This is a genomic window from Campylobacter concisus (genome assembly GCF_902460895.1).
In the GTDB taxonomy this organism is placed as follows: Bacteria; Campylobacterota; Campylobacteria; order Campylobacterales; family Campylobacteraceae; genus Campylobacter_A; species Campylobacter_A concisus_BC.
In genome coordinates this window covers 137651-195235 of sequence record NZ_CABPVL010000001.1, presented here as the reverse complement: position 1 = coordinate 195235, position 57585 = coordinate 137651, and the positions used below count along the sequence as shown (strand labels likewise).

Sequence of the window (57585 nt, the reverse complement as noted above, 5' to 3'; positions counted from 1 at the left end):
AAAGCTTAAATTACAAATTTTCTTTAATTTCTTGTAAAGTTTCAAGAGGATAAAATCAAGCTGTATTTTGTAAATAAATTTTAAGGTTTTATGATGAAATTTTTGCTAGCTATCTTTTGTAGCCTGCTTTTAGCCTGTGCCAGCGCTGACCTGAACGCAAACAGTGAAAAAGATGATTTTGACGTTGAGTTTGAAGCAAAAAAAGATGTTTTTGACCCGCTTAGTGGCTATAACAGAGTGATGACAAATGTAAATGACTTTATCTACATAAACATGCTAACTCCAGTGGCAAAAGGCTACGCTTATGTCGTGCCATCCACAGCTAGGACGATGGTTGCAAATTTCTTTGACAACCTCCTTTTCCCAGTGCGTTTTGTAAATAACTTGCTTCAGTTTAAATTTCAAAACGCTGGCGAAGAGACTTTGCGATTTTTGGCAAATACGATAATTGGCTTTGGAGGGCTAACAGACGGAGCAAAATACTATGATCTAAAGGCTCACAACGAGGACTTTAGACAAACCCTTGGCTACTGGGGGCTTGGAAGCGGCTTTCACATCGTTTGGCCACTTATCGGACCATCAAATTTAAGAGATACTGGCGGCTTGGTCGGAGACTATTTTGCCGATCCTATTAGCTACGTTGATCCTATGCTTTTATCAATTGGCATCGAGTCTTATAGGACGTTTAATAGCTTTGCACAAGACCCAACAGCGTATGAAAAACTAAGAAAAGACGCGATCGATCTATATCCATTTTTACGCGATGCTTACGAGCAAAGACGCGATAAACTTATCAAGGAGTAAGTATGAAAATTTTTAAAATTATAGCGGCGATTTTACTTTTAGCAACTAGCCTTTTTGCTCTCTCAAAAGAGCAGATAAAGCCTGATATAGAGGCAAAAACTGTTAAAGTGATCGAGGTTTTAAAAAATGCAAATTTAGATGATAAAGCAAAGACAAAAGAAATTTTTGCTCTGCTTGATCCACTATTTGACTATAAACAGATGGCAAAGATTAGCCTTGGCAAACGCTACAACAGCCTAAGTGCTGACGAGCAAGCTAAATTTGACGCTGCATTTGAGCAAAAGCTAAAAAGCTCATATATCGACAAACTTTTAGGCTACAAAGACCAACAGATCCACATCACTGGAGAGAGTGAGCCTCAGAAAAATAGATACTGGCTCACATCAGAGCTTCTAAATGACGGCAAAAACTATGAATTTATCTATAAATTTTACGATGCAAAAGAGCGCGGTTGGCTCATTTATGACCTTGATATCGTTGGTGTGAGCATTATACAAACTTATAGAAGCCAGTTTGGCGATGTGCTAAATAATGCTGATTTCAACACGCTTTTACAAAAACTAAACGAAGCGGTTTTGCCTGATCAAAACAAAACTAATCCTTAATGCGACAAATTTTTAAATTTATCATTGCTAAAAACAAGCTTATTATCTCGCTTGTGCTAGTTCTAAGCGTAGTTTTTGGCTACCTTAGCACAAAGCTTAGCATTGACGCTTCAGCTGAGACCTTGCTACTTGAACATGACCCTGATCTAAAAGCTTATAGACAGATAGCAAAACGCTACGACTCGCCAGGGCTTTTGGTGGTCGCTTTTACCCCAAAAGATGATCTCTTTTCACCTAAAAATTTAGAGCTTATTAAAAATTTAAGCGACGAGCTAGCCAAAAACGATATGGTTAGCAGCGTCATCTCTATCTTAAACGTGCCGCTTCTAAATAGCGTAAAAGGCGGCGTGACTGGCATCTTAGAGCATACGCCAACGCTAAGTGATAGAGATATAAATATCTCAAAAGCAAAGCTTGAGTTTGCAAAAAGTCCCATTTATAGTGGAAATTTGATAAGCAAAGATCTAAAAACCACAGCGATCGCGCTAAATTTAAAGCAAGATGAGAAATTTAACGAGCTTTTAAATGAGCGAAATTTACTTAGTCAAAAAGAGTCAAACGGCACTATCACGCAGACTGAAAAAGAGAAATTTAAAGCGCTTTTAGCGGAGTTTAAAGCTTACCGAGATGAGCTTAGAAAGAGCGATCACAAAAACCTTGAAGCCATAAAGGCAGCCATCGCTAAATTTAACGCAAACGATGAGCTATTTTTGGGCGGTGCAAACATGATCGCTGATGATATGATAGGCTTTATAAAGAGCGATCTTTTGGTTTATGGGCTAAGCGTTTTAGCGCTTCTTAGCTTTAGTTTGTGGCTATTTTTTAGGCAGGTTAGATGGATCGTCTTACCGATGTTTATCTGCGCGGTAAGTGCTATTTTTACGACTGGGATTTTTGGTATGTTTGGCTGGGAAGTGACGGTCATTAGCTCAAACTACATCGCACTTCAGCTCATCATCACCATCTCAACAGTCATCCACCTAGTCGTTAGCTATAGAGAATTTTACGCAAGGCACCCAAAATATAGTCAAAACCAGCTCATCTACCTGACACTTCGTGACAAATTTTCTCCATCTTTTTGGGCGATATTTACAACTGTTATTGGCTTTAGCTCACTAATGAGTGCCGATATAAAGCCAGTTATCATGCTTGGCATTATGATGAGTGCTGGCATTAGCGTTTCACTTGTGCTTGCCTTTTTGCTATTTGGCGCGATAAATGTAAATTTAAAGAAGCTTGCCCCTGTTAGGACATTTGAAAATAGCTTTAAATTTACAAAATACTGCGCAAATTTAGCCCTAAACTCAAGAAAGATCATCTACGCAGTTTGCGTGCTAGTTGTCTGCTTTGGCGTCTATGGCATAAGCAAGATAAAGGTTGAAAATAGCTTCATTGGCTACTTTAAAGAGAACACACAGATCCGCCAGGGCATGCAGATTATCGACACAAAGCTTGGTGGCACGATCCCAGTTGATGTGATAGTTAAATTTAAAGAGAGCGAACCAAAACAAGAAAAAACTGACGAAAAAGACGACTTTGAAAGTGAGTTTGAAAACGATGCAAAGAGCGCGAAATACTGGTTTAACAGCTACCACACAAGAGTTGCAGAAAAAATTCACGACTATTTAAAAGAGCAAAATTTTGTAGGCAACGTAAGCTCTCTTGCAACGCTCATAAAGGCGATAAAGGAGCTAAATAACGGCGTTAGTGATGATTTTTTGCTAGCTGCGATGTATGAAAAACTACCACTTGAGTATAAAAAGATATTGTTAAGTCCTTATGTAAGCGTCGAAAACGACGAGCTTAGATTTAGCCTAAGGATCGTTGATAGCGATCCAAAGCTTAGACGAAATTTATTTCTAAAAGAGCTTAGAGAAGGGCTTTTAGAGCTAACCAAAAACGATAACGTAAGCATCGAAGTTGTCGGCATGATGGTGCTTTATAACAACATGCTTCAAAATTTACTTAGCTCGCAGGTTGATACATTTGGACTAACGGTTGCGATACTTTTTGTTATATTTTGCTTTGTTTTTAGAAGTATCAAGCTAGCGACCATCGCCATTGTTTCAAATTTGATCCCGCTTTGCACCCTTTTTGGCGTGATGGGATTTTTTGGCATTCCGCTTGATGTGATGAGCATTACGATAGCGGCAATTAGTATAGGCATCGGCGTTGATGATATCATCCACTACATCCACCGCTTCAAAGAGGAGCTGCTTACAAAAGATGTTTTTGAAAGCATCAAGGCTGCACATGCTAGCATAGGATACGCGATGTATTACACCTCATTTACCATTTTCCTTGGCTTTAGCGTGATGATAACTAGCAACTTTATACCGACTATTTATTTTGGTCTGCTGACCGATCTTGTTATGGTATTTATGCTGCTTGGCGCGCTCATTATCTTGCCAAGTTTGATAGCAAGCTTTGTGAAAAAGCGCGAGGTATAAATTTATTTGATAACTTTGATAAACGAATAGACATCAGCCACGCCATCAATGTGCTTAGCGTACCAAATGGCGTGCTTTTCTTGCTCGATGCTATCTACCACACCGCTAAAAACAACGTCACAGCCAACGATGCTAACACGCACATTTGTGCCCTCAACGACGCTATCTTTAAAGAGATTTTGCTTTAAATTTGCAAGAATGCTTAGGCTATCGCACGGATACTCGCTCTTTTTTACCCTAAGATAGGTGTAAATTTTTCGCACTCCGTCTGTGCTTTTTGCAAGCTCAACTAGCTTATCTCCTAGCTCTTTGCTATCAACAAGCCCTATGAGATAGGCATCGCCATAAAAGACCTCTATCTCGATGTCGATGTTGCTAAGCCCTTTTGAAAACAAAATTTTGCTTTGTAGCTTGCTTTGGATAAATTTATCACGTGAGATCGAGTAGATGCCGCGCTTGTCGCGAGAAATGGAGTATGCGTCATATACATTTAGCGGCGCTGTTGCTGGAGTGAGGACTGAGGAGCAAGAGCTAAAAAATAAGACCAAAAATGCAAAAACGCTAAATTTAGAAATCATAAATCCTTTTGTAATTTCAAAAAGTTTATAGAAAATGGGCTAAAATTTATCTAAATCTGCTAAAATAACACACACGGAGGATAAAGTAATCTGGTGATGCTCACGGGCTTCAAACCCGATGACTGGGCGGTTGACCGTCTGGTGGGGAGTTCGATTCTCTCATCCTCTCGCCACTTTTGCTTCTTTTAAATTTCTACTTTTTAAATTATCTGTTTTTATGATTTTAGGCGCAGTTAGCTAGTAAATTTTAAAAATAATGGTCGCAAATTTAAACCATGGTCTTTAAATTTAAAGTTTAAATTTTTATATCCAAAACGTGCGGTTCTTCGCTCTCTTCTTCGCTATCAAGCTCGTCCTTTAAGACATCTTCATCTTTAGCTTTTGCGTTTTGCTCTTCATTTTCAAACTCGCTCGCCTCTTCTTCGCTCTTTTGACGCTCGTGCTCTTTTTCAGGGTCTATTTTATATGACTCCTCCATCGGACGCACCTCTTTGATCTCCTCGTTTTGCTGGGTAGCTAGCTCAGATGCCATTAGCGCTTGCATGTCAAAGCGTGCTTGCTGGTTTGCATGCACCTGTGAGACGACTGGGGCGTTTTGGTTGATGAAGTTGCTGTTTCCTAAAGGTGTTACCGCCATTTTTAGCCTTTATTTATGATGATCGTTTTGTAGTTTGTGTAAGTGACATTTGCGCCATTTTCGCGCCTTAAATTTTCGCGTTTGGTGTAATCCACCTCGTATCTACCAGCCCCTTTTACGCTAAACTCCATGCAAAATTTAGCAGCCATTTCTAGCACGTCCTCTGGCACTTTGCTCTTGTTCGTTTTTATGATGACGTGAGCGCTTGGGGCGTCTTTTAGATGAAACCAGATGTCGTCTTTTTTAGCAAGATCAAGTAAATTTATATTGCCTTTTTCATTTCTGCCAACTAAAATTTTAAACTCTCTAACGTAAAAAATTTCAGCATTTTCGCTCACATCTTTTATCTGTCTCTCTCTTTGTTTTGCCTTGTTTTTTGGGCTTAAAATTTCAAGCTCGTAAGCACTTTTAGCCTCTTTTAAAAGCGACTTTAGCCCCTCATAAAACTCGATCTTTTCACTTAAATTTCTCTTTTCTATCTCCACTCCAAGGGCTTTTGCACGAAGTTTTTTTGATCTTGAGTAAAATTCATTTGCGCTATTTTTTGGCGTGTCGCTAAGAGTTAGTTTTATCTCATTGCCGTTAAAATCTTTCAGGCAAATTTCTCTCTCATAGCCCTTAAAATTTGCCAAATTTGCAAGCAAAAGTGTGCCGTAGTTTGCAAACTCCTCACTCTTTTTCATCAGCTCATCTTTATCCTCAAGCGAGTTTAAAATTTCACTCATGCTATCTATCTTTTTTTGCACGCTAGCAAGCTTTGCCTCTTTTAAGCTAGCTATCCTAGACTCGTTTATCCTAGCGGCTTCACTTTTAAAAAACTCATCAAAGTCCGTTATAGGCTCGCACGGCTTTTCTTTGATGGCGATGGCCGGCAGCTCTTTTAAAACCTCGCCAGTTTCTATCTTTCGGTAGCTATTGTCAATATGCCTTAGCGCCTCGATGATAACGTTATTTTTGTCAGTTATCACGGCGTTTGTAAAGCGGCCAGTAAATTCAAGATAGAGGATGAAATTTTCGCTTTTATATGAGCCACTTTGAGTGCAAGTAAATTTTAAAATTCTATTGTCTTTTAGGCACTCGACGCTTTTTATATGCGAAGCGTTAAAGCGCTTTTTTAAGACGTTGTCAAAGGGTGCTTGATAAATTTTCGCCTCTTTTAGCCCATCATCTTTATAGACCGCTGAGTTTGACTTATTTAGATCAAAGATGATCTTTTTGCCGCTAAATTCGATAAGTATAGCCATGTCGCTTACGCGCTTTGCTTGGCTTATCTTTTTAAATTTTGATAGATAACTTGCTATTTGAACTAAATGTGCGTACTTCATGCGGGGATTATATCAGAAATGTTGCAAAAATGTTTTAACGAAAGGCCCTAGCTGGTTTGCTAGGACCAAAATCACTAAAATTTGTTTTTAGCGACCTCTTTTACGATCTGATCAGCTATCTCATCGACCTCATTTGTGGCCTTGTTTGTTTGGTTTGCTACTTCAAGATTTTCTTTTGTTAGATTATCGATGTCGGCAACTAGCGTGTTTATCTGAGCGATCGCTATGGTTTGCTCATTTATCGCCGCACTCATATCGTCGATGTTTTGAGTTAGGATATTTGCATTTGCCTCGATCTCGCCAAGGCTCTTTTGAGTACGCTCGGCTAAATTTCTAACCTCATCAGCCACCACCGCAAAGCCCCTGCCATGCTCGCCCGCACGTGCTGCTTCTATTGCAGCGTTAAGGGCTAGTAAATTTGTCTGATCGGCGATGTCGTGGATGATGGTGATGATATTTTTTATCTCCTCAGACTGCCTTTTGACATCGTCTGATCTTGCATTTACCTGCCTCATAGACGCGCTCATTTGCTCAACTGCAGCAGCGCCTTCAGATAGTGACGTAGCGCTCTTGTTTGCCTTAGTGGTAAGCTCCTGCATGTAGCCTTTTAGCACCTTTGCGCGGTCTTCTAGTAGTTTTGCGACATCTTCATTATCTTTTAGCATCTGCGCGATCTTATCGCCAAGTGCGTCGATACCTTTTGCGATGACACCCTCGTCGTTTATCCTAGCAGTAAAGTCGTTTTTAAAGTAAATTTCTAGCGCTTTTAAGATGTCGTGCTCATTTGAAGCGATATTTGTCTTTAGTGAGTCACGTAGATCGCCAAATGCCTCTTTTAGTTTAAGCAGAGCTTGGCTATTTGTCGTCGCTTCAAGCGTTGCTCTAAAGTCGCCGCCTTTTATCTTGCTTACAAATTCTTGCGTTTTAGCTAGAAATTCGCGCTCGCTATTTAAATTCTCTTTTGTGCTTTCTATATTTTCATTGATGATAGCAGCCATAACGCCTAGCTCGTCGCTTGTTTTTAGCTTGATAGGTTCGACGTTTGAAGTTTTGTTATTTATAAATTTAAAGACTTCGATTAGGCCATTTTGTATCGTTAGAACTGGTCTTAAGAAGTATCTAACGACCACGATGATAGCTATGATGACTGAGATCAAAAACAGACTAAACATCAAAATTTGCTTATTTGAAGCACTTTGAATTTCAGCCACAAACTCATCAGCGTCAGCCACTATACAGACGTTCCAGCCTGTTAGCTTTTGGTTTTGGCAGTAGATGACATTTCTCATACCGTTATGGAAAAATAGCGAAACCTTGTCGCCTTCTATGCTCTTTTTCATATTTTCTTTGATGAGGCTTTTGTAGTTTTCATCTTCTTTTGTGATCAAATTTATATCAGGATGAACTATCACTTTGCCGTTGTCATCGGCGATCATGATGTTTGAAGTTTTAGTTGTTTTTATCTCTAAAAGCTCCTGGCTAAGGCCGTTTAAAAAGATATTTGCGCCGATTACCGCTACAAGCTTATGGTTGCTATCAAAGATAGGAGCGTAAGCTGTGATGGTTAAATTCTTTGTCGTGACATCGATGTATGGCTCTGAAAATCCAGGCTTGCCGCTGCTGCTTGCACCCTGAAACCAAGCCCTCGTGCGACCATCAAAATTTGGTATCAAAAATGGCTGATTGTTTTTCAAAAGATCAGTCTTGATGACGTTGCCGTTATCTGCATAGCCCACAAATAGCGCGTCAAATGGCGAAATGACAAACGCACCCTTTAGCGCCTCAGCTATATCGTCCCTGTTAGCGTAGAGTTTTTTATCCTCGAGCTCTTTTGCAAAGGTTTGCACCATGTGAAGTCTTGACTTTAAAAACTCATCGACAAAGTACATCGTCGATTTTAGCCCAGTTTTGCGCACATTGTTGTAGGACTGAATTTTTTCCGATTTGGAATTTGAGTAGTTTATGCTAAAAAATATGCCTATGCCTATTAGCATCCAAGCTGTCAGCAAAAAGGCTATCTTGTTAGACAAGCTAGAAAATAGTCTCTTCATCTTAAATCCTTTTAAAATTTTCGGCGTATTTTATAATAAAAGTTAAACAATATCTCTTAATTTTTATTTTTAAGAAAAAATGGCAAAAAGTAGCTAAATAACGCTTGTTATGATAAATTTTGCTAAATTTTATTAATTTAATTATCCAAAGTAATAAACATAGTATTTTAGGGATTTAGAATGAAATTTAAGGCTAAATTTGACGTTGAATTTATTTTAATTGCTTAAATTATAATTTTAAAATATATAAATAATAAAATTAGTATTTTTATGGTGATTGTGAAATTTTCATAAATATAATGTAAATTAATTCATAAAAAATTAAATTTCAATTTTATATAATGATAACGATTTTTAAAATGATTAATTTTTAAAGGAGAATAATTGAGTAAATTTCGCATTAGTATCGCACTTTGTTTAGTGGTTTCGGCTTTAAATGGCGCTGATGTAAATTTAGAAGGAGTTAGTGTAGAAGATAGCGCAGATGATGGTTATAGGGCGACAACGATCGAAGTTGGCAAGACAAATACACCCATCCTTGAGATACCACAAACTGTAAATGTCGTGACGGCTCAGCAGCTAAAAGACAAAAAGCCAGAGACGCTAGCAGAGAGCCTTCAAAACGTGAGTGGCATAAGCTATGGCAACACAACAGGCGGTATTTTTGACTCGATCATAAAGAGAGGTTTTGGTGGCGGACGTGACGGCTCTATAATGCGAAATGGTGTACCAGCTAGCGTCATGCATAGCTTTAACAAAACCGTAGAAAGCGTTGAGGTGTTAAAAGGTCCAGCTAGTTTGCTTTACGGCGCACAAGAACCAGGTGGCATCATAAACATGGTAACCAAAAAGCCAAAATATGACTTCGAAAACGAAATTTGGGCTGGTCTTGGCAACCGCAACTACTGGAACACAGGCTTTGACACCACAGGGCCGATCGCAGATAGTGGCTTTGCGTATAGATTTATATTTGATACGATGAAAAAGAACTATTGGAGAGAGTTTGGCGAGTATAAAAACGTCCTTTTTGCACCATCGCTATCATACAAAGGCGATGACTACCGCATAAATTTCGCCTACACTCACACTCGCTCAACCGATCCGATCGACCGAGGCATGTATCTCGTCCCAAACACTGGAAAGCTACTGCCTATAGATAAGAAAAGACGACTTGACGAGCCATTTAATAAGCTAAAAACAAAGCTTGACACTGCTGATATAAATTTTGAGAAAAATATCGGTGAAAACTGGATGCTAAAGGGCGCTTATGCCTTTTCTCGTTCTCGTCATGAGTATGGTCACATCAGACTAATGAACGTAAATTTAAACACTGGCGTTGCATCCAGACGAAATGAGGCGTATGACGGCTTTATCCACCGCACTCACGCTGGATCACTAAATTTAAATGGCTATGTCAAAACAGGCGAGTTAGAACACAACTTGCTCTTTGGCATCGATACAAAGGAGTACTACCGCTATAGACCAGGTGCGCTAAATAGCTATAGCTCTGGCACGACGCAAAGAAATTTCCCTATAAATATCTATAACCCAGTTTATGGCACGGTCGCCTATCCGACTGATAGAGCCTCAAGTATCCAGTATCAAAAGCTAAAAACGATCGGATTTTACGCGCAAGATAGCATAAATTTAACCCAAAATTTGATCTACTCTTTAGGAGCCAGATACGAATACTATGACCAAGTCGCTCGCGGCACAACTAGCGGGCCAAACACCACTGATCAGCAAGACGGCAAATTTACGTGGCAAACAGGGCTTTTATATCTACTAACGCCCGAGTGGTCGGTATATACCAACTACGCACAAAGTTTCAACCCGCAAATGGCTATTAGTGGCTCAGACATCGGAGATATAAAGCCAGAAGAGGGCAAGAGTATAGAGTTTGGATCTAAATTTCAAAACGATAGCATAACAGCAAGTGCAGCAGTTTTTAACATCAATAAGAAAAATATCATGCGCACCGTAGATGGCGTGAGTACGCCAGTTGGCGAGGCGCGCTCTAGAGGATTTGAGTTTGATTTTAATGGTCGTGTAACGCAAGGGCTAAGTCTTGGCGCTAGCTACGCATACACTAAAACTGATGTGCGAAAAGATAGTGGCGCCTATGCAGTACTCGTTGGCAAACCGCTTGAAGCCACGCCAAAGCATCAAGCAAGCCTCTTTGCTAACTATGACTTTAGCCATCTTGGCGCAAAAGGGCTAAGGATCGGCGGTGGAGCTAGGTATTTTGGCTCGTGGTATACATACTATATGAGGACAAATTTACCTGCAGTGCCAGCAGGAACAGCCTTTAAGATAAATAGCGCGGTTGTTTATGACGCTTTTATCAGCTATGATACAAAGATCGCAGGCTATGAGACAAATTTCTCATTTAATGTCAAAAACCTAACCGATAAGCTCTACTACACATCTTCATCGACTGGCACGCAGGCAAATATCATACCGATACAGCCAGGCTATGCTAGGCAGTTTATGCTCACCGCATCGGTTAAATTTTAAATTTGCTGGGCCTTTTGGCTTGGTGAATTTTCTTTAAATTTAGCTATTTTTGTTAAAATCGCCTCAAAATTTAAAGGAAATTTATGAAACAAACCATCACCGAGAAAATATTTTCAGATCACGTTGGCAAAGAGGTAAGCGCAGGAGAGATCATCGAAAGCAAGATCGATATGATCATAGGTAACGACATCACGACGCCTATCTCGATCAAGCAGTTTGAGCGAAGTGGCGCGACAAAGCTAGCTAACCCAGACGGCTTTGCCATCGTGATGGACCACTACATCCCGACAAAGGACATCCTAAGCGCAAATCAAGCCAAAATTTCACGCGAATTTGCCTACAAACACGACCTTAAAAACTATTTTGACGAAAAAGATATGGGCATCGAGCACGCGATTTTGCCTGAAAAAGGGCTAGTCATCCCAGGCGACGTCATCATCGGTGCAGACAGCCACACCTGTACGCACGGCGCTCTTGGAGCCTTTAGCACCGGCATGGGTAGCACCGACCTAGCTTATGCGATGATCACTGGCAAAAACTGGTTTAAAGTGCCTGAGAGTATCAAAGTCGTCTTTAAAGGCAAGCTTGATAAGCACGTTTATGGCAAGGATCTCATCCTTGAGATCATCCGCCAAATAGGCGTTGATGGCGCACTTTACAAGGCGCTTGAGTTTAGCGGTGAGGTGATAGAGGGCCTTAGCATGGATGATAGATTTTCAATGTGCAATATGGCGATCGAAGCTGGCGCAAAGAGCGGTATCATCGCAGTTGATGAGATCACAAAAGAGTTTTTAAAAGATAAAAATTTACGCGATAAACCAAAATTTTTCTACTCAGACGAGGGCGCAAAATACGACAAAATTTTAGAGATAGATGTCACAAATCTTGATCCAGTCATCGCATATCCATTTTTGCCAAGCAACGGCAAGAGCGTAAGGCAGGCGGTTCGCGACGATCTAGCTATCGATCAGGCATTTATCGGCTCATGCACAAATGGCCGTCTAAGCGACCTTCGCATAGCAGCGCAAATCCTAAAAGGTAAAAAAGTAGCTCGCAAAACAAGGCTCATCATCACTCCAGCGACGCAAAAGATCGCAAGAGCTGCTGAAAAAGAGGGGCTTATCGATATTTTCATCGAAGCAGGAGCGGTTGTGAGTAACCCAACATGTGGTGCTTGTCTTGGCGGATATATGGGCATTTTAGGCGCAAATGAGCGCTGTATCTCAACGACAAATAGAAATTTCGTCGGTCGTATGGGCGATAGAACGAGTGAAATTTATCTAGCTAACTCGGCAGTTGTGGCGGCTTCAGCGATAGCAGGTAAAATCGCCGATCCAAGAGACTTATAGGCGTTAGCTTTTAAGTATCTTTGAATGAGTTAGAAATTTTCACACTTCGATAAACTATATGTTTTATCTTGTGTGAAAATTTCGTCACAACATCCAAATCTATCTTAAAATCTTGCCGCTCTAGGATTGTTTATATAATCAAATAAAGTTTAAAAGCGTTTCTTCTAAAAAATGCTTTATTCTTTTTACAAGTAAAATTGATTTAAATTTTTAATACTTTTTGAAATATCAAAGAAATTTGAAGAGTTTGTATAAAATAAATTTAACCGGCAAATCCAGCTATTTTGCAAATTTACCGGCTTTTTTAGCGCATTAAAACGCTGTTATAGTTGCCAAAAGTCCAAAGATTATACCTGGTAAGTTTGCAGCAGAAAGTGGATAGTCTTTTTTAGCTTTTAGCAAGCCGTAACTTGTCCAGATCGTGCAGTTTAGCGCAGCAGCTAGCGGCTGAATAAAAGGCGTTTTGTTGCCATCAAGGTTACCCATTATTTGTGGGATGTACGAAATATACATAATAACCGATAGGCACGTACCTATCCAACCTAAAATTTGCAAATTTCTTTCACTCATGTTATCTTCTTTAAAAGTAAGCAGTTATTTTTTAGTTTTATGATTAGCGAGGTAAAAATTATTTTATCTGCTAGAAAGCAACCCTTGCTTTGGCAAAAGCACTTTTTTGAAAATTTAAGGCAAAGCTTTTATAAAGTGATAATAAATTTAAAACAAGATGAGTTAGAAAATTTGGTTATACTTTTGTAATTTTTAAAATTTAAAAGGATAAAAATGCAAACTTGCGTCATTTTAGCAGGTGGCAAGAGCTCGCGCATGGGGCAGGATAAGACCTTGCTGCCATTTGGTGGCTTTGAAACGCTTACGCACTATCAAGTCTCTAAATTTAGCAAAGTCTTTGATGAGGTTTTTGTAAGCTCCAAATTTGAGAAATTTAACCCACCTCTAAAGCTCATAAAAGATGAGAGTAGTGAGGATTTTTCGCCGATGCTAGCGCTTTACTCTGTGCTAAAAAGCTTTGATCACAGCGTCTTTATCATCCCAGCTGATATGCCATTTTTTGAGCCTTCTAGCCTTGATGAGCTAGCTAAATTTAAAGATGAATTTGATATGGTTGTGGCTGGCGATGATGAGCATATTCACTCGCTTTGTGGCTTTTTTAGCCCAAGCTTAGCCCCATTTGCGCATGAGCTTTACCTAAAAAATGAGCACAAAATCGGACTTTTACGAAAAAGCTGCAAGTGCAAGATAGTAAATTTTGAAAATAAAGAGCAGTTTTTTAACGTAAATTTCCCAGAAGAATACAAAATAGCAAATGAAAAGATGAAAAATGAGTAAATTTACATTGCTTTTAAGCCTTAGCCTTACATTTTTGATGGCAAGCAGGACAGATGACTTTAAAAGGGCGCAAGAGCTTGAGCAAAGTGGCGATATAAAGGCTGCGATGCAAATTTATAAAGAGCTTGCCAAAGGCTCTTTAGGCGAGCAAGAAGCGGTGCAAAATGCGCAAGCAAGCGAGCCAGCACCAAGTGATGCGAAGCTAAAGCAGGCTGATCTTTTAAGAGATAAAAGCGATAAAAATTTACAAAATGCACTTGGCATCGAGCTTTATAAATTTAACTACCTTTTGCCAGTAACTTACGCTAAAACTGTCCCAGATGATGGGCGAAAGAGCGTTGAGACGAAGTTTCAAATAAGCCTTGCAAAGCCGCTATTTTACGACGTTTTTGGTCTTAGAGAGAGCCTTGTGGCAGCATATACGCAGACCTCTTGGTGGCAGATAACAAAAACTTCAGCTCCGTTTCGTGAGACAAACTATCAGCCTGAAATTTTCTTAAATTTTGCCTCTCCAAAATACCTAGAGCAAATAGGCGTGAAAAACCTAAAATTTGGACTTTTACATGAGTCAAACGGACGAGATGGCACCAACTCAAGGAGCTGGAACAGAGCCTACGTGCAAGGTGACTTTGTCTATGGAGATTTAACCATCTCGCCAAGAGTTTGGAGTGTGATCGGCGAAAAGAACGACAATAAAGAAATTTTAAACTACATCGGACATGGAGATCTAAGGCTTAGTTACAAGCTAAATGATCAAATTTTTAGCTTGATGCTAAGAAATAACTTACATTTTGATAAAACAAATAAAGGTGCAGCTGAAATTTCATATATGTTTCCGATATTTTCAAGCGGCGTTTATGGCTATTTGCAGTATTTTACAGGATACGGTGAGAGTTTGATTGATTATGATAGGCACACTGACAAGATTGGTCTTGGCTTTGTTATTTTAAAATAGCCTTAAAAATTTAATCTTATAAAGTGGCTAAATTTGGGCAGATTAAGTAAATTTTAGATAAATAACGAAAAAAATTTAACTAATAGAAAAACTTAAAAATATTAGAAAAAATATAAGCAAATTTTGCTAAAATCACTAGCAAAATCTCACAATAAAGGAGTTTTCATGAGCGGTATAGCTTTGATTGTCTGTTTTGTTATAGCAATCATCCTTATGATCGTTATGATCTCAAAGTTCAAGGTGCATCCATTTTTGGCACTTATGAGTATATCTTTGGTGCTCGCGATCGTCGCAGGTATCGATCTATCCAAGATCCCAGCGATGATAGGCGTTGGTTTTAGTGGCACATTTAAGAGCATCGGCATCGTCATCATCTTTGGAACGATCATCGGCACAGTGCTTGAAAAAACGGGAGCTGCGCTAAAGCTAGCTGACATGGTCGTAAAGCTAGTCGGACAAAGACGCCCTGAGCTTGCCATGCTTATAATGGGCTGGGTTGTTGGCATACCAGTATTTTGCGATAGCGGTTTTGTCGTCTTAAACTCTATCCGCGAGGCACTTTATAAGAAAATTTCAGCAAGCCCAGTTGCTATGTCAGTAGCACTTAGCGGCGGTCTATACGCTTCTCACGTCTTCATCCCGCCAACTCCTGGCCCGATAGCCGCTGCTGGCACACTTGGACTTGGAGGGAATTTACTTCTTGTCATCATCATGGGTACAGTAGTTTCGGTGCCTGTTTTGGTAGCTGTTTATTTCTTTTCAAAAAGCATCGCTAAAAGCGTAACTATCAGCGATAAAGAGGCTGACGCTACGATAACAGCGAGCTACGAGGAGCTTTTAAATAAATTTGGCAAATTGCCAAGCGGATTTTTAAGCATCGCACCTATCATCATGCCTATCATTTTCATGGCGGTTGGCTCTGTGATCGACGTTTTGGCAAAACAAGGCATGCTTGATAAAGCTGCGCTCTTGCCAAAGATATTTTTATTTTTAGGTAACCCTATCATCGCCCTTGCTATCGGCGTGATCTTTTGTGTATTTTTACTAGCTGAAACTAAAAAGATGAGAGAATTTGACCATATAACAAACGAATCATTAAAGATCGCAGGTCCTATACTCTTTATCACCGCAGCTGGCGGCGTTTTGGGCAACGTCATTACTGAGGCTGGCTTTGTAAATTTCATAAAAGAAAATGCCTCAACTATAAAAGCGATAGGAATTTTCTTCCCATTTATCATCTCAGCCGTGCTAAAAACCGCTCAGGGAAGCTCAACTGTGGCTATCATCACGACAGCCTCTATCATGGGCGCATTTAGCGCTGACAACTCGCTCATGCACACACTTGGCTTTACGAGCGAAATTTCAGCCGCACTTTGTGTCATGGCGATAGCATCTGGTGCGATGTGTGTATCTCACGCAAACGACAGCTACTTCTGGGTCGTGACAAACTTTAGTAAGATGACGGCAGATCAAGGATATCGCACACAAACAGCGATGACATTTATCATGGGCGTTGTTGGAATGATCAGCGTTTATATACTATCTTTGGTGCTTTTATGAGAATTTTGGTTGCGATTGATTCATTAAAAGGCTCGCTAAGCTCGCTTGAAGCGGGCCTTGCTATAAAAGAAGCCCTTGAAGACTTTTGCGACGTCGTAGTAAAGCCAGTAGCTGACGGCGGTGAGGGCAGCGTGGAGGCTATGGCTGACGCGCTTGATGCGAAATTTATAGATACCATCGTCAAAAACCCGCTTGGCACTGAAATTTTAGCTAGATATGCCCTAAAAGACGACCTTGCCATACTTGAGATGTCAAGCGCTTCAGGACTTACTCTCATAAATCCTGATGAGAGAAATCCTATGAAAACTAGCACATTTGGCTTTGGTCAGATGATAAAAGATGCCATTGGCAAGGGTGCTAGGAAATTTATCATAGGTATTGGCGGAAGTGCGACAAACGACGCTGGCATAGGTATGCTAAGTGCTCTTGGCTTTAAATTTTATGATAAAAATGGCGCTTTGCTTGAGGGCAAAGGCGAGGATTTGGCTCAAATTTGCGACTTTTCAGATGAAGAGGCTATAAAAGAGCTAAAAGAGTGCGAATTTCTAGTAGCCTGTGACGTGGATAATCCACTCTACGGACAAAAGGGCGCAGCCTACGTCTATGCTCCACAAAAGGGCGCAAATGGCCGCATGGTAAAGCAGCTTGATGACGGGCTAAAGCACTTTGCAAGCCTTGTAAAAGAGAAAAATGGCACCAAATTTCACACGCAAAAGGGCGCTGGAGCAGCTGGCGGACTTGGCTTTGCTTTTGTGGCATTTTTGGGAGCGAAGCTCAAGCCTGGCATCGAGATCATCACGCAGACCATCGCACTTGAAGATGAGATCAAAAAGGCTGATCTTGTCATCACTGGCGAGGGACGCATGGACTTTCAAAGCACAATGGGCAAGACCCCAACAGGCGTGGCAAAGCTAGCTAAGAGGCATCATAAGCCAGTCATCGCGCTTGCTGGAAGCGTGCAAAGATGTGCCAAAGACTGCCATAAACACGGCATAGATGCCTATTTTTGCATACTAAATGAGCCAATGAGTCTTGAAGAAGCCATGCGAAAAGATAATGCCCTTAGAAATTTAAAGATGACCGCCGAGCAAGTCATTCGCCTTTATATGCTAAATCACAAAGCATAATTTTAAAAAAGATAGAAGTTAAATTTCTATCTTTTTCTCCCAAAATTTAACTTCAAATTTTACTCACAAAGTGCTACAAAAATTCTCAAAATTTAATACATTTTGCAAAAATATAAAATAAACTTTAGAAAAAAAATTTACTATGTTAAAATAAGAAAAACTTCTAAAAAGAAAGGAGAATTTCTTATGCAACAGACCCTAAACTCTCGTCGCAGCTTCATCACAGCTGCAGGACTGTTTTTCGCTACGACTGCGCTAAAGGCAGCACCAAAGGACTTTGGCGGTAGTGGCGTTCGCTACGGCATGGCGATAGATCTAACAAGATGTGTCGGCTGTCAGTCATGTACTATGAGCTGTATGTTGGAAAACGACGTTCAACCAGGTGCTTTTAGGACCATCGTTTCTGAGTACGAGGCAAAAGATAAAAGCGGTAAAATGGCGGTCATTGCGTCACTTCCAAGACTTTGCAACCACTGCAACAAGCCAGCCTGTATCGACGTTTGTCCAACTGGCGCAAGCTACCAAAGAAGCAACGGCATCGTAAAGATCGACACAAAAGAGTGCATAGGCTGTGCGCTTTGTGTGGAGGCCTGTCCATATCACGCAAGATATCTTAGCTTGCATACCTACAAGGCCGATAAATGCACCTTCTGCGACCACAGACTAAGAGCGGGACTTCAGCCAGCATGCGTAGAGAGCTGTGTGGGTGGCAGCCGTATAATAGGCGATCTTAACGATCCTAACTCAAATATCAGAAAATTTCTAGCCACGCATGAGACTATGGTCATAGATAGCCCTAAAAATACAAATCCACAGGTGTTCTACCACGGCGTCAGCGAAATTTTGGCTAAAAACGATAAGAAACTCGAGCTTGAAAACGGATACCAAAAGGTTATCAGCTGGAGCGAAGAGATAGCGCAGTAAAGGAAATAAGTAATGCAAAGAAGAGAATTTTTAAAAAGATCAGCCGTACTATCAACGGTAACCGCAAGCGCTGTGCTAGCAGACGGCGAAAAAGACGACTACAAACCGCAGTCAAACTCACTAGAGCCTGAATTTAGCGTAAAAGATGGCAAAATTTCACTTAACGACGGACATAGCGTTGTCTTTTCAATGTGCCACGGCTGTACGACAAAGTGTGGCATAAGGCTTCACGTAGATGATAAAAACGACAAAGTTTTAAGATGTAGCGGCAACCCATACCACCCACTATCAAACGTACACTGGGCAAATTTTGACACATCGATAAATGACGCTTTGCTTGCCACAACACTAAGCGGCGAAGATGAAAAGCGAGCCACAGTTTGCGCTAGAGGGGCGATCTTGCCTGAGATGATAGACTCACCAGCAAGGATACTAACTCCGCTAAAAAGAGTTGGCAAAAGAGGCGAGGGCAAGTGGAAGAGCATAAGCTTTGAGCAGCTAGTAGAAGAGGTAGTAGAGGGCGGAGATCTCTTTGGTGAGGGGCACGTGGACGGACTAAGAGCGATATATAGCGACGAGCTAATCGACAGCGAAAACCCAGAGTACGGCACCAAGCGTAATCAATTTTTAAGCTTTTACCTATATGACGGACGCTCTGATATCGTCGATCGCTTTGTCAAAAAGTCATTTGGCACTATAAATCACTACTCACACGGCGGAATTTGCGGTGGCGGCTTTAGGGTCGGTGGTAAGATCACGCACAACTCAAAGGGTTTTGCACACACAAAACCAGACTATGAAAACTCTAAATTTGTTATCTACTGGGGCACTTCGCCGTCAAATGGTGGCAACCCTTTCCAAAAACAGGCAAAAATGCTCTCTTACGCAAGAGGCACTAGAGATGACTTTAGCTACGCAGTGGTCGACCCAAGCGTTACAAATGCTGTAAAATACGCCTCTTCAGACAAAGGCCGCTGGATAGCGATAAAGCCAGGCACCGACTCAGCTCTAGCCATGGCGATGATACGCTGGATCATAGAAAATGAAAAATACGCTACAAACTACCTTATCCAGCCAAATTTAGACCAAGCAAAACTTGCAGGCGAGATACACTGGTGTAACGCCACACATCTAGTCATCACCGAAAAAGGCCACAAAGACTACGGTAAATTTGCACTTATTAATAACGAGTGGCAGGTCTGCTCGCAAGATGGCAAGATACAAAGCTACAAGGTAAATGAACCAGCCAAACTCTACTACAAAGGTAAAATTTTAGTAGACGGCAAAAAAGTCGAGGTAAAAAGCTCAATGCAGCTTTTAAAAGAGTCAGCTTATAAGCACAGCCTAGATGAGTACTCAAAAATTTGCGGTGTTAGCGTTGAAGATATCATCTGGCTTTGCGAAAATTTCACCAAAAATGGCAGACAGGTGAGCACAAACGTGCATGGCGGTATGATGCATACGCAAGCTGGTATGACTACTTTTGCGATCCTTTGTCTAAATACGCTAATGGGCACTTACGGCTACAAAGGTGGTAACGTCAATGCAAGTGCCGGCACACACGAGTTTTTAAAGGGCAGATATGACCTTGAGAACTTTGAGGGTGCATATAAGCCAAATGGTCTAAATTTATCAAGATCAGGCAAATACTACGAAACAAGCTCTGAGTATAAGCGCAAAGTAGCAGCTGGCGGCAGCGGCTATCCATCAACTCAGCCATGGTATCCTATCTCTATGCCACTTGTAAACGAAACGCTTACGAGTCACAAGGCTGGCTACCCATACAAAGTAAAAGTTTTCATAAACTACATGACAAACGTACTTTACGGCCAAGCAGGCCTTGAAAGAGCGGTCTTAGACGCACTAAAAGATAGTAAAAATTTACCACTTTTCGTGGGTATCGACGCCTTTATGAACGAGACAAACGCCTATGCTGACTACATCGTGCCAGACGGGGTAAATTTAGAAAACTGGGCGCTTCCAAACTCTCTTTGGGGAACGATCGCTAAAACTTCAGTCGTGCGCTATCCGGCCGTTAGCTCAAAGCAGGCAAAGGATAAAAACGGCGGCGTGATCGACGTTGAGGCGTTTTATATATCCGTAGCAAAGAGGCTTGGACTAAAAGGCTTTGGTAAAAATGCCTTCAAAGACAAAGACGGAAATTTCATGGACCTTGACGTAAAAGAGCAGTATTACGCGGCTGCACTAGCAAATTTAGCCTTTGACGGCGAGGGCGTGAAAGATATAAGCGACGAGGATAAAAAGCTTAGTAAGATATCAAGAGTGATGACAAAACTCGATCCTTATCTAAAAGACGAAGAGAAGCCAAAAGTAGCGCACGTGCTAGCAAAAGGCGGTAGATATGATAGCTACGAGAGCGCGTACAAGGGCGATAAAGCAACCGTAAAAGTGCCAGCGCCTACACCAGCTTCTATCTACTATGAGCCACTTGGCGGACACAGACACTCAGTAACTGGCGAATATATGCCAGGAGTGCCAAGTCTGATGTTGCCAGTAGCAAGTGACGGCACGCCGCTTGAGAAATTTTTCCCACGCTCTGAGTGGAAATACACAGTTAGCTCAAGAAAGTCAAATATCCAGCACTTCTACACATTTGTTAGCCCAAGGCTAAGAGCCGTTCATCCTAGCAACTTCGTAAGGATAGCGCCAGACGTAGCGAGCGAGCAGGGCATTCGCTCAGGTGATAAGGTCAAAGTGACTACGCCTTATGGAGCGCAGGTTGGCAAGGCATTTGTAACTGACGGCGTTGCTAGCGGGGTTATCAGCATAGAGCATGGATTTGGCCATGATGAGTTTGGTATAAGAACGCACATCGTCGATGGAAAGCCAGCTTTTGGGATAGCAAATTTAGAAAAAGGGGTCAATCACAACAAGCTTGGACTTCTTGATCCAAAAAGAAATGGCGAATTTAGCCTAAATGACTGGCTAGTCGGTACTTGTGCTAGACAAGCACTTCCTGCAAAGATAAGAAAGATAGGCTAGTTTGATAAATTTGGCGAGCAGAGTAAAATTTACTTGCCAAATTTCACTTTCGTGCGGCTTTTTGTTCGTGTGTCGTAAATTTAGATACAGAGTAAGCTTTTAGACTGCTTATAAGCTAAAAATTCTCACATATTTATAACGGCTTCATAGTTAAATTTGATGTTTTAAATTTGCATGGGTTAAATTTGGTATTGCTAGTTTGCTTCGGTTTTGAGCGTTTTCATTTGCCAAGTCCTCAGCCACTTTTGCTGCAAGTTTTAGCTTGTCACTATCAAAGTGTGTGTAAATTCGCGAGGTGTTTAGGCTTGCATGCCCAAGGGCTTCTTGCACTAGTGTTAAGCTTTTTTCTAATTACGACCAAGAGAAATTTAAAAGGTAGGCTTAAATTTAAATATAAAAACTATAAAAGCTTAAGCACATATCCATTTTCAACGGCTTCAAGCTTATATTTATGCATCTTATCAAGCTCTAAAACCACTCTGAAATACTTGTCATGCCAGCCGATTATGACGTTTTTAAAAGTTTCGTTTTCAAGCTTTAAATTTCTAGTTTTAAAGCTTCTTGGAGGTTTTGCAAAGTCAAGCACGATCTTGTTTTTCTCGTAGGCGAAGTGTTTTAAATTTTTAGCTTTTGTGATGATATTTAGCTCTTTTTCATGTGTTAAAAAGCTCACAAATCCTAAGAATTTAACCTCTTTTTCGCTGCTTTTTATCTCTTGAACAGGCTTTGAGGCTGGCTCAATCTTTACTTCGACTACCTTTTGTTCGGGCTTAGCTGACTCTTTTACTTTTTTTGTATCAAGGTCGATCACCACGACGTTTGGAGTTGGCACATCTGAGCTTTTATTTCTATCTTTGTTTGAAATTTTAGTCTCATTTTTTTCTATTATGACTGGCGTACTAACCTTTTGAGCTGGCACCTCTGCCATCGTGACAGAAACGTCTAGTTTTTTAGCTGCGACTGGTTCTGGATTTTTCATCTTGCTTAGGGCAAATTCATCGTTCCAGTCGATAGTTTTGTTTATATCGGTTAGTCTTTTTTCTTTTATGCTGCCGTCATTTGCTCTGTATCTTATGGTGACATCAAGCAAAAGCATCGCATCACTTGGAAATTTAAACGAGAGCGAGTTGAAACTGTCATATTTTTCTACGACGTTTGTCGTCATAACGCTTGTGTTTAGCTCGCTAATAGGCATAAATGGGTTTTCTCTGGCGCATAAGCTCGCAGTCAAGATAGATAAAACTAACCAAATTTTCTTCATCGTTCCTACTTTTTATTAGAGTCTGGCTCAAGGCCTTGTAGTTCAAAATAATCTTTTTGCAGACGTGCATTCATCTTTTTTAAAATTTCCACGTCCTCGCTAAGCCTCTCTTTTTTGCTCTGAAGGCTTAGCATCACGTCAAGTGAGCGTTTGCCAAACATCATATTGCCCACGTAAAAGGCAAACATAGCCACGCAAATGGTGGCTATGACGTAGCGTAATGTCGGCCGAACAAATTTTACGATTTTATGAAATATGCCATCTTCTTTGCCATATTCATCTAAAATTTCGCTCAAATATTATCCCCTAAAAACTCACCCGCCTCAAGCTCGATCTCAAGCAAGCGGTTGTATTTCGCGTTGCGCTCGCTTCTTGAGGTGGCACCTGTCTTTATCTCGCCAGTGTTTAGAGCGACTGCGAAGTCAGCGATAAACGCATCTTCGCTCTCGCCGCTTCTGTGGCTCATTATGCAGCGGTAGCCGTTTCTTTGAGCAAGGCGGACAGTTTGCATAGTTTGCGTGACTGAGCCTATTTGATTTGGCTTGATTAAGATTGCATTTGCTATGTTTTTCTCGATGCCCTCGCGTAAAATTTTCTCATTTGTGACAAAGAGGTCGTCGCCAACTAGCTGCACCTTGCTACCAAGCCTTTTTGTAAGCTCAGCCCAGCCGCTCCAGTCATCCTCGCTAAGGCCATCTTCGATAGAAAATATCGGATATTTTTCGCAAAGTTTTTCATAGTAGCTAATGAGCTCGTCGCTGCTAAATTTCTTGCCTTCAAGCTCGTATTTGCCGTCTTTGTAAAGCTCGCTTGAAGCGACGTCAAGGGCTAGCTTTATCTGGCTGCCTAGCTCATATCCAGCCTCTTTTACAGCTTGTGAGATCAGCTTTAGTGGCTCTTCGTTGTCTTTTAAATTTGGAGCAAAACCGCCCTCGTCGCCAACAGCAGTGCTGTGTCCGGCTGCGTTTAGGATAGATTTTAGCTTGTGGTAAATTTCAGTTGCAGCTCTTAGTGCCTCGCTAAATGTGCTAAAGCCAAATGGCATGATCATAAATTCTTGAAAATCAACGCTATTATTTGCATGTGCGCCGCCATTTATGATGTTAAACATCGGCACTGGCAAGATGCTAGCGTTTGCACCGCCAAGGTAGCGATAAAGCGGGATATTTAGGCTCTTTGCAGCTGCGCGAGCTACCGCCATAGATACGCCAAGGACAGCGTTTGCGCCTAAATTTGAGTAGTTGTGCGTACCATCAAGCTCAAGCATCTCCGCATCGACTGCCTTTTGATTGTAAGCATCAAGTCCTATCACTGCTTCAGCGATCTTTTCATTTACGTTTGAAACAGCCTTTAAAACGCCTTTGCCAGCATATCTCTCGTCTTTGTCACGAAGCTCTAGCGCCTCGCGCTTACCAGTGCTTGCGCCACTTGGTACGATCGCGCTTGCCTCGGTGCCGTCGCTTAGTCTAACTGTCGCACGAACTGTTGGGTTGCCTCTGCTGTCTAAAACCTCGTGAGCTTCTACATCTTCAATAAATACCATTATTCATCTCCTGCTTCGTTTGTGTCGTCGTCTTCGTCTTTTGCGCCGCTGCTTATTAGGTGATCTATACCCATTGAGCCTTTGATCGCCGCTACTATCTCGTCAGAAATTTCTGGGTGCTCTTTTAGGTAGGCTTTGGCGTTTTCTCTGCCTTGACCTAGTTTTTCAGCCTTGTAGCTAAACCACGCGCCTGATTTGTCGATGATGTCGAGCTTTACGCCATAGTCGATGATCTCGCCCTCTTTGCTCACACCCTCGCCAAACATGATGTCAAATTCAGCCACTTTAAATGGAGGCGCGACCTTGTTTTTAACGACTTTTGCCTTTGTGCGGTTGCCGATAGGCTCGTCATTTTGTTTAAGTGTGGCTATCTTTCTGACATCGATTCTTACAGATGAGTAAAATTTAAGTGCATTACCGCCAGTTGTGGTCTCTGGCGTGCCATATCCCATCATACCGATCTTCATACGAATTTGGTTGATGAAGATAACAGTCGTCTTCATCTTGCTTAAAATTCCAGTTAGCTTTCTAAGCGCCTGGCTCATTAGTCTTGCTTGCAGGCCAACGTGCTGATCGCCCATATCGCCGTCTATCTCGCTCTTTGGAGTAAGAGCAGCCACACTATCAACTACGATAAGATCGATCGCACCGCTTCTTGCAAGTGTCTCAACGATCTCAAGTGCCTGCTCGCCAAAGTCAGGCTGAGAGACGTAAAGATTGTCGGTATTTACGCCTAAATTTGAAGCGTATTTTACGTCTAGTGCGTGCTCTGCATCGACAAATGCACAAATTCCGCCAGCTTTTTGCGCTTCAGCGATGATGTGAAGTGTGAGCGTAGTCTTACCAGAGCTCTCTGGTCCGTATATCTCGATGATCCTGCCTTTTGGGACGCCGCCTATGCCAAGAGCCAGATCAAGCCCTAGCGAGCCAGTCGGTATCGACTCGATAGCCTCAACCTCTTTGTCGCCAAGTCTTAAAAGCGTGCCTTTGCCAAAAGCTTTATCGATCTGCTTTAGCGCAAGCTCGAGCGCCTTTTTCTTGTCCGCTTCGCTCTCTGGGATAGCTATCTTTTTGTCACTATCTTTTTCTTTTGCCATTTTTTACCTTATAGTTGAAATTTGGCTTGATTTTATCTAAAAAGAGATGAATTTTACTTGATTTACTCGCAAATTATAATATTTTCGCCAAGCAGTGCAGCGCTATCAATAAGAGCAAAAAGCTGCTCTTTTTCAAACAAAAATCCATAAATTTGATCTTCATTTTTTAGTATCGCAAGCTTTAGTGGCTCTACAAGCGAGCTTGCGCAAAGGTTTAAAAAAGCTTCATCGATATGATTTTGCGAAATTTGGGGCTTATTTTTAAAATTTTCATCTTTTATAAAAGAGAGAAATTCCTCTTGCGAGGTAGATTTATTAAATTTAAAAATTAGTTTTTCTTTTAAGGCCTCAGCCAAAATTTCATCAAATTTAACTAGGTCAATGTGATCTTTTACGCCTAAAATTCTGGCAAAATTTAGCAAGTTTTTATCATAGCTAGCCACATTTTTCTCATGCTCACTTTGCGCCTTTTTAGCCCTATAAATGGCGTAAAGACCGATAGCTATAAACAAAAGTGAAAGGGTAAAAACTTCGCTCAAAAACTCACTCATCATCATCCTTATAAAATGCAAACTTCGGTCTTAAGCTCTACGCCAAATTTCTCTAAAACTCTAGCTCTAGCCAAATTTATAAGGCTAGTGGCGTCCTCAAAGCTTGCGTGGTTAAAATTTATCAAAAAATTTGCGTGCTCTTCGCTAAATTTCGCTCCGCCGATCACGTGTCCCTTTAGTCCAACTGCCTCTAGCAATGCCCCTGCAAAGTGTCCTTCTGGATTTACAAAGCAGCTGCCAAAGCTAGCTCCTTTTGGTTGATTTGCCCTTTTTGCGCTTATAGCATCAGATATGCTCGCATCAAAGCCACTATGAAGCTCAAATTTAGCCCCCAAAATGGCCTCATCTATGCCGCTGTGGCGGTAGCTAAAGTTTATCTCCTCTTTGCTCACCCAGCCACGAGCCAGACGCACATGCGTGAGGTTGTCGCTTATGCTAAATTTAAGCAGTCCAGCGTTCATTTTTATAAGTCCGCCAAGCGTGCCTGGGATATTTTTTAAAAACTCAAGGTGAGCTATGTTGTTTTGCTTGCAGAAGTTGTAAATTTTGGCTGATTTTGTCGCAGCACCTATCTCAAGGCAAATTTTTTCATCACAAATTTCTAAATTTATATAGTCAAAGCTCTTGCCAAGCATCGCCATTTTTGGGGGATTTGGCGAGATAAGAAGGTTGTTGCCCCCGCCTATCATCACAGCGCCTAAAAAGTGAGGTGAGCTTAGATCTTCAAGGCTATCAACCTCGAAAATTTCATGCACGCCGCCTATCCTAACCGAGGTAAATTTAGAAAAATCAACAAGCCTCGTCACTGGATAAATTCCGGTATAAAATCAAGCATGCGAGTGGTAAACTCAACCATCATCGAGATCATCCAAGGCATCAAAAATATGATGACAACGACGACTAGCAAAATTTTTGGCACGAAGCTTAGTGTGGTTTCGTTTATCTGCGTGGTCGCTTGAAAGATGGAGATGATAAGACCTGCTATTAGGCCGCTTAGCAGCATCGGAAGGCTGATATAAAGGGCGATCTTAAAGGTTTCAACTCCAAGTGAGACAAGCGTGCTTTGCATCAGCTAAACCTTACTTCGTTGTATTCAGTTGGGATTAGGTAGTCATTTACGTCGATAGCTTTTTCAAAAAAGCCTTTGTCGTAGCCTATTTGATAGAGCTTATTTAGCGCTTTTAACTGCGTTTCATTCATGCTTATTGACTCGTCATTTGCATATAAATTTAGATACGCTTTAAGCTCATCTTTGCCAACTCTGATGAGGTTTCGCTCCATTAGCATGTGAGATAAAAATGGCTTGTGCGAAGTAGCGATCCTAACGGCCTCGCTAAGCACTCTCTCGCACTCTATCGCGTCGGTTATCGGTAGGCTTCGTCTAAGCGCCATGCCACCAAGTGGAAGCGGTAAATTTTCGCCATTTAGCTCGCTCCAGATGTCCCAAATTTCGCGCTCCACACAGAGCTGATTTGAGAAATTTAAGATACTTTCATGTATGAGCACGCCAGCATCGACCTCGCCGCTAAGCACAGCATTTTCGATCTCAAGGAAATTTTTATAAACGATCCTTGCCTCTGGGTAGGCTATACGAAAAAGCAGAGCATTTGTCGTGTTTTTGCCAGAGAGTGCGACCTTGAAATTTCGCTTTAGCTGCTTATCTTTTAGCTTGATAAGCTTTGGACCATATCCGTTGCCAAAGCTCACCGCGCAGCGTAAAAGTGCAAATTCATCGCAAATTTTAGGATAGAGTGCAAAGCTGATCGCTGTGGCCTCATAAGTGCCTTTTAGCGCCTCTTCGTTTAGCGTTTCTATATCAAGCGCCTTTGATGTAAAGGCTAAATTTTTACTGCTAACCCAGCCAAATTTGACCGCGGCATACATGAAAATATCGTCAGCATCAGGTGAGTGAGCGACGTTTATGGTTTTTAGATTGTGCAAAGATGATCCTTTTTTTTGATTACGCCATTTTAATGAAATTTATTTAAAATAAAGTTTTAAGGGCGGTTTTGAAATGATTTTACCAGCTTTGCCTCTTTGAAATTTAGCACGTATTTCACGTCTATGGCCTCTTTTGCGCCCTTTCTTCGAGCTTGGAGCGTTGAGTAAAACGGATGCTTAAGTTCAAGCATCTTAAGCAGTTTTTTATCGCTATCTTCTTTTTTTATATTTTCAACGATTATTGTCGTTATAAATTTGCCCTCGAACTCGTAAAATGGCCAGATAATCACGCCAGCGTCGCTTGTTTTAAAGTCATTTATTTTAGATTTTTTAGGGATATTTAGCATGGAGATGATCTTTTTGCGTGAGCTGTCCGCATTTTGCGCCGAGATCACCTTTACAAGCAGGTCCTTTTTGACGCCGATACCATTTTGGCTAAAGCGATAAACTCCGTCCTCAACTATGCCAACCTTTTCAAAGGCGTTAGCATAGTTTGCGGCGGTGCAAGCAGTCAGTAAAAGCGACAGAATCGTTAAAATTTTTATAAATTTCATCTTTTCTCCTAAATTTTAACTCTTTTTAGCCTATCTGAAGCGAAATTTTTTCTGCCAAATTTAGCCTCACTTTTGCCGTTTAGCTCGACTAGATCGCCTGTAAAGCCACAAATGTCATTTTTAACAAGATAGCTTCCCACGCCGTAAATATCAACTGGGGTTTTAAATTTCTCAAATTCGCTCATTTTTTGCGGATTAAAACCTGAGCTAACTACGATTTTAACGTGCTTAAAGCCAGCTTTATCAAGCGCCTCTCTTAGGGCAAATATAAGCTCCTTGCAAACGCCGTGTGGGTCAAATTTGCTCACATCTTTGTCTTCAAAATACCTATCTATCAAATTTTTACTAGTATCAACTCTAACTGCGCCAAGCCTCTCTTTTAGGGCATTTGCAGCCTTTAAAGCATCTGTTATCACGTCGTTGTTGTAATCAACCAAGGCCGTGATCTGCTCGTTTTCAAAGGTTCTAGCGTAAATTTGGCAAGCCTTCACCACATCTCCGCCACACATTTGAATGAGTGCGTGAGGCATGGTACCACCACCTTTTAGCCCTGTAAGCTCGCCCTGAGCGTCTGTGGCAACCTTTTTTATACCGCCGATAAATGATGCATAGCCGTCGCCTGGCTGCGTGCATATGTCGTCTTGTCTGTCTGCCATGCTAAAGACATCCTTGCCATTTGCTGCTTTTATCACGTCTCTGGAGTTTGTCGCCACGCAGCTTCTTCTAGTAAGCGTCGCATCGATCACGTTTTCTAAAAAGCCAAAATCCTCATACTTGCCGCTTATCTTTAAAACTGGCTCGTTTGCGTTTATGATATCTCCATCATCAAGCGCGTAAATTTCAAGCTCGCTTGGGTTTTTGGCAAATTTATTGATGATAGCTAAAACCTCGTCGATACCGCAAAGCACGATATCATCGCGCCTTTGAAAAAACTGCATCGTCACGTGCTGATCGGGCAGGTTTTGCTTAATTATCTCATTTACTTTTAGAAAATATTTCGCCGTAAAATAGCCCTCGCCGATCCTAGGATCTAGCCTAAAAGTCTTATCTGTTAGCCTCTCTATCTTGCCTTGTATCTTTAGCTCAAGTTCGTTCATGTATGTCCTTTTGTTTTTGCGAGATTATACCATTTTAGAAAAAGAGTAAAATTGTAAAAATATATTTTAAGAATGTATAAGAGTATATTTTATAAAATCCTGAAATTTTATTTTTAAAGGAAAAAATATGAAAAAATTTTTACTTTTAATGGCAGCAGTCTTTGCATTTGGCAATGAAAATTTGCTAGTTAGTGCGGGCGGTGGATATAAAAAGATAGTCGAAGCAGTCGCGCAAAATCTCAAAAAAGATGGCGTAAATATTGACACCTCTTTTGCAAACATCACAGCGATCATGGCGCAGGCAAAAGAGGGCAAAACTGACGTGATCGTGGGCGATGAAGACTTTTTAAAAAAGTCTGGTCTAAAGATCGCTGAGTATGTAAATTTAGGCTCTGGCGCTTTGGTGCTAGCTACCAAAAAGGGCGTAAAAATAGAAAAAATTGATGAGCTAAAAATGCTTTCAAAAATCGCTATGCCAGACGCGGCAAAGACAGTTTATGGCAAGAGAGCTAGTGAGTTTATGCAAAAAGCAAATTTAGAGGGCGAGCTAAAGGATAAAATTTTAGCAGTTGCAGGCGTGCCACAGGTCGTTACCTATATATTAAACGGCGAAGTTGATGCTGGCTTTATCAACCAAACTGAGCTAAACGCGCACAAGGATGAATTTGGTAGTTTTATCTTGATAGATAAGGCGCTTTATGCACCGGCAAACATCGTAGCTGCAAAGCTTGAAGGATGCGAGAAAAAGGCTGACTGTGTTAAATTTATAGATGAGCTAAAAAGCGAGAGATCAAAAGAAATTTACGCTAAATTTGGCATAAGATAGGGCGAAATTTGCAAGAGCTCGCTTGGCTGTTTGATCCGCTATTTTTAAGCATAAAGGTCGTTTTGTGCCAAGGGCTTTTGCTTGCTATTTTTGGGCTAGCTCTAGCTTATTTTCTAGCTTTTAGCAACTCTAAATTTAAAGCAGTTGCCGAGATGGTAGTCACCTTTCCACTCATATTTCCGCCCATTGCGACTGGATTTTTACTGCTTTATCTACTTGGCAAAAATGGTATCATTGGCAAGGCTTTAAATTTAGAGATCGTCTTTAGCTTTAAAGCCCTTGTGATAGCAGCTTTCATAGCCTCGCTGCCACTTTTTGTAAAGCCCGTAGCCTCAGCGCTAGGCTCACTTTCAAAAAGCCTAAGTGAAGCAGCATATAGCCTTGGTAAAAATAAATTTCAAACAGCCATTTTGGTGCTTTTCCCAAGCATCGCAAAAAGCGTGGCAGCAGCCTTTATCCTAGCGCTCTCGCGAGGGCTTGGCGAGGTTGGCATAACGCTCATTTTAGGCGGTAATATCATAGGCAAAACAGACACCATCTCACTTGCTATCTACAACGCAGTCTATGATGGCAGAAACGATCAGGCACTCGCTTTAAGTCTTGTTTTAGTTGTGCTTAGTTTCGTCTTATTTTTCATTATAAATTTGCTAGAAAAAAGTAGGATTTAGCACAAATTTTATGCCAGCTAAAAATTAAATTTATTTAAATTTCGCTACAATTAGGGGCTTATATAAAAATTTAGGAGAATTTTCTATGAAAAAAGAAGATATAAAAGAGCTTATCGAATTTTTTAATGGTATGGAGATGAATCATATCAAGATAAAAAGTGGTGATTTTGAGGTCGAGGTAGAGAAATTTGCTGATTATTGCGCACCTGCAAAGCCAGCGGCACAAGCAGCAGCTCCAGCGCCAACACCTGTAAATGTTGTCGTTAGCTCAGAGGTAAAACCAGCTGCAAATTCGCCAAAAGATAGCATAAAATCTCCTATGGTAGGTACTTTCTACGCTGCTCCAAGCCCAGGTGCTGCTCCATTTGTAAAAGTAGGTCAAAGAGTGAGAAAAGGCGATGTAGTGGGCATCATCGAAGCTATGAAGATCATGAACGAGATCGAGGCTGAATTTGACTGCCAGATCACTGAGATGCTAGTCTCTGACGGACAGCCAGTTGAGTTTGGATTGCCGTTGTTTGGCGTGGAGAAAAATTAATGGAATTAAAAAGAATTTTAATCGCAAACCGCGGCGAGATCGCTCTTCGTGCTTTGCGAACGATAAAGGAGATGGGTAAAGAAGCCGTTGTAGTTTATTCAACCGCCGACAAAGACGCGCTTTATGTAAAATACGCCGACGTAGCCATCTGCATCGGTAAAGAGCGCTCAAGCGACAGCTACCTAAACATCCCAGCTATCATAAGTGCAGCTGAGATCAGCGAAGCAGACGCTATCTTCCCAGGTTATGGCTTTTTAAGTGAAAATCAAAATTTTGTTGAAATTTGCTCACACCACAAGATCAAATTCATTGGACCAAGCGTTGCTGCGATGGCTTTGATGAGCGACAAGAGCAAGGCAAAACAGGTCATGCAAAGAGCTGGAGTGCCAGTCATCCCTGGCTCAGACGGCGCTGTGGCTGATACAAAAGCTGCAAAAGAGCTAGCCAAAAAGATCGGCTATCCTGTCATCTTAAAAGCTGCAGCAGGCGGCGGCGGACGTGGTATGCGCGTGGTTGAAAAAGAGGCTGATTTAGAAAAAGCGTTTTGGTCTGCTGAGAGCGAGGCGATGAGTGCATTTGGCGATGGCACGATGTATATGGAAAAATATATCCTAAATCCACGCCACATCGAGGTTCAAATCATCGGCGATAGCCACGGCAACGTGCTTCACATAGGCGAGCGCGACTGCTCTATGCAGCGCCGTCACCAAAAGCTGATCGAAGAGAGCCCAGCCATCTTGCTTGATGAAAAAACAAGAGAGAGGTTACACGAAACTGCCATAAAAGCGGCAAAAGCGATCGGCTACGAGGGAGCAGGTACGTTTGAGTTTTTGGTTGATAAAAATTTAGACTTTTACTTCATCGAGATGAACACAAGGCTTCAAGTCGAGCACACAGTAAGCGAAATGGTAAGCGGACTTGATATTATAGAGCTTATGATAAAAGTGGCCGAGGGCGAAAAGCTACCGTCACAAAAGAGCATCGAGCTAAAAGGCCATGCGATCGAGTGCAGGATCACAGCCGAGGATCCAAACACCTTCACTCCGTGCCCTGGCAAGATCACAAAATATGTCTGCCCAGGCGGTCGCAACGTGAGAATGGATAGCCACATCTACCAAGACTACTCTATACCGCCGTATTATGACAGTATGATCGGCAAGCTCGTAGTTTGGGACACTGATAGAAATAGAGCTATTCACAAGATGAAAGTTGCTCTTGATCAGCTCATAATAAGTGGCATCAAAACAACAAAAGACTTTCACATCGCCATGATGGAAAACAAAGACTTTTTAAGCAACAACTACGATACAAACTATCTTTCAAGACATTAAAACTAAATTTTAAACCATTGCCCTTTGGCTTTGGTTTAAAATTTCATATTTAAATTTATTTTATAAAGCCAAATTTTTATGAGTTGAGCTATTTTAAATTTAAGAGAAATTTAGCCAGTTTATAACTACTTGCAAAACGTAATAAATACTAAAAATTTATCTAAATTTATTAGTAGCAACTAAGCTTTGTGATATTCATACCATTTTTAAAATATGGCGGATAGGGCATAGTCACGGTAAATGGCACTGCTTTTTGCTTTGGTAAATTTTGAGCTACGTCAAATTTATATGCCACAGTGTTTGGTCTCTCGTCCTCATCGCCTCCAAAAACCCATGAGAAAAATGAGAGTCCGCTTGGTTTAAAAAACGCCTCGCCGCCAAGATCGTTTTTGTTTAGCGGTTGATTTATGAGCTTAATTGTAAGGGTGCATTTGCTAATGGTAAATTTACCGACATTTCTTACTTGACCACGAAATACAATGCTTTCATTTCTTAACACTCGCTCGCTTTTTACGCCTTCGACTATGCCTTTTTTGGTGTATTTATCAAGAACTAGCATCAAAAAAATGGCAAGCGTGGTTGAGACCAAAATGTTTGTAAAAAGTAGCGATAAAAATAGTTTTCGCTCAGCTCTAAATGAAAGCACAAGAAATAAAATAGAAAGTAGTGCGATCGCAAAAAGCACGATGATATGCACGATGGTAAAGTAGTTTGAGCTCATCAAAAACACTCCGCTTTTTTGGTGATATTGTAGTCAATGAAGGCAAAGTCATTGACAAATTCTCTTATCTGTTTGCTCTGCTTTGGTAAAAGCACTTCATTTAAAATGATCCTTTTTTTAGCAAAAGGGTTTAGCGAATTTAGAAAATTTCTCGTGCTTTGTTTTGAGCCAAGGTAGAAGCCAAGCTCGATTTTGCAAACGTTTAATGTGTAGTTTGAGTTATTTGTGATGTTAAAATCAACCATCAACGCATCGACATATTGAAGCTGTTTTGTGTTTATTTTGCTTATGCTAACTGGTCTTAGATTTTCATTTATATATTTGTTTGCGTAGTAGTTACCTGCGAAAAGTCCCAAAAAACCAGCTAGGATAAATAAAAATCCTATCTGCCACCATGACTTTATCGCGACGAAAATTCCTAAAAGCACGATAAATATAAAGGCTAAAAATACCCAACCATAGGCTAAAAAGTCGATAAGTTTGGCATTTTGAAGTATGAAAAGTATGTTATGCTTGATGCTATTTAACATCTCGCGATCTTTTTTCTTCGATGCCACTCATGCCAAAACGCCTTGCAAGCTCGTTTTTAACGGCATCTGGATGTATGTTGTGGGCTGAAAGTGCCACAAGTGTGTGAAAGCAAAGATCAGCTGCTTCATAGATGAGGTCATTTTTTGCTTTTTGCTCATCTTGTTTTATCTGCTTGGTAAAACTAAGCTCTTTTGCCGCCATGACAAGCTCTGTAGCCTCCTCGCCAACTTTTTTTAGAATTTGATTTTCACCCTTTTTAAAAAGACTTGCCACGTATGAAGTTTGCGGATCAGCATTTAGCTTTCTATCTTCTATAACGTGATAAAGCTCGTCAATGACGCCGTAACTTGGCTTTTTAACCTCGCATTTTTGATCAGAAATTTCTAAATTTTCTAAATTTATCTCGTTAAAAAAGCAAGACCTTGCCCCAGTGTGACAAGCAGCGCCTCCGTTTTGAACGACTTTTAAAAGCAAAGTGTCGTTGTCGCAGTCTAAAAACGCAGCCTTGATCTCTTGCGTGTTGCCACTCTCTTCGCCTTTTTTCCAAATTCTATTTTTAGTGCGTGAAAAGTAGTGAGCGTAGCGGCTAGATAGAGTTAAATTTAGTGCTTCTTCGTTCATATAAGCAAGCATCAAAACCTCGTTTGTAGCGTGATCGCAAACCACCACCGGGAGCAATCCACCAACCTTTTGCCAGTCTATACTTTTTGCTACGCTATTCATTTTTACCTTTCGCTAACCGAGCTAGCTTTTGCCCTATCTTTTGCATCTAGCCAGATATTTGGTACAGCTCCGCCAGGTGTTAAGAAAATTTTGGCATCTTTGTTCTCTTTAAGAGCGTCGTTAAATCTATTTTGTGTCTCGATCTGCTTTAAATTTAATAAATTTTGATCGACACTTTTTGCGATCTCTTTGTTTGCATACGCAGTCGCATCAGCCTCGATCTTGATAGCATCGGCCTTACCCTTTGCTTCGATGATCGCAGCTTTTGCAGTACCTTCTGCAAGGGCAGCTTGTTTTAGAGCCTCTTGATTTGCACGCTCGACCTCGTATTTTGTCCTCTCAGCCTCTTGTTTAGCGATCTGGACACGCTCGATCTGCTCTTTTACCTTTGAAGGCAAGATGATCTCACGAAGCTGCACTGTTAGAAGCTCGACTGGCTTGTTTGGCTGTGAGTCGATGTCTTTTCTTATGCCCTCATCTATCTGCCTTGCTAGGTCGTTTCTCTTAGTTGGTAGCTCTTCGGCTGTGTATTTACCAGCGATGCTGCGAACCACGTCGCGCACGACAGGATCAACGATCTTGCTCTCCCAGCTAAGACCCCAAGATGCGATAGTTTGTGGTGCATTTTCTGGATTTAGACGGTATTGCACGGTGATATCGATGCTAACTGGTAAATTTCTAGCGTCCAAAACTGAGATAGAGTTTTTGCGTAAAATTCCAGCTCCCTGATAAGACTTTTGCAAGCTCTCGCCCATATCTTCGCCTGAAGTGTAGTTGATGATCCTAACTCTAGTATCAACTACGATGATATTTTGGATAAATGGTAAAAAGAAGTGAAATCCTGGTTGCAAAGGATTTGGCTCATATTTACCCGCTGTGGCTTTGATACCGACCTCGCCTGAGTGTATCACTTTAAATGGCTGAGTGATAGCAAGGATCGCGATAATGGCGATTATTATGTAGGCTAGCGCACCAAATTTGCCAAAGCCGCTTGGTATATTTGGCATTTTAAAATCCTTTTTAAAAGGTGGCTCTTTGTCGTTATTTTGACCTGAGCCCCTGTTGTCATTACCTGGCTTTTTTTTGTTGAAATAATCATTTAAATCAGCGGGCATTTCGTTCCTTTAAATCTTAAATATATGTTAAAAATGATTCGTATTTTTTGTTTAGACCATAAACTACGTCAAAGTAAGCTTTTTGTAGTCTCTTTGTCACTTCGCCTCTAGCACCGTTGCCGATGATGCGGTTGTCTATGCTGTTTATCGGCGTTACTTCAGCTGCAGTGCCAGTGAAAAATGCCTCGTCAGCTGTGTATGCCTGATCTCTTGTGATGCGCTCTCTTCTTACTTCGATGTCAAGGTCGTGAGCTAGTCTTATGACTGTATCTTGAGTGATGCTAAGTAGACTGTTGTCGTTTGGCGGAGTGATCAATGCGCCATTTTCAACGATAAAAAAGCACTCGCCTGGACCTTCAGCTACAAAGCCCTCGCTATCAAGAAGTAGCGCCTCATCGTATCCAGCCTCTTTTGCTTCGTAGTTTGCCATTTGTGAGCTTAGGTAGTTTGAGCTAGCCTTTGCTCTGTTCATTTGAGCAGCAGGGGCTAGTTTAGCAAAGCTTGAAATTTTAACTCTAATGCCTTTTTCTAGGCCTTCATCGCCAAGATAAGCACCCCATTCCCATGAAGCGATAGCGGTTTGCACTGGTGCTTTTGTGTGAGCTACGCCCATTACGCCGTATCCTAAAAATATAAGTGGGCGGATATAGACGTTGCTGTTATATTTATTTGCGCGAAGTAGCTCGATCTGTGCTTTTTCAAGCTCTTCTTCAGTGTAAGGCACGTTTAAAACGGTCATTTTTGCTGATCTTAAAAGTCTTTTTGTGTGGTCTTTGAGTCTAAAAATAGCTAGACCTTTTTTTGTTTTATAAGCTCTTGTGCCCTCAAATACGGCGTTAGCATAGTGCAAAGAGTGAGTTAGAACGTGTACTTTCGCATCGTCCCATTTTACTAGTTTTCCATCCATCCAGATGAATTCTGAAGCGTTCATAATTAAACCTTTCTTTTTTAGAAATTTGATCCGAGTTTATCTAAAATTGCTTTAAATTTACATTTCTAAGCCCAAAATGTCCGTAAATTTTAGGCTAAAGTTACTTATTTAAAAGCTCTTTTATCGTCTTTGCCATCTCATCGATCGATGATGCTGCGTTTAAATTTATCAGATACTTGCCGCTTACTACAAAGGCTGGCACACCGCTAATGCTAGCTACATCATAAGAGGCAAACCACTCGTTTAAAAGCTCTTTTGCACGATCTGAGCTTAGCGCTTTTTCATACTCGTCTTTGCTAACGTGAGCCGCATTTAGCGCTAGATCTATAAATCTTTGCTTATCTTTGCCATCATTAAAGTCATCTTTTTCATCGTGTCTTGCTTTATAGATCGCAAATTTAGCTTGCTTAAATTTAGACTCATCGCTTAGCAGATCAGTCCCATTTGCCTCGTCTATCGATATAAGAGCGGCGAAAATTTTACTTGTAGTCTCGCCAAGCTTGCCTTTGGTGCTTAGGTGATATGGGATAAATTTAACCCCGTCAAGCTTTGACATCAGCTTTCTTGTGATCGTTCGGTCAAATTTATAGCAGTGAGGGCAGTCGTAGCTAAAGACCTTGACGACTGAGTTTTTAGGCACGTTAAGCGGTTTTGCTAGAGTTTGATACTCCACGCCTTCAGTCAGTGCTGATAAATTTAGCGCAAAAAACGCACTTAAAATTAGCATTTTTATAAGCTTCATCTTTGCTCCTTATTATTTTTTGTCATTTACCATTGCGGCTTTACATTTTTGATATTTTCATAGTCAGTACCATTTACTAGGCGCTTTCTACTCGCATTAAATTCACCACTTATTAAGCTTCTTGATGCGTTATATTCAAGTGGTTTTGCACCTACGATGTCTGCAAAAGTGTGAATGATGTCATCACTCATAAATTTATAATCCTTTGCCACTTCAAGTTTTTGCCAAATTTGTGGATATTTTGCTTTAAATTTATCAGTTCCTATAAATATAAGCGGAATTTCTAAAACAAAGCGATTTATCATACCGTGACCTCTTATGCCATCTATCTCAAAAAGAGCTTCGCCGTGGTCAGAAAGATAGACTATCAAAGCTTCATCGTCTTTGAAAATTTTATAAATTTCATTTATCACGTAGTCATTATAAAGTACGCTATTTAGATACCATGCAAAGCTCTCTTTTTGCCCAGGGTTCATTTTGTTTTGTAGATCATTGGCTGTAAATTTTGCAAAATCTTTTGGATACCTTAGGTCGTATTTAAAGTGATTTCCCATTAGGTGAATGATATAAAAATTTGACTCTCCAAGGTTTTGTTTTATCTTTGAAATTTCAGGCAAAAGTATACCATCTGTTTCTCTACCGGCATAATTTGTAGCTGATGCAAATTTTTGTGTAAAAAATGTGATATCACTTCTATCTGCAACACTTTTTTGTGTTGTAGAGTATCCGCCGATATTGCTTTGATTACTTATCCATGCTGTTTTGTATCCTACTAGACTAAACATATCAACGATGTTTAAGCTCTTGCTCCAAGGCTCTTTGCTTTCATAGTTTGAGAAATTCAAAACCTTTGAAAGAGAACCATTTGTATATGTGTCAGGGGCGGTAGTATCTGTATAGATTATGGCATTGCCACTTTGCTTTAAAGCCATTAAATTTGGTGTAGTTGGCAAACCAAATCCATAAACGCTCATCTCATTTTTTTGCAAGCTTTCACCGATCACAAAGACTACATTTGCTACTTTTTGCTCGGCTTTTATGTTTTGATTTGCTACTTTAGATGCGTCATAATCTTTTAAAATTTGCTTATTGCTAGCTAAAAAATTATCATCTAAAAGATATTTTTTTAAAACAAAAGCGTAGTTTATCAGGATGTGTTCTGAGAGCTTGCTTATAGCTCTATCAGCTTTATTAGACGATATTCTCATTGCTGATTTTGTAAAAAATACAGCTGCAAAGGCTATATAAATTACCGAAAGGACAATAATAGTTTTTCGGCTAAATTCTTTTGTGCTAGATCTTTTATATCTTGTCATAAAATAAAAGATGATGCATAAAAGTATAGCAACTACTAGATATTTAGCTTCAAAAAATGTCTGAAAAAACTCACCGGCTTCATCTGGATTTGTGTGTAGCACACTATCTATTATTGCTATATTTATATCTGTTTTTAAACTTGTTAAAGTGAAAAAATTTATAAAACATAGAACAAAAATGGTTAGTGCATAAGCTAGATAAACCCCTTTAAATAACCCACGACTTAGCAAGTAAAGAACATGAGTGATAACTAAATTTAGTAAAAATATAGTAGTTAAGCTTCTTGCCATATGCATAAGAGCTATACGGTCAGTTCCTTCAAAAAAGTAAATTTTATAGATATTTGCGATAAACATTACAAGTGTTGTAACCACAAATATATTTATAAATGGACTTTTTATAATGGTATTAAAAAATTTGGTCATTTTTTACCTTACTTCACAAGATCAGCTAGCACTTTTGCGGCGTGGTCTTTGGCTTTTACGCTTTTGTAAATTTTAACTATCTTGCCGTCTTTGCCGATCACAAAGGTGCTTCTGGCGATACCAAGATACTCTTTGCCGTAGTTTTTCTTTACCTGCCAAACGCCATAAAGCTTTGAAATTTCTTTATCCTCATCGCTTAAGAGGATGTGCTTTAAATTTTGCTTTGCGATAAAACCCGCATGCGACTTCACGCTATCTGGGCTAACGCCGATGATAACGGTGCCATTTTTGATGAACTGATCGTAGTTTGCGCTAAATTCGCAAGCCTCAGTCGTGCAGCCTGGAGTGTTGTCTTTTGGGTAGAAGTAAAGCACCACATTTTTGCCTATAAAGTCCTTTAGTGCGACCTTTACGCCATCTTGATTTAGCGCTTCAAACTCTGGCGCCCTGTCGCCAACTTCAAGCGTTATCTTTCTCTCAATGTCTGCTTTGCTAAATTCGCTCATTTCATCCCCTTTCTTTTGTCCTCTACGCTCTCGCCGCCTACGCCGATATTGCCAGCGTCGTGAGTTTCGATAAAGATCATAACCGCCTCTTTTTTCTTGCCAAGCACTCTTACAAGCGTCTCGGTTACCTCTTTAAAAACTTGATCTTTTTGCTCTTTTGTAGGCTCTGGGCCTGCTATTTTGATATTAACATAAGGCATTTTTGCTCCTTTTTTAAGATGCAAAATATTAGCCAAAATGAGTGAAATTTCAGATTAAAGCCGTTATTTAAGAATTTGGCATTAAAATAAGCAAACTTCCAAAAGGAGCGAAAAATGGACTATAACAGGCAAAATAAGGGCTTTGTTTGCTTTATGTATGGCTTTGGACGAAGCAGGGCGGTTTATGCAGTTTTGATGATACTAATGGCGCTTTTAGCTTGTTTTTTAACGCTTACTTCAAGCGCTCAAGCTGACTTTTCAAATTTACAAATAGCCCTTGGCATCATACTTTGTGGCCTTTTGCTGATCCTTGTAAATCCTAAAATTTTCATCATCAAACTAATTGGCTACTTAATCGCTTTAGCTGGCGTTATGATCGCCCTTCACAACGCAAATTTGCTGGGAGCTGATTTTAATTTATACTTTTACGCAAGCCTTATTTTTGGGGCATTTATGATGCTTATGCTTCTTAGCTGGTTTGTCTATAATGCAAGAAGCAGCGAAATAAATGAAATTTAGTTCGCCACTCCCATTAGCACGCTTGTGTAGGTGTTTTGCTTAGGCTCTGAGCTTGTTGCATCGTTTATATTTATGCGGCCAGCCTCAAGCCCAGCTTTTATAAGCGCCTCTTTTACCGCATTTGCACGCTCATTTGCAAGCTCTATTAGCTTTGCTTTATCGACCTCGATGCCCTTTAGCGCCTCTTCTCTTAAGGCTTTTTCGCTTCTATCTTTTAAATTTGGCACAAGCTCATTTAAAACTGCGATGTAGTCTTTGCCGCTTGAAGCGATGATTTGATTGATCTTTTGATCTAGTTTTTTGTTCTTATAAAAGCTCTCATCGAGTTTTGAGTATGTTGGCGTTATGCTAAGCTTCATCTTAGGTTTTGAGCCAGTTAGCTTTATAAAATCAGCTATCTTAGGGGCTTCTGAGCTTATAAGCTCGCTACTTCCAGCAAGAAAATCAATAGAGCTAAGATCTTTGCTGCCAAGTCCTAAAGCGTTGCCTAAAAATCTAAATGGAGCTAGCGTGATGTCGGCAAAGAGCTTTTTCACTGCAGCCCAGATGACGCCGCCATATTTAAAGTCAGGATCGTCTAAATTTCCCTCAACTGGCAGATCGATGTTTATTTGATTATTTTGATCGCTAAGTATCGAGATGGCAAGCGAAAGCGGTAAATTTACAGCATCTTTTGACTCAACCTTCTCTCCAAGTGTAAGAGAGTCAAAATTTATAAAATTTGAGCCATTTAGTTTTGAGTCGGTGACGCTATAGTTTAGGTTTAAATTTAGCTTGCCTTTTTTGATCTTATAGCCCACAAACTGCCCGCTATAAGGTGTCACGTTAACTAGATCGATATTTTTAAAATCAAGCTTTATATCGGTATTTTGCTTTAGCTCAAACGGAAAGAGTTTTGCAGTGATCTGTGCAAAGCCATTTTTGCCAACCACACCTTGAAACTCGCCTGAGCTTGGGCGCTTTTTATCGATGTCGGTGAGCTTACCATTTAGCTTTGAGATCGTTGTGGCAAATGGCATAAATAGCGATGCGTCCGAGAAATCAACCTCGCCATTTTTTAAAGAGAAGTTTTTCACGCTAAATTTTAGCTCGTCATCTTTTTTGCTAGCTGCCTTTTTGCTCTCAGGTTTTGCCTCGGCTTTGGCCTTATTTTTATCCTCTTTTACGATCTGAGATAGGTTAAATTTACGCTCTTTGCTTAGATGAGCCTTGATAAATGGCGAATTTAAGCTCACTCCGCTTATGGCAAGGTCATTTTTGGCAAATGAAATTTTTTCAAGATCTAGGCTTTTAAAGGCGATCAGTTTTTCATCCTTTTTGCCATTTAGCCTTATGTCTTTGATGCTAACTTTTGCGTCTGCTTTGATATCTTTTGCGTAGTGAAGCTGCGCGTCCGCGCTCATCTGACCACTAGCTAGAGATGCTTCTAAAAACGGCTTTGCATAGGCAAAATACTTTGGTAAATTTGTATCATTTAGCTTGATTTTAGCGCTTACATCAAGTGGCTCGATCTTTATCTTTGAATCAACATCCAAATTTAGCTTTTGTGAGCTTTTCATCGCCACTTTTGCGTCAAATGGCTTGCTAAAATCGCTACTTAAATTTGCTACTTTTACAAAAAGATTATCAAATTTATGAGTGATCTTTTCGCCCTCAAAAAGGTGCGTCAAAGCGATATCTGCGTTATTTACACTTATATTTTTTACATCAAATTTAAACTCATTTTCTTTGCTTTTTGAAGCACTTTTATTTTCAGCTTTTTTCTCTGCTTTTTTAGTGTGTTTTGCCGCCTTTGTAGCTTTTGTGCTCTGCTCGCCAAATCCTAGCTCATTTACAGCGCTTAGCCCATTCTCACTTAGCTCTGAGCTAAATTTCGCTCTGTTTATGCTTACATTTTCAACCCCAAGAGCCATTTTTAAAATATCAAAGCTTACGCTCTTTACCCCCGCATCAGCGACGCTTGCTATCTCTTTATTTTTTGCTTTAAGCTCTATGTTTTTTACATTTAGCTCATCAAGGCTCGCAAGGCTTTTGTTGCCATCCATTGTAAAATTTGTATTTGTCACGCCAGCACTTGCTACATTTGCATTTGCACTTTTGCTAAGTGGCGCATTTATGCCATTTAGTGCTATTTTTTCTAGCGTTAGGGCGGTTTTGTTGTTTGCTAAATTTATATTTAAATTTGAAGCATTTACATCTTTTAAATTTGCTAAATTTCTATCTGCTTCATCTACTTTAAGAGCGTTTGCGCCTACGCTTTTTAGCTTGGCTGTGGCGTTTAGCTCGCTTTTTTCATTTAAATTTGCAAGAAGCGAGATATCACTTAAATTTAGTGATTTTACGCTCGCGGCGATATTATTTTTAAAAGAGATATCATTTAAATTTATAGCACTTAAATTTAGCGCAGCCTCTGTTTTGTCAGCTAGTTTGCTAACAAGATCAAATTTTGGAAGCTCAAGCTCGCCAAGGCTAAGCTCATTTGCGCCTTCATCAAGGCTTAGTCCTTTTACATTTAAAAAACCATCTTTTAAATTTATCCTAGTTGCGTTCTCATCGGCTTTTAAAGCGTAGTTTATCTTTAAGTTTATAACGGCATTTTTTAGATTTAACGTGTCATTATCGATAAAACTTATCGCAACTGGCTTTATGCTAAAGTCTTTTATGCTGACGTTGCCATCTATTTTTAGTGGATTTAGCTTGATATCGCCATTTAGATCGATCTTGTGCGCTAGGCTTGAGTTTGAGTCAAATATGTGGTTGCCAGCGCTGTTTTTCTCGGTATTTAGCGAGCTTAGCTCGTAGTTTATATCATCAAAGCTTACGTTAAATGGCTTTGTTAAATTTTGATCGCTATATGAAAATGAGCCTTTGATGATTTTTGCGTTATTTAGCGCGAAATTTATCGAGCTAGTGCTGTTATCTTCGCTAGTTGCGTTATCATCGCTTATAAAATTACTAAAGTTAAAATTTGCTTTTTTATCTCTTGCGATCTTTACTTTTGGCTCATCTAGCCTAAAAATGTCAATCTCAACTAGCTTTTTAAAGATGGAAAATGGCTTTAGCTTAAGGTCGATCTGCTTCGTGCTAAAAAGCGGCAAAGTGGTGTTTAGCTCGGCATTTGTAGCGTTTAGCTCAAAGGTAAATGGGTTAAATTTAGCATCACCAACAAAAAGCGTTGCGTTGTAGTCTTTTAGGTATTTTGGCGCGATATTTTTGATAGCATAAGGCAGGCCAAAAAAGCCAAGAAGCGTGTAGATAAGCAAAAGTGAGACTACGCAGATGCCGGTGATTAGGGCTATTTTTTTCTTTTTATCCATTGTGAAATTTACCTTTTTGTCAGCTAAAATGAGCCTTGATTTTACTTTAAAAAAGGTTAAAAGATAGTTAGAAATTTCAAATTTTCTATACATTAAATTTACACTTATCTTAATAATACTTTTATGCATTTCGTATTACTATTCGTCAAATATTTTTTAAACAAAGGAGCGAGTGATGAAGAGATTTTTGGCTTTATTGTTTTTGTTGTTTTCTGCCTTTGCTTATGCAAATGAAAATGCCGTTGTGGTTGCTATCGAGGAGCAAACACCTCGTATAAATCCACTCTATGACGAGGATCACGATCCTACGCTTTCGCTGGTTTTCTCTGGTCTTACTAGCCACGATGAAAATAGCCACGTCGTGCCTGAGCTTGCCAAGTCTTGGCAGGTGAGCGATGATGGACTAGAGTATGTTTTTGAGCTAAGAGATGATGCTTTTTGGCATGACGGGGTGAAATTTAGCGCAAAGGACGTTAAATTTACCATCGAAGCGGCTCAAGATAAGAAGCTAAACGCACCTGCTATCTCAAACTATGAGGTGGTAAAAAGCGTTGAAATTTTAGGAGATTATAAGGTAAAGATCACGCTAAAAGAGCCTTTTCCGCCGTTTCTTGACGCACTTAGCTTTGGCGTTTTGCCTGAGCACATTTTAAAGGGCAAAGATATCGCGACTGATAAATTTAACGACGCACCTATCGGCACTGGCGCATACAAGCTTGTAAAATGGAAAAAAGATGAGAGTTTGGAGTTTGTGGCAAATGATAAATTTTATAAAGGCGAGCCAAAGATAAAAAGGCTATTTTTAAAGATAGTTGGCGATGAAAATTTAAGGCTCGTTGGGCTTAAAAGCGGTGAGATCGATGTTGCGCTCATCTCTCCAACTGGTGTAAATTTCATAAAAGATGATAAAAAATTAAGCTTGCTTAAGTTTAAAAGTGCGGACTACAGAGCTTTGATGTTTAACTTTAATGATCCTCTTTTTCAAGATAAAAATGTAAGGATCGCCCTAAACTACGCGGTCAATAAAGATGAGATAGTTAAAAAACTATTTCACGGATATGCAAGCGTAGCGAACAACCCGATAGAAAAAAGCTTTGCAAATGATGAGGAGTTTAAATTTAGCTACGATCCGCAAAAGGCTAGAGAGCTACTTGAAAAGACTGGCTTTAAGAAAAACAAGGCTGGCTTTTTTGAGAAGGACGGCAAGGAGCTTGGCTTTGACATCTACGCTTTTAATAACGACATCTTAAGGGTCAATCTAGCTAAAATTTTAAGCAGCGAGTTTGAGAAATTTGGCGTAAGAGCCAAAGCCTATGCAAAGCCAAAAACAGCCTTTAGCATAAGCAAGGTTGATAGCTTCGTGATCGGCTGGGGCAGCCCATTTGATCCAGACTTTCACACATATAGAATTTTTGGCGGATTTGCCGACATCGATATCAATGAAAATGGCTGGAATTTTAGCCACTACAAGGACGCAAACGCCGATCTTGCCCTAAAAAACGCAAGATATACAAAGGACGTGGAGCTTAGGAAAAAATACTACAAAGAATTTCTAAAAGCGCTTTTTGAAAATCCACCTTACATTTTTATAGCCTATCTTGACTATCCGCTAGTTTTTAACAACAAAATTTCAGGCATAAAGACGCAAATTTTAGGCCACCATGGGGCTGGATTTTTATGGAACATAAGAGAGTGGCAAGTAAAATAGTGGATAAAAACTTTGTTTAGAGCCATTTTAAAAACAGCGATCTCAAGCCTTGGGTTGCTGTTTTTTATCTCATTTTTTCTATTTTTGCTCATATATTTTTTGCCAGGAAATGTCACTGATGCGATGTTTTTGCGAAGTGAGGCGGTGAGCGTGGCCATAAAAGAGCAAATTTTAGAAAATTTGGGGCTAAAAGATGGCTTTTTTGTGCAGTATTTTAGATGGCTGGCTCACTTTGTCACGGGGGACTTTGGCACTAGTTTTGTAAGTGGGGCAAGCGTTTTTTTACTCATTAAAGAGAGACTTTTAAACTCTCTTATTTTGTTTTTTGCTTCGTTTTTTCTGATAGTTTTTTTATCATTTTTTTTAGGGTTTTTAAGTGCCATTTATAAAAATAAATTTGCCGATATCTTTATAAACTTTAGCTCGTTTTTGCTGGCATCACTACCACATTTTTACATCGCACTCGTGCTAATAGCGATCTTTAGCGTCTATCTAAACGTGCTACCAAGTTCAGGCGCGAACGAGCTAGGCTCTAGCGGCGTTGGGGCTAAATTTATCATCTTGCCAACGCTTGCCATCATCTTGCCACACCTTGGCGCAAACGTGAAATTTGTAAGAGACAGGCTAAATCAAAGCCTAAACGCTGATTTTATCCAGACGGCTCACGCTAGAGGCTTGGGACGCGGCAAAATTTATCTATTTGCGATAAAGCACGCAAGCACCGATATAGTCTATTATTTCGCAACCCTTGTGGCTGGCGTTTTTGCTGGCTCATACGTCATTGAGAGCATTTTTTCATTTCCTGGCATAGGCAAGCTTAGCCTTGATGCGGTGATTGCCAAAGACTATCCAGTCGCACTTGCGACCATTTTGCTAACGGCTGTTTTTGTCGTTTTTGCAAATTTACTGGCTAAAATTTTCGCTATCTTAGCAGATAAGAGAAATTTATGAGAAAAGTCATATTTTTCTTAGCTTGTTTTGTCTTTTTAGCTCTTGTCACATTTGCCTTTGTGACGCCATTTTTTTCTAAATTTGAGCCAAATTTCACTGACTTTATGGCGGTAAATTTAGCCCCAAGTAGCGAGCACATCTTTGGCACTGACATCCTTGGTAGAGACAATCTCATAAGAGTGGCCTACGCGCTTAAAAACTCGCTTCTTATCTTGCTTTTAGCTGGCTTTTTAACGACGCTTTTCTCGCTCATCTACGCATATTTTGGTACGAGCAAGAGCAGAGTTTGTGAGAGTATTTTTGATAAGGGGCTTGATGCTTTTTTAAGTATCCCAAACATCGTTTTCATCATGCTTTTTAGCTCATTTAGTAGTGGCGATCTTTTGATTACCTCTTTTATCATCGCCATTTGCTCGTTTATGCAAGGCGCAAAAGTCTTTATGCAAAATTTAAGACTTAGTAAAAAGTGCGACTATGCCGAGCAGGCTGTGATAAACGGGGCTAGTAAATTTAGCCTTATCTGCTTTGAAATTTTGCCAAATTTAAAGCATCTAATAATTAGCATCTTTGGCATAAACGCGATAAACGCTGTCGTTATGGAGGCTACGCTTGGCTTTTTTGGCGTGGGTAGCGACGCAAATAAAATAAGCCTTGGCATCATGCTAAATGAGAGCAAAGAAGCGCTTTTTCTTGGCTCTTGGTGGATGGTGCTTTTCCCTGGCGTGACGCTCTTTTTGCTCATCCTTGCAACCTCGATCATCACGTCAAATTCAAAAAATGGCAATATAAAAATATGATAGAGATTAAAAATTTAAACGTTTTTTATAAGGATAAGAAGCTTTTGCGTGAGCTTGATTTTGGCATGAGTGAGAGTAAATTTATAGGTATCACGGGTGCAAGTGGCAGTGGCAAATCGCTCTTTGCAAAGAGCTTAATAAGGCTTTTTGATGATGATTTTAGAGTGAGGGCGGATAAATTTAGCATTTATAAAAAAGATATCTTAAAACTTAGCCAAAATGAGCTAAAAGAGCACCGAAAAAAGGTCGCTGCGCTCATCTTTCAAAACTCCGTTGCAAGCCTTCATCCGCTCTTAAACGTGGGCGATCACTTTAACGCATATCTTGGCGGCGATAATAAAACAAATAAAGAGCTTGCATTTGCTTATTTTAGGGAGTTTGGGCTGGGTAATACAAATCTCATCTGGCACAAATACTCATACGAACTAAGTGGCGGTGAGGCAAGCCGCGTGCAGATCGCTCTTGCGCTTTGCCTGAAGCCAAAAATTTTAATCTGCGACGAGATAACAAGCGGGCTTGATAGCATTAGTGGTAGCCACGTGGCGGGCATCTTGGAGAGTTTAAAGGGCAAGATGAGCGTCATCTTTATCTCGCACGATGAGGCGCTGACAAACTATCTTAGTGACGAAATTTGGCAGATGAGAGATGGGCGGCTAAATTTAAAGGAAAATGCGTGAAAATCAGGCTTGAAAACGTATCAAAAAGTTTAAGCTTTAAGGAGCATTTTAACGCTAGAGCTGAAGTACTGCACCTTTTAGAGGGGATAAATTACGAGCTTGATGATGGCGAAAATTTGGCTATTTTGGGTCAAAGTGGCAGTGGCAAAAGCACGCTTGCAAAGCTCATATCATTTAGCGAGCCAAAAAGTGGGGGCAAAATTTATATAAATAATGAAGAGATAACCGATAAAAATGAGCTCAAAAAAGACATCAGATATATCTTGCAAAACCAAAAACAAGCCCTAAATCCAGCGCTAAAAGTAAAAACCGCCATCGCTCACGTGAGGTCATATCTTAAGCTTAGCTTTAGCGAAAATGAGCTTAAAGAGCTTCTAACAAATCTAAATTTAAAAGATGAAATTTTAGAGAAATATCCATCTCAGCTAAGCGGCGGCGAGGCGACAAGGGTTGGGATACTGCTAGCGCTTCTTTCAAAGCCAAAAGTCCTAATCTGCGACGAGATAACAAGCGGACTTGACAACAAGATAAAGCAAAAGATCATAAATTTGCTTTTAGGCCTAGATGAAAAGATCAGCATTATTTTTATCACGCACGATATTTTAAGTGCGATGAAGATAGCGCAAAAGGTGCTAATAATAGAGGCTGGCAAGCAAGTGGCGTGGGGTAAATTTGAAGATCTTGCAAGCCAAAATGTCCTTAAAAAATACCTTGACGCAGCTAAATTTTATGACGCCAAACTTTGATATAATGCAAGCAAAAAAGGGTCAAATTTGCTAGTTCATATCTGCTGCTCGGTCGATAGCCACTACTTTTTACAGCGCCTACGAAAAGATTACCCAAATGAGCGAATAGTAGGCTATTTTTACGATCCAAACATACATCCATATAGCGAATTTTTACTGCGTTTTGAGGACGTGAATCGAAGCTGTGAGAAGCTTGGCATCAAGCTAATATGTGGCGAATACGACTACGAAGCGTGGCTTGGTGGCACAAAGGGGCTTGAAGATGAGCCAGAAAAGGGCAAAAGGTGCGAATACTGCTTTGATTTTCGTATGAAAGACTCAGCTAAAAAGGCGATAGAGCTTGGTCTAAATAAGATCACGACGACACTTTTGATGAGCCCAAAAAAGGACTTTTCTCAGCTTAAAAAGGCGCTTGATGAGGCGGTGGCTGGCTTAAATTTAGAAGCGGTTGCGGTTGATTATAGAAAAAATGGCGGCACAAGCGAGCAGTTTATCCTTGCTAAAAAAGACAAGCTCTATCACCAAAACTACTGTGGCTGCGTCTTTGCGCTAAAAAAGCAGCGCGACTCGCAAAATTTACCCCAAAGTGAGCTAATGAGCGAGCTGCACGCAAGGGCGCTTTATGGAAGCATAGAAGCTAGGCTTGAGCTTTACAAAAAGGTGCGCCTTTGCGAGGCGAGAGGAGAGAAATTTCACCTTTTTAGAAGGCGATTTTTAAACTACAGGCTTTTGCGCGCTAGTGTTAAATTTGATGGAGTTGTGGTGCCAAGCTACTTTGTGCTCTACTCTGGCTTTAAAAGAGAGAATTTAAAGCTTAATGTAGAGCGCGACTGCGAAATGGACGATGAGCTAAAAGAGGGCGCGATATTTATGAGCATAGAGCGCTTTAATAAATTTACAAATAGCAAATTTAAAAGCGTTGATGAGCTTTGTAAAAAGCCGCTTGAGCTTGACGCTGAGATGAAATTTCGTAGGCAGATATGCGGGGAGTTTTCGCAAAATCCTATCATCATCTTAGACGAGGTCAAAAAGGGCAGCTACGAAATTTACGCAAAGGCTGTTTTTTACAACGACAGCGAAGAAATTTTGGTTTTAGAGAGCTAAATTTAGACCTACTAAGGCTAAATTTCAGAGATTTTAAAAGAGGCTAATAATTTTTTTCTTAGTATAAATTTGTTACAATCTGCGAAAATTTACATTACTAAGGCTAAAACGTGATAGACGTCGTAGAAATTCAAAAAATTCTCCCACATAGATTTCCTTTTTTGCTTATCGATAGAGTTGTCGAGCTAGAGCCTGCAAAAAACATCGTCGCTTATAAAAATGTAACCATTGGCGAGCCGATATTTCAGGGGCACTTCCCAGGCCACCCGATCTATCCTGGCGTGATGATCATTGAGGGTATGGCGCAAGCTGGCGGCGTGCTAGCGTTTAAGAGTATGAGCGATGAGCATCAAGCTGGCATCGAGAACAAAGTGGTCTATTTTATGAGCATAGACGGAGCGAAATTTCGCCATCCAGTCCGCCCTGGAGATAGACTAGAGTATAGATTAAATGTATTAAAACACAAAGGCAATATCTGGGTGCTCGAGGGCAAAGCATACGTCGATGATGTGCTATGCGCCGAGGCTGAACTAAAAGCGATGATAGTCGATAAATAGGCTTTTGCTTAAAAAAGAGAGACAATGAAAAATATCCACCAAACAGCTGTTATAGAAGATGGAGCGATAATAGGAGATGACGCAAATATCGAGGCTTACGCCTTTGTGAGCAAAGATGCAGTCCTTGGCAACAACGTCACGATAAAACAAGGTGCAAGGGTGCTTGGCAAGACGAAGATCGGCGATAACTCTCGTGTATTTAGCTACGCGATCGTGGGCGACATCCCGCAAGATATCAGTTATAAAGACGAGGTCGATACTGGCGTCATCATCGGCGAGCACGCAACTATACGTGAGTTTTGCACGATAAACTCAGGCACGCACAAGGGCGATGGTATAACAAGGATCGGCGATAACGCCTTTATCATGGCATACTCCCACATCGCACACGACTGTATAATAGGCAGTAACGTCATTTTGGCAAATAATGCAACACTAGCTGGCCACGTCGAGCTTGGCGACTACGCTGTTGTGGGCGGTCTTACGCCTATTCACCAGTTTGTTAGAGTGGGTGAGAGCTGCATGGTCGCAGGGGCTAGTGCGCTAAGCCAAGATGTAGTGCCATTTTGCCTAGCTGAGGGCAACAGAGCCTATATAAGAAGCTTAAATTTAGTTGGCATTAGGCGTAGATTTGACAAAGAGCAGGTTGAAGAGCTTGTTCGCGCTTATAAATTTTTGTTTAATCAAGGCATCAGCCTAAAAGATCAAGCAAACGAGCTGATCGTAAAAACCAGCGACGAAAACGTAAAGAAAATGTGTAAATTTATATTAGAAACGACAAGAGGAATTCCGCTTGCAAAAGGAAGAGATTAATGGCTAGAAAGTGTAATTTTTGTGGCGAGGCTGAGTCTGCTGAGAGAAGATTATTAGCAGACATCGAAGGAAACGCCTATATATGCGAGTACTGTATAGCAGCAGCATACGATATGATACATGGTGATACGAGTGTAGAAGAGAGTAAAAGTGAAGAGGCGATAGAGTATCAAAAGCTCACACCAAAGGAGCTAAAAGCAGTACTTGATAACTACGTGATCGGTCAAGATAGGGCTAAAAAGGTCTTTAGCGTCGGCGTATATAACCACTATAAGAGAATTTTTAAACAAAGCGACATCAAAGACGACACCGAAATTTCAAAGTCAAACATCTTGCTTGTTGGCCCAACTGGAAGCGGCAAGACGTTGATGGCTCAGACTTTGGCGAGATTTCTTGACGTGCCTATCGCGATTTGCGACGCGACAAGCCTAACTGAGGCTGGATATGTCGGCGAGGACGTTGAAAATATCCTTACAAGGCTCTTGCAAGCTGCAAATGGCGACGTGAAAAAGGCGGAGCAGGGCATTGTATTTGTCGATGAGATCGATAAGATCGCTAGAATGAGCGAAAATAGAAGCATCACAAGAGACGTTTCAGGTGAGGGCGTGCAGCAAGCGCTTTTAAAGATCATCGAAGGAAGTGTTGTAAATATCCCACCAAAAGGCGGCAGAAAGCATCCAAATCAAGACTTCATCCAGATAGATACGACAAATATCTTATTTGTTTGCGGTGGTGCATTTGACGGACTTCTTGACATCATCGAGCGCAGAGTTGGTAAAAACGTACTTGGCTTTAACCAAGAAAAACGTGGCAAAAACGAAAAAGAAAATTTACTAAGTCTGCTTGAGCCAGACGATCTTGTAAAATATGGCCTCATCCCAGAGCTAATTGGCAGACTTCACGTGGTGGCTACATTAAATGAGATAACAAAAGAGGATATGGTTAAAATTTTGACCGAGCCAAAAAATGCGATATTAAAACAATATCAAAAGCTCTGTGCGATCGACGGCGCTACGCTTAAATTTGATGATGAAGCGCTTGAAGAGATAGCGAGCCTTGCTATCGAGCGAAAGACTGGAGCAAGAGGGCTTAGAAGCATAATGGAAGAGCTCATGACAGATATAATGTATGATCTGCCAGAGCTAAAAGACTACGATATCGTGATCTCAAAAGAGACGGTAAAAGATAAGGCAAAGCCGATTTTGGTAAAGCACAATAAATTAACAGCGTAAAGGAAATAGATGTTTTTAGATCAGGTTATAGGTTTTTTCTCAAGTGATATGGGTATAGATTTAGGTACGGCAAATACTTTGGTTTTGGTAAAAGATAAGGGAATAATCATAAACGAACCATCAGTTGTTGCAGTAAGACGTGAAAAATATGGAAAACAAAAAATTCTAGCAGTCGGCCATGCTGCAAAAGAGATGGTAGGAAAAACTCCTGGCGATATCGAGGCGATAAGACCGATGAGAGATGGTGTTATCGCGGACTTTGACATGACAGAGAGAATGATACGCTACTTCATAGAAAAGACTCATAGAAGGAAAAATTTCTTACGCCCAAGGATCATCATCTCAGTTCCTTACGGACTTACTCAGGTTGAGAGAAAGGCTGTTAGAGAGAGCGCACTAAGTGCTGGTGCAAGAGAGGTATTTTTGATAGAAGAGCCTATGGCAGCGGCTATCGGAGCAAATTTACCAGTTCGCGAGCCACAAGGCAACCTTGTAGTTGATATCGGCGGTGGCACAACTGAGATCGGCGTCGTCTCGCTTGGCGGTTTAGTTATCTCAAAGTCTATCCGCACAGCTGGCGATAAGATAGATAGCAGCATTGTTAATTACATAAAAGAAAAATACAACTTACTAATAGGCGAGAGAACAGGCGAGGAGATAAAGATCGCTGTGGGCTCTGCTGTTCAGCTTGAAAAAGAGCTAAGCGTAGTGGTAAAAGGACGCGACCAAGTGAGCGGTCTTTTAAGCAGGGTTGAGCTAACAAGCGAGGATGTGAGAGAGGCGATGAGAGAGCCGCTAAAAGAGATCGCAGATGCGCTAAAAACCGTGCTTGAGATGATGCCGCCTGATCTTGCTGGCGATATCGTCGAGACTGGTATCGTGCTAACTGGCGGTGGAGCGCTCATTAGAGGGCTTGACAAGTTCTTGTCTGATATCGTTAAGCTTCCAGTATTTGTAGCTGATGAGCCGCTTCTTGCTGTTGCTAGAGGCACAGGCAAGGCACTTCAAGAGATCGGACTTTTACAACAGCTAACAAATGAAGAGTAAGATTGTTCTTTTTGTTTTTATAGCGTTGCTCGCTGGCGCCTCGATGTTTAAGGGCGAGATTTTAAGCAACATCTCTATCAAATTTAGCAACTACGCTATAAATTCATACGACAATTTTGCCAAAAGCGTGAAAGATTACATAAACGAATATTTTAGGCAGGCTAGCGAGATAGAAAAACTAAGAGCGCAAAACAAAGAGCTAGAGCGTTCAGCCACGCTTTTATCTACTTTTGCAAACGAGCTAAATCAAATTTTAAAAGATAAAAACTCAACTGCCTACGCCCCAGCTGTAAAGCTAGTAAAAGGGCTTAGCTATGTGCATATCGGGGATTATAATAAAATTTGGATAAGCGAGTTTGAAGGATACGACCCAAATAAAATTTACGGGCTCATCTATCAAGGAAGCAGCGCTGGTATCGTCATCGCAAAAGATGGCAAGCCACTAGCATACTTGCAAAATGACCCAAAAAGTATATTTGCAGTCTATATAGGAAACGACAAAATTCCAGGCGTCGCGCATGGAAATCAAGGCCAAATAATGGTGAAATTTATCCCACAATGGCTCAGCCCAAAAGAGGGCGACGAGGTCTTTACGAGCGGGCTTGACGGGATATTTTTTAGTGGGGTGCCAGTAGGGCGCGTGAGTAAAATTTTAAAAGAGAGCTCCTATCAAAGCGTGATAGTTGAGCCCTATGCAAAGCTAAACATACCAAACTACCTATACGTTGTAACAAAGGAAAAATGATGCCAAAAAGAACAGATATAAATACCATTTTGCTAATCGGCTCAGGCCCTATCGTCATCGGTCAAGCCTGCGAATTTGACTACTCAGGCACGCAAGCAGCCAAGACGCTAAAAGAGCTTGGATACCGCGTAGTGCTTATAAACTCAAACCCAGCTACCATCATGACTGACCCAAATTTTGCCGATGCAACGTATATTGAGCCGATCACAAAAGAGAGCATTTTAAAGATCATCGAAAAAGAAAATATTGACGCCATCTTGCCAACGATGGGCGGTCAAGTGGCGCTAAATGCCGCTATGGAGGTCTTTGAGAGCGGACTTTTAAAAGATGTTAAATTTCTTGGTGCAAACCCAGAAGCGATAAAAAAGGGCGAAGATAGACAAATTTTTAAAGCGACCATGCAAAAGATCGGCATGGACCTGCCTGAGAGTAGATATGCTTATAACATGGACGACGCGCTAAATGCGGCAAACGAGATAGGCTTTCCACTTATCATAAGAGCTAGCTACACGCTTGGTGGCGCAGGAAGTGGCGTGGCTTATAATATGGACGAATTTAAAGAGCTAGCCAACACCGGCCTTGACGCAAGCCCGATACATGAAATTTTGATAGAAGAGAGCTTGCTTGGCTGGAAAGAGTATGAGATGGAGGTCATTAGAGATAGAAATGACAACTGCATCATCGTCTGCTCGATCGAAAATTTCGACCCAATGGGCGTGCATACAGGCGATAGCATCACGGTTGCGCCAGCACTCACGCTCACAGATAAGGAGTATCAAGCGATGCGTGACGCTAGCTTTGCCATACTTCGCGAGATAGGCGTTGATACTGGCGGTAGCAACGTGCAGTTTGCCATAGATCCAAAAACTGGCCGCATGATCGTTATCGAGATGAACCCACGCGTTAGCCGAAGCTCAGCACTTGCCAGTAAGGCTACTGGCTACCCGATCGCAAAGGTAGCGACACTGCTTGCAGTTGGTTTTAGCCTAGATGAGATCAAAAACGACATCACAGGCACGCCTGCTAGCTTTGAGCCAGTGATCGACTACATCGTGACAAAGATCCCACGCTTTACATTTGAGAAATTCCCAGGATCAAACCCATATCTAGGCACTGCGATGAAGTCAGTTGGCGAGGTTATGGCGATAGGTAGGACATTTAAAGAGAGCATCCAAAAGGCGCTTTGTAGCCTAGAGCGCGATTTTTGCGGATTTAACAGCCTTAGTTTAGAGAAAAACGCTTTGATTTATGGCATTAGAAATGCAAATGAGAGAAGAATTTTATATCTAGCACAAGCCTTTAGAGATGGCTTTAGCGTGGCTGAGGTGCATGAGTTTAGCAAGATCGATCCTTGGTTTTTGGAGCAAATTTATGAGATAGTTAAATTTGAAGATAAGATCGATATGGATATCTTAAACAACGAAGAGCTACTGCGAGAGGCCAAAAGTATGGGCTTTTCAGACAAGATGATAGCTGTGCTTATAAATGAAAAAGACGATCTTGAGCTTAGCCAAAATGACATCTATTTTGCCAGAGAGAAGCTTGGTATCGAGCTTGAATACAACGAGGTCGATACTTGCGCGGGCGAATTTAAGGCGCTAACGCCATATCTTTACTCAACCACAAATATCACTAAATTTCCTAAAAAAGAGCCTATAAAAGACGCTAAAAAGGTGATGATAATAGGCGGTGGTCCAAACAGGATCGGCCAGGGCATAGAGTTTGACTACTGCTGCGTGCATGCAAGCTACGCCCTAAGAGACCTTGGCATAAAAACGATAATGTATAACTGCAACCCAGAAACCGTCTCAACCGACTACGACACGAGCGATATTTTATATTTTGAGCCGATCGATTTTGAACACGTTAGATCAGTCATCGAGCGCGAAATGCCAGACGGCGTGATCGTGCATTTTGGTGGCCAAACTCCGCTTAAATTTGCAAAACGCCTAAGCGTGATCGGTGCTAAGATCATCGGCACAACCGCAAGAGTGATCGACGTGGCCGAAGATAGAAAGAAATTTAGCGAATTTATAAATAAAATAGGCGTCCTTCAGCCTAAAAACGACACTGCCACTAGCTTAGAAGAAGCCTTGCAAAAGGCCGCAACTATCGGCTATCCAGTACTTGTTCGCCCAAGCTACGTCCTAGGCGGCAGAGCGATGAGAAGGGTGCATAACGAGAGCGAGCTAAAAGAGTATATGAGCGAGGCAGTAAAGGTTAGCAACCACTCGCCAGTGCTACTTGATAAATTTTTACAAGATGCAAAAGAGCTCGATGTAGACGCGATATGTGACGGCAAAGAGGTCTATATAGGCGCTATAATGGAGCACATCGAGGAGGCTGGAATTCACTCTGGCGACTCAGCTTGCATATTGCCACCAATGAGTTTAAGCGATGAGATGATAAAAAAAGTGGAGAAGCAAACTAGAGATATCGCGCTAAATTTAGGCGTTGTCGGCCTTATGAATATCCAGTTTGCTATCTATGAAAACGAGCTTTATATGATCGAGGTAAATCCTCGCGCGAGTAGGACCGTGCCGTTTGTGAGCAAGGCTACTGGCGTGCCTATGGCAAAGGTGGCTACAAGAGTTATGTGGCAGGGAAATTTACGTGAGGCGCTTAAATTTTATGATGATTACAAGGTCGTTTATGAAGATGGTGACATCTTAAAACCTCGCGTAAGCTCGCATGTTTGTGTAAAAGAGTGCGTGCTACCGTTTAACAAGCTAAGTGGCGCCGATCTCATCCTTGGCCCTGAGATGAAGAGCACAGGCGAAGTCATGGGTATCAGTCACGACTTTGCAAGCTCATTCGCAAAGAGCCAGATCGCTGCGAGCAACACTTTGCCAAGCAAGGGCAGGGTGTTTTTAACGCTAGCTGACGCTGATAAGTCTTACGCACCCGATCTTGCAAAAGAGCTAATAGCCCTTGGTTTTAGCATCGTCGCAACTGGTGGCACGCATAAAATTTTAAGCGAAGCTGGCGTGGAGGCTGAGTTTGTCTATAAGATAAGCGAGGGCAGACCAAACGTCGAAGATAGGCTTAAAAACGGCGATATCGCGCTTGTTATAAACACAAGCGATACAAAATCAAGCGTAGATGATGGCAAAAAGATCCGCCAAAATGTACTTAGATTTAAAATTCCATATTTTACAACTATCCGTGCAGCACTAGCAGCTGCCAAGTCGCTAAGCACAGTTCAAACTGGCAAAGCACTCGAGGTAAAAAGCTTGCAAGAGTATCTAAGCGAGAAATAATAAATTTAGTGGCAGTTTTGGCTGCCACTAGCTAAATTTCACTTTTCTATTTGATTAGCTATTTTTTAAAGCGTTAGCCACCTTTAGAGCGCTTGCAAATGCAAAATGTAAGTTATATCCACCAAGCATACCAGTGATATCTAAAACTTCACCTATAAAATAAAGCCCCTTTACGCTTTTGCACTCTAAATTTTCATCTAAAAACTCTGTTTTTACACCGCCTTTTGTAACTTCAGCCCTTTCAAAGCCAAATGTCCCAGCT

The 57585-nt window shown here is 40.8% G+C and carries 54 protein-coding genes, 1 tRNA gene and 2 pseudogenes; 29 read left to right on the top strand and 28 right to left on the bottom strand.

All coding sequences use genetic code 11. From position 1 onward, the window contains the following. Positions 1-93 precede the first annotated feature (93 nt). Genes F3G98_RS00965 through F3G98_RS00955 form a run of 3 tightly spaced genes read left to right on the top strand, consistent with a single transcriptional unit; the run spans position 94 to position 3859 of the window. Positions 94-804, top strand: a complete 711-nt coding sequence (locus tag F3G98_RS00965; protein ID WP_149725630.1) for an MlaA family lipoprotein — start codon at positions 94-96, stop codon at positions 802-804. 2 nt (positions 805-806) lie between these two features. Further along, positions 807-1409, top strand: coding sequence for a Tgt2/MlaC family protein (locus F3G98_RS00960; protein WP_103598764.1), 603 nt, complete (start codon positions 807-809; stop codon positions 1407-1409). Beyond that, a complete protein-coding gene (locus tag F3G98_RS00955) occupies positions 1409-3859 on the top strand; it encodes an efflux RND transporter permease subunit (protein WP_149725629.1) in 2451 nt (816 codons plus the stop codon). Before F3G98_RS00960 ends, F3G98_RS00955 begins: the two co-directional genes overlap by 1 nt. Positions 3860-3861: 2 nt before the next feature. Here F3G98_RS00955 and F3G98_RS00950 read toward each other — a convergent pair whose 3' ends face one another. Further along, positions 3862-4437, bottom strand: coding sequence for a BON domain-containing protein (locus tag F3G98_RS00950; protein ID WP_103589888.1), 576 nt, complete (start codon positions 4435-4437; stop codon positions 3862-3864). Positions 4438-4512: 75 nt separating this feature from the next. On the opposite strand from F3G98_RS00950, the gene F3G98_RS00945 reads away from it, so the two are divergent. Beyond that, positions 4513-4610: transfer RNA gene (locus tag F3G98_RS00945), tRNA-Sec, on the top strand. Positions 4611-4732: 122 nt separating this feature from the next. Here F3G98_RS00945 and F3G98_RS00940 read toward each other — a convergent pair. From F3G98_RS00940 to F3G98_RS11005, 4 genes and pseudogenes are all read right to left on the bottom strand, one after another. Continuing rightward, positions 4733-5074, bottom strand: coding sequence for a hypothetical protein (locus F3G98_RS00940; RefSeq protein ID WP_149725628.1), 342 nt, complete (start codon positions 5072-5074; stop codon positions 4733-4735). A 2-nt stretch (positions 5075-5076) separates the two neighbouring features. After that, entirely contained in the window at positions 5077-6399 is a 1323-nt protein-coding gene (locus tag F3G98_RS00935) for an NFACT RNA binding domain-containing protein (protein ID WP_149725627.1), read from the bottom strand. Between the two features lie 74 nt (positions 6400-6473). Continuing rightward, positions 6474-6998, bottom strand: a complete 525-nt coding sequence (locus F3G98_RS11010; RefSeq protein WP_103575376.1) for a methyl-accepting chemotaxis protein — start codon at positions 6996-6998, stop codon at positions 6474-6476. A 615-nt stretch (positions 6999-7613) separates the two neighbouring features. Further along, positions 7614-8393: pseudogene (locus tag F3G98_RS11005) on the bottom strand (cache domain-containing protein); the annotation flags it as partial. Between the two features lie 441 nt (positions 8394-8834). On the opposite strand from F3G98_RS11005, the gene F3G98_RS00925 reads away from it, so the two are divergent. Together F3G98_RS00925 and leuC are read left to right on the top strand one after the other, a co-directional pair. Further along, positions 8835-10967: a TonB-dependent siderophore receptor gene (locus F3G98_RS00925; protein ID WP_149725625.1), complete on the top strand. Its 2133-nt coding sequence runs from the start codon at positions 8835-8837 to the stop codon at positions 10965-10967. An 83-nt stretch (positions 10968-11050) separates the two neighbouring features. Continuing rightward, the gene (gene leuC, locus F3G98_RS00920) at positions 11051-12316 is read left to right on the top strand and encodes a 3-isopropylmalate dehydratase large subunit (protein ID WP_149725624.1); all 1266 of its coding nucleotides are present in this window, start codon (positions 11051-11053) and stop codon (positions 12314-12316) included. A gap of 312 nt (positions 12317-12628) precedes the next feature. Here the strand turns inward: leuC and F3G98_RS00915 are convergent, their stop codons facing one another. Continuing rightward, positions 12629-12886: a SemiSWEET family transporter gene (locus tag F3G98_RS00915; RefSeq protein WP_149708428.1), complete on the bottom strand. Its 258-nt coding sequence runs from the start codon at positions 12884-12886 to the stop codon at positions 12629-12631. 213 nt (positions 12887-13099) lie between these two features. On the opposite strand from F3G98_RS00915, the gene F3G98_RS00910 reads away from it, so the two are divergent. The 6 genes from F3G98_RS00910 to F3G98_RS00885 all read left to right on the top strand — a co-directional run bounded on the left by F3G98_RS00910 (position 13100) and on the right by F3G98_RS00885 (position 21232). Then, entirely contained in the window at positions 13100-13663 is a 564-nt protein-coding gene (locus F3G98_RS00910; protein WP_149725623.1) for a molybdenum cofactor guanylyltransferase, read from the top strand. Beyond that, complete coding sequence (locus F3G98_RS00905; RefSeq protein WP_107944701.1) at positions 13656-14618, top strand: phospholipase A; 963 nt, start codon at positions 13656-13658, stop codon at positions 14616-14618. The genes F3G98_RS00910 and F3G98_RS00905 overlap by 8 nt, the downstream gene beginning before the upstream one ends. 165 nt (positions 14619-14783) lie before the next feature. Beyond that, positions 14784-16178, top strand: a complete 1395-nt coding sequence (locus F3G98_RS00900) for a GntP family permease (RefSeq protein WP_149725622.1) — start codon at positions 14784-14786, stop codon at positions 16176-16178. After that, positions 16175-17305 carry a glycerate kinase family protein gene (locus F3G98_RS00895; protein WP_149725621.1) on the top strand — a complete coding sequence of 377 codons (1131 nt, stop codon included), beginning with the start codon at positions 16175-16177 and terminating at the stop codon, positions 17303-17305. The genes F3G98_RS00900 and F3G98_RS00895 overlap by 4 nt, the downstream gene beginning before the upstream one ends. A 186-nt stretch (positions 17306-17491) precedes the next feature. Beyond that, on the top strand, positions 17492-18229 hold the full coding sequence (locus tag F3G98_RS00890) for a 4Fe-4S dicluster domain-containing protein (RefSeq protein ID WP_103607761.1): 738 nt from the start codon (positions 17492-17494) through the stop codon (positions 18227-18229). A 12-nt stretch (positions 18230-18241) separates the two neighbouring features. Next, positions 18242-21232 carry a molybdopterin dinucleotide binding domain-containing protein gene (locus F3G98_RS00885; protein WP_149725620.1) on the top strand — a complete coding sequence of 997 codons (2991 nt, stop codon included), beginning with the start codon at positions 18242-18244 and terminating at the stop codon, positions 21230-21232. A gap of 222 nt (positions 21233-21454) precedes the next feature. Here the strand turns inward: F3G98_RS00885 and F3G98_RS00880 are convergent. The 11 genes and pseudogenes from F3G98_RS00880 to F3G98_RS00830 form a co-directional block, all read right to left on the bottom strand. Beyond that, positions 21455-21580: pseudogene (locus tag F3G98_RS00880) on the bottom strand (integrase); the annotation flags it as partial. 52 nt (positions 21581-21632) lie between these two features. After that, a complete protein-coding gene (locus F3G98_RS00875) occupies positions 21633-22493 on the bottom strand; it encodes an AMIN domain-containing protein (protein ID WP_103607763.1) in 861 nt (286 codons plus the stop codon). A gap of 5 nt (positions 22494-22498) precedes the next feature. Continuing rightward, positions 22499-22681, bottom strand: a complete 183-nt coding sequence (locus tag F3G98_RS10955; protein ID WP_178140078.1) for a hypothetical protein — start codon at positions 22679-22681, stop codon at positions 22499-22501. Between the two features lie 104 nt (positions 22682-22785). Continuing rightward, entirely contained in the window at positions 22786-24036 is a 1251-nt protein-coding gene (eno, locus tag F3G98_RS00865; protein ID WP_002940828.1) for a phosphopyruvate hydratase, read from the bottom strand. Beyond that, positions 24036-25133 (bottom strand): recombinase RecA, encoded by a 1098-nt coding sequence (gene recA / locus F3G98_RS00860; protein WP_002940852.1) that lies wholly within the window; start codon positions 25131-25133, stop codon positions 24036-24038. Before recA ends, eno begins: the two co-directional genes overlap by 1 nt. A gap of 62 nt (positions 25134-25195) precedes the next feature. Next, complete coding sequence (locus tag F3G98_RS00855) at positions 25196-25684, bottom strand: addiction module antitoxin (protein ID WP_103607764.1); 489 nt, start codon at positions 25682-25684, stop codon at positions 25196-25198. Between the two features lie 8 nt (positions 25685-25692). Further along, complete coding sequence (locus F3G98_RS00850; RefSeq protein WP_103617081.1) at positions 25693-26490, bottom strand: UDP-N-acetylmuramate dehydrogenase; 798 nt, start codon at positions 26488-26490, stop codon at positions 25693-25695. Further along, the gene (gene fliQ / locus F3G98_RS00845; protein WP_223154231.1) at positions 26487-26756 is read right to left on the bottom strand and encodes a flagellar biosynthesis protein FliQ; all 270 of its coding nucleotides are present in this window, start codon (positions 26754-26756) and stop codon (positions 26487-26489) included. Before fliQ ends, F3G98_RS00850 begins: the two co-directional genes overlap by 4 nt. Continuing rightward, the gene (locus F3G98_RS00840; protein ID WP_410369148.1) at positions 26753-27568 is read right to left on the bottom strand and encodes a menaquinone biosynthesis family protein; all 816 of its coding nucleotides are present in this window, start codon (positions 27566-27568) and stop codon (positions 26753-26755) included. Before F3G98_RS00840 ends, fliQ begins: the two co-directional genes overlap by 4 nt. Before the next feature lie 113 nt (positions 27569-27681). After that, positions 27682-28179 (bottom strand): chemotaxis protein, encoded by a 498-nt coding sequence (locus F3G98_RS00835; protein ID WP_103607767.1) that lies wholly within the window; start codon positions 28177-28179, stop codon positions 27682-27684. Positions 28180-28187: 8 nt separating this feature from the next. Continuing rightward, a complete protein-coding gene (locus F3G98_RS00830) occupies positions 28188-29276 on the bottom strand; it encodes a nicotinate phosphoribosyltransferase (protein ID WP_103607768.1) in 1089 nt (362 codons plus the stop codon). Positions 29277-29403: 127 nt separating this feature from the next. Between F3G98_RS00830 and modA the strand changes: the two genes are divergently transcribed. From modA to F3G98_RS00810, 4 genes are all read left to right on the top strand, one after another. Further along, complete coding sequence (gene modA, locus F3G98_RS00825) at positions 29404-30102, top strand: molybdate ABC transporter substrate-binding protein (protein ID WP_012140444.1); 699 nt, start codon at positions 29404-29406, stop codon at positions 30100-30102. Between the two features lie 8 nt (positions 30103-30110). Then, entirely contained in the window at positions 30111-30770 is a 660-nt protein-coding gene (locus tag F3G98_RS00820) for a molybdate ABC transporter permease subunit (protein WP_012140442.1), read from the top strand. A gap of 85 nt (positions 30771-30855) precedes the next feature. Then, the gene (gene accB, locus F3G98_RS00815) at positions 30856-31308 is read left to right on the top strand and encodes an acetyl-CoA carboxylase biotin carboxyl carrier protein (RefSeq protein ID WP_002940019.1); all 453 of its coding nucleotides are present in this window, start codon (positions 30856-30858) and stop codon (positions 31306-31308) included. Further along, positions 31308-32639 (top strand): acetyl-CoA carboxylase biotin carboxylase subunit, encoded by a 1332-nt coding sequence (locus F3G98_RS00810; RefSeq protein ID WP_004317853.1) that lies wholly within the window; start codon positions 31308-31310, stop codon positions 32637-32639. Before accB ends, F3G98_RS00810 begins: the two co-directional genes overlap by 1 nt. 169 nt (positions 32640-32808) lie before the next feature. Here the strand turns inward: F3G98_RS00810 and F3G98_RS00805 are convergent, their stop codons facing one another. The 9 genes from F3G98_RS00805 to F3G98_RS00765 form a co-directional block, all read right to left on the bottom strand. Beyond that, positions 32809-33360 (bottom strand): DUF2393 family protein, encoded by a 552-nt coding sequence (locus F3G98_RS00805; protein ID WP_087581391.1) that lies wholly within the window; start codon positions 33358-33360, stop codon positions 32809-32811. After that, entirely contained in the window at positions 33360-33890 is a 531-nt protein-coding gene (locus F3G98_RS00800; protein WP_103569306.1) for a DUF2393 family protein, read from the bottom strand. Before F3G98_RS00800 ends, F3G98_RS00805 begins: the two co-directional genes overlap by 1 nt. After that, positions 33880-34614 (bottom strand): bifunctional phosphoribosyl-AMP cyclohydrolase/phosphoribosyl-ATP diphosphatase HisIE, encoded by a 735-nt coding sequence (gene hisIE, locus F3G98_RS00795; protein ID WP_149725619.1) that lies wholly within the window; start codon positions 34612-34614, stop codon positions 33880-33882. The genes F3G98_RS00800 and hisIE overlap by 11 nt, the downstream gene beginning before the upstream one ends. 2 nt (positions 34615-34616) lie before the next feature. Next, a complete protein-coding gene (locus F3G98_RS00790) occupies positions 34617-35729 on the bottom strand; it encodes a prohibitin family protein (protein ID WP_021088100.1) in 1113 nt (370 codons plus the stop codon). A 16-nt stretch (positions 35730-35745) separates the two neighbouring features. Beyond that, positions 35746-36660, bottom strand: coding sequence for a branched-chain amino acid transaminase (locus tag F3G98_RS00785; RefSeq protein ID WP_002939975.1), 915 nt, complete (start codon positions 36658-36660; stop codon positions 35746-35748). A gap of 100 nt (positions 36661-36760) precedes the next feature. Then, the gene (locus tag F3G98_RS00780) at positions 36761-37402 is read right to left on the bottom strand and encodes a thiol:disulfide interchange protein DsbA/DsbL (RefSeq protein WP_103630214.1); all 642 of its coding nucleotides are present in this window, start codon (positions 37400-37402) and stop codon (positions 36761-36763) included. Between the two features lie 26 nt (positions 37403-37428). After that, positions 37429-39144: a phosphoethanolamine transferase family protein gene (locus F3G98_RS00775; protein WP_149725618.1), complete on the bottom strand. Its 1716-nt coding sequence runs from the start codon at positions 39142-39144 to the stop codon at positions 37429-37431. A gap of 8 nt (positions 39145-39152) precedes the next feature. Further along, positions 39153-39650 (bottom strand): thioredoxin-dependent thiol peroxidase, encoded by a 498-nt coding sequence (bcp, locus tag F3G98_RS00770; RefSeq protein ID WP_012140434.1) that lies wholly within the window; start codon positions 39648-39650, stop codon positions 39153-39155. Then, a complete protein-coding gene (locus tag F3G98_RS00765) occupies positions 39647-39850 on the bottom strand; it encodes a tautomerase family protein (RefSeq protein ID WP_009295389.1) in 204 nt (67 codons plus the stop codon). Before F3G98_RS00765 ends, bcp begins: the two co-directional genes overlap by 4 nt. A gap of 114 nt (positions 39851-39964) precedes the next feature. Between F3G98_RS00765 and F3G98_RS00760 the strand changes: the two genes are divergently transcribed. Next, entirely contained in the window at positions 39965-40369 is a 405-nt protein-coding gene (locus F3G98_RS00760; RefSeq protein ID WP_012140433.1) for a hypothetical protein, read from the top strand. Here the strand turns inward: F3G98_RS00760 and F3G98_RS00755 are convergent. Continuing rightward, positions 40366-43686, bottom strand: a complete 3321-nt coding sequence (locus F3G98_RS00755; RefSeq protein WP_149725640.1) for a DUF748 domain-containing protein — start codon at positions 43684-43686, stop codon at positions 40366-40368. The two genes, F3G98_RS00760 and F3G98_RS00755, sit on opposite strands and share 4 nt — an antisense overlap. A 175-nt stretch (positions 43687-43861) precedes the next feature. Here F3G98_RS00755 and F3G98_RS00750 point away from each other — a divergent pair, with 175 nt between their 5' ends. From F3G98_RS00750 to carB, 12 genes are all read left to right on the top strand, one after another. Beyond that, positions 43862-45394 carry an ABC transporter substrate-binding protein gene (locus tag F3G98_RS00750; protein WP_149725617.1) on the top strand — a complete coding sequence of 511 codons (1533 nt, stop codon included), beginning with the start codon at positions 43862-43864 and terminating at the stop codon, positions 45392-45394. A 12-nt stretch (positions 45395-45406) separates the two neighbouring features. Continuing rightward, complete coding sequence (locus F3G98_RS00745) at positions 45407-46345, top strand: ABC transporter permease (protein ID WP_149725616.1); 939 nt, start codon at positions 45407-45409, stop codon at positions 46343-46345. Further along, positions 46342-47142 (top strand): ABC transporter permease, encoded by an 801-nt coding sequence (locus F3G98_RS00740; RefSeq protein ID WP_107804959.1) that lies wholly within the window; start codon positions 46342-46344, stop codon positions 47140-47142. The genes F3G98_RS00745 and F3G98_RS00740 overlap by 4 nt, the downstream gene beginning before the upstream one ends. Continuing rightward, on the top strand, positions 47139-47819 hold the full coding sequence (locus F3G98_RS00735) for an ATP-binding cassette domain-containing protein (RefSeq protein WP_149725615.1): 681 nt from the start codon (positions 47139-47141) through the stop codon (positions 47817-47819). The genes F3G98_RS00740 and F3G98_RS00735 overlap by 4 nt, the downstream gene beginning before the upstream one ends. Then, the gene (locus F3G98_RS00730; protein ID WP_149725614.1) at positions 47816-48565 is read left to right on the top strand and encodes an ATP-binding cassette domain-containing protein; all 750 of its coding nucleotides are present in this window, start codon (positions 47816-47818) and stop codon (positions 48563-48565) included. The genes F3G98_RS00735 and F3G98_RS00730 overlap by 4 nt, the downstream gene beginning before the upstream one ends. A gap of 27 nt (positions 48566-48592) precedes the next feature. After that, positions 48593-49669 carry an epoxyqueuosine reductase QueH gene (locus F3G98_RS00725; RefSeq protein WP_149725613.1) on the top strand — a complete coding sequence of 359 codons (1077 nt, stop codon included), beginning with the start codon at positions 48593-48595 and terminating at the stop codon, positions 49667-49669. Between the two features lie 110 nt (positions 49670-49779). Next, a complete protein-coding gene (gene fabZ / locus F3G98_RS00720; protein ID WP_004317884.1) occupies positions 49780-50226 on the top strand; it encodes a 3-hydroxyacyl-ACP dehydratase FabZ in 447 nt (148 codons plus the stop codon). Between the two features lie 24 nt (positions 50227-50250). After that, positions 50251-51039, top strand: a complete 789-nt coding sequence (gene lpxA / locus F3G98_RS00715) for an acyl-ACP--UDP-N-acetylglucosamine O-acyltransferase (RefSeq protein ID WP_103616929.1) — start codon at positions 50251-50253, stop codon at positions 51037-51039. Further along, positions 51039-52271: an ATP-dependent Clp protease ATP-binding subunit ClpX gene (gene clpX, locus F3G98_RS00710; RefSeq protein ID WP_148824895.1), complete on the top strand. Its 1233-nt coding sequence runs from the start codon at positions 51039-51041 to the stop codon at positions 52269-52271. The genes lpxA and clpX overlap by 1 nt, the downstream gene beginning before the upstream one ends. A 9-nt stretch (positions 52272-52280) precedes the next feature. Beyond that, positions 52281-53318, top strand: a complete 1038-nt coding sequence (locus F3G98_RS00705; protein ID WP_002939972.1) for a rod shape-determining protein — start codon at positions 52281-52283, stop codon at positions 53316-53318. Then, on the top strand, positions 53308-54063 hold the full coding sequence (gene mreC, locus F3G98_RS00700; protein WP_004317872.1) for a rod shape-determining protein MreC: 756 nt from the start codon (positions 53308-53310) through the stop codon (positions 54061-54063). Before F3G98_RS00705 ends, mreC begins: the two co-directional genes overlap by 11 nt. Then, positions 54063-57323 carry a carbamoyl-phosphate synthase large subunit gene (gene carB, locus F3G98_RS00695; protein WP_103607780.1) on the top strand — a complete coding sequence of 1087 codons (3261 nt, stop codon included), beginning with the start codon at positions 54063-54065 and terminating at the stop codon, positions 57321-57323. The genes mreC and carB overlap by 1 nt, the downstream gene beginning before the upstream one ends. A 54-nt stretch (positions 57324-57377) precedes the next feature. Here carB and F3G98_RS00690 read toward each other — a convergent pair. Continuing rightward, a partial coding sequence (locus F3G98_RS00690) for an NAD(P)/FAD-dependent oxidoreductase (protein WP_188116955.1) occupies positions 57378-57585 on the bottom strand: 208 nt, incomplete at its 5' end.

Excerpts from the sequence above, each read along its gene's own strand:
- F3G98_RS00965 (WP_149725630.1), top strand. The coding sequence starts at position 94 with ATGAAATTTTTGCTAGCTATCTTTTGTAGCCTGCTTTTAGCCTGTGCC.
- F3G98_RS00960 (WP_103598764.1), top strand. The coding sequence starts at position 807 with ATGAAAATTTTTAAAATTATAGCGGCGATTTTACTTTTAGCAACTAGC.
- F3G98_RS00955 (WP_149725629.1), top strand. The coding sequence starts at position 1,409 with ATGCGACAAATTTTTAAATTTATCATTGCTAAAAACAAGCTTATTATC.
- F3G98_RS00950 (WP_103589888.1), bottom strand. The coding sequence starts at position 4,437 with ATGATTTCTAAATTTAGCGTTTTTGCATTTTTGGTCTTATTTTTTAGC.
- F3G98_RS00940 (WP_149725628.1), bottom strand. The coding sequence starts at position 5,074 with ATGGCGGTAACACCTTTAGGAAACAGCAACTTCATCAACCAAAACGCC.
- F3G98_RS00935 (WP_149725627.1), bottom strand. The coding sequence starts at position 6,399 with ATGAAGTACGCACATTTAGTTCAAATAGCAAGTTATCTATCAAAATTT.
- F3G98_RS11010 (WP_103575376.1), bottom strand. The coding sequence starts at position 6,998 with ATGCAGGAGCTTACCACTAAGGCAAACAAGAGCGCTACGTCACTATCT.
- leuC (WP_149725624.1), top strand. The coding sequence starts at position 11,051 with ATGAAACAAACCATCACCGAGAAAATATTTTCAGATCACGTTGGCAAA.
- F3G98_RS00915 (WP_149708428.1), bottom strand. The coding sequence starts at position 12,886 with ATGAGTGAAAGAAATTTGCAAATTTTAGGTTGGATAGGTACGTGCCTA.
- F3G98_RS00910 (WP_149725623.1), top strand. The coding sequence starts at position 13,100 with ATGCAAACTTGCGTCATTTTAGCAGGTGGCAAGAGCTCGCGCATGGGG.
- F3G98_RS00905 (WP_107944701.1), top strand. The coding sequence starts at position 13,656 with ATGAGTAAATTTACATTGCTTTTAAGCCTTAGCCTTACATTTTTGATG.
- F3G98_RS00900 (WP_149725622.1), top strand. The coding sequence starts at position 14,784 with ATGAGCGGTATAGCTTTGATTGTCTGTTTTGTTATAGCAATCATCCTT.
- F3G98_RS00895 (WP_149725621.1), top strand. The coding sequence starts at position 16,175 with ATGAGAATTTTGGTTGCGATTGATTCATTAAAAGGCTCGCTAAGCTCG.
- F3G98_RS00890 (WP_103607761.1), top strand. The coding sequence starts at position 17,492 with ATGCAACAGACCCTAAACTCTCGTCGCAGCTTCATCACAGCTGCAGGA.
- F3G98_RS00885 (WP_149725620.1), top strand. The coding sequence starts at position 18,242 with ATGCAAAGAAGAGAATTTTTAAAAAGATCAGCCGTACTATCAACGGTA.
- F3G98_RS00875 (WP_103607763.1), bottom strand. The coding sequence starts at position 22,493 with ATGAAGAAAATTTGGTTAGTTTTATCTATCTTGACTGCGAGCTTATGC.
- F3G98_RS10955 (WP_178140078.1), bottom strand. The coding sequence starts at position 22,681 with ATGTTTGCCTTTTACGTGGGCAATATGATGTTTGGCAAACGCTCACTT.
- eno (WP_002940828.1), bottom strand. The coding sequence starts at position 24,036 with ATGGTATTTATTGAAGATGTAGAAGCTCACGAGGTTTTAGACAGCAGA.
- recA (WP_002940852.1), bottom strand. The coding sequence starts at position 25,133 with ATGGCAAAAGAAAAAGATAGTGACAAAAAGATAGCTATCCCAGAGAGC.
- F3G98_RS00855 (WP_103607764.1), bottom strand. The coding sequence starts at position 25,684 with ATGAGTGAGTTTTTGAGCGAAGTTTTTACCCTTTCACTTTTGTTTATA.
- F3G98_RS00840 (WP_410369148.1), bottom strand. The coding sequence starts at position 27,568 with ATGTATGCCGCGGTCAAATTTGGCTGGGTTAGCAGTAAAAATTTAGCC.
- F3G98_RS00835 (WP_103607767.1), bottom strand. The coding sequence starts at position 28,179 with ATGAAATTTATAAAAATTTTAACGATTCTGTCGCTTTTACTGACTGCT.
- F3G98_RS00830 (WP_103607768.1), bottom strand. The coding sequence starts at position 29,276 with ATGAACGAACTTGAGCTAAAGATACAAGGCAAGATAGAGAGGCTAACA.
- modA (WP_012140444.1), top strand. The coding sequence starts at position 29,404 with ATGAAAAAATTTTTACTTTTAATGGCAGCAGTCTTTGCATTTGGCAAT.
- accB (WP_002940019.1), top strand. The coding sequence starts at position 30,856 with ATGAAAAAAGAAGATATAAAAGAGCTTATCGAATTTTTTAATGGTATG.
- F3G98_RS00810 (WP_004317853.1), top strand. The coding sequence starts at position 31,308 with ATGGAATTAAAAAGAATTTTAATCGCAAACCGCGGCGAGATCGCTCTT.
- F3G98_RS00805 (WP_087581391.1), bottom strand. The coding sequence starts at position 33,360 with ATGAGCTCAAACTACTTTACCATCGTGCATATCATCGTGCTTTTTGCG.
- F3G98_RS00800 (WP_103569306.1), bottom strand. The coding sequence starts at position 33,890 with ATGTTAAATAGCATCAAGCATAACATACTTTTCATACTTCAAAATGCC.
- hisIE (WP_149725619.1), bottom strand. The coding sequence starts at position 34,614 with ATGAATAGCGTAGCAAAAAGTATAGACTGGCAAAAGGTTGGTGGATTG.
- F3G98_RS00790 (WP_021088100.1), bottom strand. The coding sequence starts at position 35,729 with ATGCCCGCTGATTTAAATGATTATTTCAACAAAAAAAAGCCAGGTAAT.
- F3G98_RS00785 (WP_002939975.1), bottom strand. The coding sequence starts at position 36,660 with ATGAACGCTTCAGAATTCATCTGGATGGATGGAAAACTAGTAAAATGG.
- F3G98_RS00780 (WP_103630214.1), bottom strand. The coding sequence starts at position 37,402 with ATGAAGCTTATAAAAATGCTAATTTTAAGTGCGTTTTTTGCGCTAAAT.
- F3G98_RS00775 (WP_149725618.1), bottom strand. The coding sequence starts at position 39,144 with ATGACCAAATTTTTTAATACCATTATAAAAAGTCCATTTATAAATATA.
- bcp (WP_012140434.1), bottom strand. The coding sequence starts at position 39,650 with ATGAGCGAATTTAGCAAAGCAGACATTGAGAGAAAGATAACGCTTGAA.
- F3G98_RS00765 (WP_009295389.1), bottom strand. The coding sequence starts at position 39,850 with ATGCCTTATGTTAATATCAAAATAGCAGGCCCAGAGCCTACAAAAGAG.
- F3G98_RS00760 (WP_012140433.1), top strand. The coding sequence starts at position 39,965 with ATGGACTATAACAGGCAAAATAAGGGCTTTGTTTGCTTTATGTATGGC.
- F3G98_RS00755 (WP_149725640.1), bottom strand. The coding sequence starts at position 43,686 with ATGGATAAAAAGAAAAAAATAGCCCTAATCACCGGCATCTGCGTAGTC.
- F3G98_RS00750 (WP_149725617.1), top strand. The coding sequence starts at position 43,862 with ATGAAGAGATTTTTGGCTTTATTGTTTTTGTTGTTTTCTGCCTTTGCT.
- F3G98_RS00740 (WP_107804959.1), top strand. The coding sequence starts at position 46,342 with ATGAGAAAAGTCATATTTTTCTTAGCTTGTTTTGTCTTTTTAGCTCTT.
- F3G98_RS00735 (WP_149725615.1), top strand. The coding sequence starts at position 47,139 with ATGATAGAGATTAAAAATTTAAACGTTTTTTATAAGGATAAGAAGCTT.
- lpxA (WP_103616929.1), top strand. The coding sequence starts at position 50,251 with ATGAAAAATATCCACCAAACAGCTGTTATAGAAGATGGAGCGATAATA.
- clpX (WP_148824895.1), top strand. The coding sequence starts at position 51,039 with ATGGCTAGAAAGTGTAATTTTTGTGGCGAGGCTGAGTCTGCTGAGAGA.
- F3G98_RS00705 (WP_002939972.1), top strand. The coding sequence starts at position 52,281 with ATGTTTTTAGATCAGGTTATAGGTTTTTTCTCAAGTGATATGGGTATA.
- mreC (WP_004317872.1), top strand. The coding sequence starts at position 53,308 with ATGAAGAGTAAGATTGTTCTTTTTGTTTTTATAGCGTTGCTCGCTGGC.
- carB (WP_103607780.1), top strand. The coding sequence starts at position 54,063 with ATGCCAAAAAGAACAGATATAAATACCATTTTGCTAATCGGCTCAGGC.